The 56,049-nt window shown below is 62.5% G+C and carries 57 protein-coding genes and 6 pseudogenes (1 of these 63 only partly in view); 50 read left to right on the plus strand and 13 right to left on the minus strand.

Annotation, left to right across the window (positions count from 1 at the left end; translation table 11 throughout):
* The 3 genes from E2E30_RS18620 to E2E30_RS18630 all read left to right on the plus strand — a co-directional run bounded on the left by E2E30_RS18620 (position 1) and on the right by E2E30_RS18630 (position 3,060).
* Positions 1–939 (plus strand): replication initiator protein A, encoded by a 939-nt coding sequence (locus E2E30_RS18620; RefSeq protein ID WP_133192194.1) that lies wholly within the window; start codon positions 1–3, stop codon positions 937–939.
* A 482-nt stretch (positions 940–1,421) separates the two neighbouring features.
* Positions 1,422–2,663: a plasmid replication protein RepC gene (repC, locus tag E2E30_RS18625; protein WP_133192195.1), complete on the plus strand. Its 1,242-nt coding sequence runs from the start codon at positions 1,422–1,424 to the stop codon at positions 2,661–2,663.
* Positions 2,664–2,784: 121 nt separating this feature from the next.
* Entirely contained in the window at positions 2,785–3,060 is a 276-nt protein-coding gene (locus tag E2E30_RS18630; RefSeq protein ID WP_133192196.1) for a hypothetical protein, read from the plus strand.
* On the opposite strand, the gene E2E30_RS21105 is transcribed toward E2E30_RS18630, so the two are convergent.
* The 3 genes from E2E30_RS21105 to parA form a co-directional block, all read right to left on the minus strand.
* Positions 3,027–3,944: a lytic transglycosylase domain-containing protein gene (locus E2E30_RS21105; RefSeq protein ID WP_240699136.1), complete on the minus strand. Its 918-nt coding sequence runs from the start codon at positions 3,942–3,944 to the stop codon at positions 3,027–3,029. The genes E2E30_RS18630 and E2E30_RS21105 overlap by 34 nt on opposite strands.
* Before the next feature lie 216 nt (positions 3,945–4,160).
* The gene (locus E2E30_RS18640) at positions 4,161–4,412 is read right to left on the minus strand and encodes a plasmid partition protein ParG (RefSeq protein ID WP_133192197.1); all 252 of its coding nucleotides are present in this window, start codon (positions 4,410–4,412) and stop codon (positions 4,161–4,163) included.
* On the minus strand, positions 4,409–5,038 hold the full coding sequence (gene parA / locus E2E30_RS18645; protein ID WP_133192358.1) for a ParA family partition ATPase: 630 nt from the start codon (positions 5,036–5,038) through the stop codon (positions 4,409–4,411). The genes E2E30_RS18640 and parA overlap by 4 nt, the downstream gene beginning before the upstream one ends.
* Before the next feature lie 154 nt (positions 5,039–5,192).
* On the opposite strand from parA, the gene E2E30_RS18650 reads away from it, so the two are divergent.
* The 14 genes from E2E30_RS18650 to E2E30_RS18715 all read left to right on the plus strand — a co-directional run bounded on the left by E2E30_RS18650 (position 5,193) and on the right by E2E30_RS18715 (position 19,491).
* The gene (locus E2E30_RS18650; protein WP_133192198.1) at positions 5,193–6,032 is read left to right on the plus strand and encodes a DUF7146 domain-containing protein; all 840 of its coding nucleotides are present in this window, start codon (positions 5,193–5,195) and stop codon (positions 6,030–6,032) included.
* A 61-nt stretch (positions 6,033–6,093) separates the two neighbouring features.
* Positions 6,094–10,323, plus strand: a complete 4,230-nt coding sequence (locus E2E30_RS18655; protein ID WP_133192199.1) for a strawberry notch family protein — start codon at positions 6,094–6,096, stop codon at positions 10,321–10,323.
* A 160-nt stretch (positions 10,324–10,483) separates the two neighbouring features.
* Entirely contained in the window at positions 10,484–12,568 is a 2,085-nt protein-coding gene (locus E2E30_RS18660) for a ParB/RepB/Spo0J family partition protein (RefSeq protein ID WP_133192200.1), read from the plus strand.
* Positions 12,569–12,666: 98 nt separating this feature from the next.
* Entirely contained in the window at positions 12,667–13,605 is a 939-nt protein-coding gene (locus E2E30_RS18665; protein ID WP_133192201.1) for an ArdC family protein, read from the plus strand.
* A gap of 27 nt (positions 13,606–13,632) precedes the next feature.
* Entirely contained in the window at positions 13,633–14,124 is a 492-nt protein-coding gene (locus E2E30_RS18670) for a hypothetical protein (protein ID WP_133192202.1), read from the plus strand.
* Complete coding sequence (locus E2E30_RS18675; RefSeq protein WP_133192203.1) at positions 14,121–14,318, plus strand: hypothetical protein; 198 nt, start codon at positions 14,121–14,123, stop codon at positions 14,316–14,318. The genes E2E30_RS18670 and E2E30_RS18675 overlap by 4 nt, the downstream gene beginning before the upstream one ends.
* A gap of 290 nt (positions 14,319–14,608) precedes the next feature.
* Positions 14,609–14,818: a hypothetical protein gene (locus E2E30_RS18685; RefSeq protein WP_133192205.1), complete on the plus strand. Its 210-nt coding sequence runs from the start codon at positions 14,609–14,611 to the stop codon at positions 14,816–14,818.
* A gap of 54 nt (positions 14,819–14,872) precedes the next feature.
* Positions 14,873–15,517: a hypothetical protein gene (locus E2E30_RS18690; RefSeq protein WP_133192206.1), complete on the plus strand. Its 645-nt coding sequence runs from the start codon at positions 14,873–14,875 to the stop codon at positions 15,515–15,517.
* 39 nt (positions 15,518–15,556) lie between these two features.
* Positions 15,557–15,847, plus strand: a complete 291-nt coding sequence (locus E2E30_RS18695) for a hypothetical protein (protein WP_133192207.1) — start codon at positions 15,557–15,559, stop codon at positions 15,845–15,847.
* Between the two features lie 586 nt (positions 15,848–16,433).
* Positions 16,434–18,068, plus strand: a complete 1,635-nt coding sequence (locus E2E30_RS18700) for a reverse transcriptase domain-containing protein (RefSeq protein ID WP_240699137.1) — start codon at positions 16,434–16,436, stop codon at positions 18,066–18,068.
* Positions 18,069–18,146: 78 nt separating this feature from the next.
* On the plus strand, positions 18,147–18,311 hold the full coding sequence (locus E2E30_RS21195) for a hypothetical protein (protein WP_335925475.1): 165 nt from the start codon (positions 18,147–18,149) through the stop codon (positions 18,309–18,311).
* Positions 18,312–18,353: 42 nt separating this feature from the next.
* Positions 18,354–18,734 (plus strand): DUF6927 domain-containing protein, encoded by a 381-nt coding sequence (locus E2E30_RS18705; protein ID WP_133192208.1) that lies wholly within the window; start codon positions 18,354–18,356, stop codon positions 18,732–18,734.
* Between the two features lie 32 nt (positions 18,735–18,766).
* Positions 18,767–18,979: a hypothetical protein gene (locus E2E30_RS18710; protein WP_133192209.1), complete on the plus strand. Its 213-nt coding sequence runs from the start codon at positions 18,767–18,769 to the stop codon at positions 18,977–18,979.
* Positions 18,976–19,491: a thermonuclease family protein gene (locus E2E30_RS18715; RefSeq protein ID WP_133192210.1), complete on the plus strand. Its 516-nt coding sequence runs from the start codon at positions 18,976–18,978 to the stop codon at positions 19,489–19,491. Before E2E30_RS18710 ends, E2E30_RS18715 begins: the two co-directional genes overlap by 4 nt.
* A 74-nt stretch (positions 19,492–19,565) precedes the next feature.
* Here the strand turns inward: E2E30_RS18715 and E2E30_RS18720 are convergent, their stop codons facing one another.
* Entirely contained in the window at positions 19,566–20,090 is a 525-nt protein-coding gene (locus E2E30_RS18720) for a hypothetical protein (protein ID WP_133192211.1), read from the minus strand.
* Between the two features lie 101 nt (positions 20,091–20,191).
* Between E2E30_RS18720 and E2E30_RS18725 the strand changes: the two are divergent.
* Positions 20,192–20,836, plus strand: a pseudogene (locus E2E30_RS18725) (hypothetical protein); the annotation flags it as partial.
* Between the two features lie 279 nt (positions 20,837–21,115).
* On the opposite strand, the gene E2E30_RS18730 reads toward E2E30_RS18725, so the two are convergent.
* From E2E30_RS18730 to hmpA, 4 genes are all read right to left on the minus strand, one after another.
* A complete protein-coding gene (locus tag E2E30_RS18730; protein WP_037533488.1) occupies positions 21,116–22,132 on the minus strand; it encodes an IS110 family transposase in 1,017 nt (338 codons plus the stop codon).
* A gap of 421 nt (positions 22,133–22,553) precedes the next feature.
* On the minus strand, positions 22,554–22,943 hold the full coding sequence (locus E2E30_RS18735) for a tautomerase family protein (protein ID WP_133192212.1): 390 nt from the start codon (positions 22,941–22,943) through the stop codon (positions 22,554–22,556).
* Positions 22,943–24,016, minus strand: a complete 1,074-nt coding sequence (locus E2E30_RS18740) for an NAD(P)H-dependent flavin oxidoreductase (RefSeq protein ID WP_133192213.1) — start codon at positions 24,014–24,016, stop codon at positions 22,943–22,945. The genes E2E30_RS18735 and E2E30_RS18740 overlap by 1 nt, the downstream gene beginning before the upstream one ends.
* A gap of 9 nt (positions 24,017–24,025) precedes the next feature.
* Positions 24,026–25,219, minus strand: coding sequence for an NO-inducible flavohemoprotein (hmpA, locus tag E2E30_RS18745; RefSeq protein ID WP_133192214.1), 1,194 nt, complete (start codon positions 25,217–25,219; stop codon positions 24,026–24,028).
* 86 nt (positions 25,220–25,305) lie between these two features.
* On the opposite strand from hmpA, the gene E2E30_RS18750 reads away from it, so the two are divergent.
* The 17 genes and pseudogenes from E2E30_RS18750 (at position 25,306) to E2E30_RS18830 (ending at position 38,197) form a co-directional block, all read left to right on the plus strand.
* Positions 25,306–25,797, plus strand: a complete 492-nt coding sequence (locus E2E30_RS18750; RefSeq protein WP_133192215.1) for an RrF2 family transcriptional regulator — start codon at positions 25,306–25,308, stop codon at positions 25,795–25,797.
* 243 nt (positions 25,798–26,040) lie between these two features.
* Positions 26,041–27,057, plus strand: a complete 1,017-nt coding sequence (locus E2E30_RS18755; protein ID WP_037533488.1) for an IS110 family transposase — start codon at positions 26,041–26,043, stop codon at positions 27,055–27,057.
* Positions 27,058–27,335: 278 nt separating this feature from the next.
* Positions 27,336–28,013, plus strand: a pseudogene (locus E2E30_RS18760) (hypothetical protein); the annotation flags it as partial.
* 53 nt (positions 28,014–28,066) lie between these two features.
* Positions 28,067–28,711, plus strand: a complete 645-nt coding sequence (locus E2E30_RS18765; protein ID WP_133192216.1) for a DUF7007 domain-containing protein — start codon at positions 28,067–28,069, stop codon at positions 28,709–28,711.
* A gap of 82 nt (positions 28,712–28,793) precedes the next feature.
* A complete protein-coding gene (locus E2E30_RS18770) occupies positions 28,794–30,002 on the plus strand; it encodes a helicase HerA domain-containing protein (RefSeq protein WP_133192217.1) in 1,209 nt (402 codons plus the stop codon).
* Entirely contained in the window at positions 29,999–31,219 is a 1,221-nt protein-coding gene (locus E2E30_RS18775) for a hypothetical protein (protein ID WP_133192218.1), read from the plus strand. The genes E2E30_RS18770 and E2E30_RS18775 overlap by 4 nt, the downstream gene beginning before the upstream one ends.
* Before the next feature lie 80 nt (positions 31,220–31,299).
* Positions 31,300–32,994, plus strand: a complete 1,695-nt coding sequence (locus E2E30_RS18780; RefSeq protein ID WP_133192219.1) for an ATP-binding protein — start codon at positions 31,300–31,302, stop codon at positions 32,992–32,994.
* Between the two features lies 1 nt (position 32,995).
* Positions 32,996–33,193 (plus strand): hypothetical protein, encoded by a 198-nt coding sequence (locus tag E2E30_RS18785; protein WP_133192220.1) that lies wholly within the window; start codon positions 32,996–32,998, stop codon positions 33,191–33,193.
* Positions 33,190–34,128, plus strand: a complete 939-nt coding sequence (locus tag E2E30_RS18790) for a hypothetical protein (protein ID WP_133192221.1) — start codon at positions 33,190–33,192, stop codon at positions 34,126–34,128. The genes E2E30_RS18785 and E2E30_RS18790 overlap by 4 nt, the downstream gene beginning before the upstream one ends.
* A gap of 36 nt (positions 34,129–34,164) precedes the next feature.
* Positions 34,165–34,524 (plus strand): DUF3768 domain-containing protein, encoded by a 360-nt coding sequence (locus tag E2E30_RS18795; protein WP_133192222.1) that lies wholly within the window; start codon positions 34,165–34,167, stop codon positions 34,522–34,524.
* Entirely contained in the window at positions 34,524–34,910 is a 387-nt protein-coding gene (locus E2E30_RS18800) for a hypothetical protein (protein ID WP_133192223.1), read from the plus strand. Before E2E30_RS18795 ends, E2E30_RS18800 begins: the two co-directional genes overlap by 1 nt.
* Entirely contained in the window at positions 34,907–35,917 is a 1,011-nt protein-coding gene (locus tag E2E30_RS18805) for a deazapurine DNA modification protein DpdA family protein (protein ID WP_165954590.1), read from the plus strand. Before E2E30_RS18800 ends, E2E30_RS18805 begins: the two co-directional genes overlap by 4 nt.
* A gap of 11 nt (positions 35,918–35,928) precedes the next feature.
* Positions 35,929–36,849, plus strand: coding sequence for a Mom family adenine methylcarbamoylation protein (locus E2E30_RS18810; RefSeq protein ID WP_240699140.1), 921 nt, complete (start codon positions 35,929–35,931; stop codon positions 36,847–36,849).
* Positions 36,798–37,085 (plus strand): hypothetical protein, encoded by a 288-nt coding sequence (locus E2E30_RS18815; protein WP_133192224.1) that lies wholly within the window; start codon positions 36,798–36,800, stop codon positions 37,083–37,085. The genes E2E30_RS18810 and E2E30_RS18815 overlap by 52 nt, the downstream gene beginning before the upstream one ends.
* Before the next feature lie 75 nt (positions 37,086–37,160).
* Complete coding sequence (locus E2E30_RS18820; RefSeq protein WP_133192225.1) at positions 37,161–37,526, plus strand: hypothetical protein; 366 nt, start codon at positions 37,161–37,163, stop codon at positions 37,524–37,526.
* Between the two features lie 61 nt (positions 37,527–37,587).
* A complete protein-coding gene (locus E2E30_RS18825; RefSeq protein WP_133192226.1) occupies positions 37,588–37,833 on the plus strand; it encodes a hypothetical protein in 246 nt (81 codons plus the stop codon).
* A gap of 52 nt (positions 37,834–37,885) precedes the next feature.
* The gene (locus E2E30_RS18830; RefSeq protein ID WP_133192227.1) at positions 37,886–38,197 is read left to right on the plus strand and encodes a hypothetical protein; all 312 of its coding nucleotides are present in this window, start codon (positions 37,886–37,888) and stop codon (positions 38,195–38,197) included.
* A 43-nt stretch (positions 38,198–38,240) separates the two neighbouring features.
* Here the strand turns inward: E2E30_RS18830 and E2E30_RS18835 are convergent.
* Positions 38,241–38,609, minus strand: a pseudogene (locus E2E30_RS18835) (integrase core domain-containing protein); the annotation flags it as partial.
* 154 nt (positions 38,610–38,763) lie between these two features.
* Between E2E30_RS18835 and E2E30_RS18840 the strand changes: the two are divergent.
* A pseudogene (locus E2E30_RS18840) lies at positions 38,764–40,024 on the plus strand (IS110 family transposase).
* Between the two features lie 246 nt (positions 40,025–40,270).
* Here E2E30_RS18840 and E2E30_RS18845 read toward each other — a convergent pair.
* A pseudogene (locus tag E2E30_RS18845) lies at positions 40,271–40,861 on the minus strand (IS481 family transposase); the annotation flags it as partial.
* A gap of 123 nt (positions 40,862–40,984) precedes the next feature.
* Between E2E30_RS18845 and E2E30_RS18855 the strand changes: the two are divergent.
* Both E2E30_RS18855 and E2E30_RS18865 read left to right on the plus strand, forming a co-directional pair.
* A complete protein-coding gene (locus E2E30_RS18855) occupies positions 40,985–42,178 on the plus strand; it encodes an IS701 family transposase (protein WP_133192229.1) in 1,194 nt (397 codons plus the stop codon).
* Positions 42,179–42,413: 235 nt separating this feature from the next.
* Positions 42,414–43,165: pseudogene (locus E2E30_RS18865) on the plus strand (IS5 family transposase).
* Between the two features lie 171 nt (positions 43,166–43,336).
* Here the strand turns inward: E2E30_RS18865 and E2E30_RS18875 are convergent.
* On the minus strand, positions 43,337–44,530 hold the full coding sequence (locus tag E2E30_RS18875) for an IS701 family transposase (protein WP_133192229.1): 1,194 nt from the start codon (positions 44,528–44,530) through the stop codon (positions 43,337–43,339).
* A gap of 88 nt (positions 44,531–44,618) precedes the next feature.
* On the opposite strand from E2E30_RS18875, the gene E2E30_RS18880 reads away from it, so the two are divergent.
* The 3 genes from E2E30_RS18880 to E2E30_RS18890 all read left to right on the plus strand — a co-directional run bounded on the left by E2E30_RS18880 (position 44,619) and on the right by E2E30_RS18890 (position 46,196).
* Complete coding sequence (locus E2E30_RS18880; protein ID WP_133192232.1) at positions 44,619–45,026, plus strand: hypothetical protein; 408 nt, start codon at positions 44,619–44,621, stop codon at positions 45,024–45,026.
* Positions 45,027–45,074: 48 nt separating this feature from the next.
* Entirely contained in the window at positions 45,075–45,293 is a 219-nt protein-coding gene (locus tag E2E30_RS18885) for a hypothetical protein (protein ID WP_133192233.1), read from the plus strand.
* A gap of 135 nt (positions 45,294–45,428) precedes the next feature.
* On the plus strand, positions 45,429–46,196 hold the full coding sequence (locus tag E2E30_RS18890) for an IS6 family transposase (RefSeq protein WP_066521070.1): 768 nt from the start codon (positions 45,429–45,431) through the stop codon (positions 46,194–46,196).
* 388 nt (positions 46,197–46,584) lie between these two features.
* On the opposite strand, the gene E2E30_RS18895 is transcribed toward E2E30_RS18890, so the two are convergent.
* Positions 46,585–47,106 (minus strand): DUF4142 domain-containing protein, encoded by a 522-nt coding sequence (locus E2E30_RS18895; protein ID WP_133192234.1) that lies wholly within the window; start codon positions 47,104–47,106, stop codon positions 46,585–46,587.
* A gap of 35 nt (positions 47,107–47,141) precedes the next feature.
* A complete protein-coding gene (locus tag E2E30_RS18900) occupies positions 47,142–47,987 on the minus strand; it encodes a DUF1259 domain-containing protein (RefSeq protein ID WP_133192360.1) in 846 nt (281 codons plus the stop codon).
* A gap of 214 nt (positions 47,988–48,201) precedes the next feature.
* Here E2E30_RS18900 and E2E30_RS18905 point away from each other — a divergent pair, with 214 nt between their 5' ends.
* From E2E30_RS18905 to E2E30_RS18945, 9 genes are all read left to right on the plus strand, one after another.
* Positions 48,202–49,173 carry a chromate resistance protein ChrB domain-containing protein gene (locus E2E30_RS18905; RefSeq protein WP_240699141.1) on the plus strand — a complete coding sequence of 324 codons (972 nt, stop codon included), beginning with the start codon at positions 48,202–48,204 and terminating at the stop codon, positions 49,171–49,173.
* Between the two features lie 62 nt (positions 49,174–49,235).
* The gene (chrA, locus tag E2E30_RS18910; protein ID WP_443018416.1) at positions 49,236–50,402 is read left to right on the plus strand and encodes a chromate efflux transporter; all 1,167 of its coding nucleotides are present in this window, start codon (positions 49,236–49,238) and stop codon (positions 50,400–50,402) included.
* A 92-nt stretch (positions 50,403–50,494) separates the two neighbouring features.
* Positions 50,495–51,190: a DUF2490 domain-containing protein gene (locus E2E30_RS18915; protein WP_133192236.1), complete on the plus strand. Its 696-nt coding sequence runs from the start codon at positions 50,495–50,497 to the stop codon at positions 51,188–51,190.
* 412 nt (positions 51,191–51,602) lie between these two features.
* Positions 51,603–52,619, plus strand: coding sequence for an IS110 family transposase (locus E2E30_RS18920; protein WP_037533488.1), 1,017 nt, complete (start codon positions 51,603–51,605; stop codon positions 52,617–52,619).
* Positions 52,620–52,798: 179 nt separating this feature from the next.
* Positions 52,799–53,209 (plus strand): hypothetical protein, encoded by a 411-nt coding sequence (locus E2E30_RS18925; RefSeq protein WP_133192237.1) that lies wholly within the window; start codon positions 52,799–52,801, stop codon positions 53,207–53,209.
* A 154-nt stretch (positions 53,210–53,363) separates the two neighbouring features.
* On the plus strand, positions 53,364–54,098 hold the full coding sequence (locus tag E2E30_RS18930) for a ParA family protein (protein ID WP_133192238.1): 735 nt from the start codon (positions 53,364–53,366) through the stop codon (positions 54,096–54,098).
* A gap of 2 nt (positions 54,099–54,100) precedes the next feature.
* On the plus strand, positions 54,101–54,991 hold the full coding sequence (locus E2E30_RS18935) for a ParB/RepB/Spo0J family partition protein (protein ID WP_240699142.1): 891 nt from the start codon (positions 54,101–54,103) through the stop codon (positions 54,989–54,991).
* Between the two features lie 202 nt (positions 54,992–55,193).
* On the plus strand, positions 55,194–55,775 hold the full coding sequence (locus E2E30_RS18940) for a hypothetical protein (protein ID WP_133192363.1): 582 nt from the start codon (positions 55,194–55,196) through the stop codon (positions 55,773–55,775).
* Positions 55,772–56,049, plus strand: the start of a protein-coding gene (locus E2E30_RS18945) for a relaxase/mobilization nuclease domain-containing protein (protein WP_240699143.1). 1,147 nt of this gene lie beyond the right edge of the window; the window shows 278 of its 1,425 coding nt (coding positions 1–278); its start codon is at positions 55,772–55,774; its stop codon lies off the right edge, out of view. Before E2E30_RS18940 ends, E2E30_RS18945 begins: the two co-directional genes overlap by 4 nt.

Below are 56,049 nucleotides of genomic sequence, written 5' to 3' on the forward strand. Positions count from 1 at the left end.
ATGCCCAAGGGTAAGGCGGCCGAGCCGCGAACATCGAGCCCGAAGGCCCCGGCCGGCGCCGACAAAAGTGCAGTGGCGCCCATGCAAGGCGACCTGTTTTCCATGGACAGCCCTCTGCGGGGCGGCGTTCACGGCGAGCTCTCGTTGATGGCATACCCGTTCTTCGCCTTGACGAAGCAGGCGTGGATGAAGCCACTCACCTATAGCACCGGGGATATCACTATTGAGGTGAACCCCGGTCACAAGGGTGTGGCAAATATCTATGACAAGGAAGTCATCCTCTACATCGCGAGCCTCATGGCCACGAAGATCGAGAATGGCGAGGAGGTAAGCCAGAACTTTGTGTTCACGGCTAATGACTTCTTTCGGGTCACCGGCGCTACCCCCTCTGCGAACGCTTACACGCGACTGTATGAAGCGCTGGAGCGGCTGCAAAGCACCCAGATCAAGACAGATATCGAGACTGGCGGGGAGGGAGAGGCCGGCTTCTTCTCTTGGGTCGAGACGGCTCGCCTCCAATACACCAAGACGCGAACAGGCGAGCGCCGATTGAAGGCGGTGAACGTCCGTCTGTGTGATTGGCTCTTCAGAGCGATCCTCAAGGATCGTAGCGTCATGCAATATGCGCCCAGTTACTTCCAGTTGAGCCCGATCAACCGTAGGCTCTACGAGGTGGCTTGCTTCCTCCGCTTCTCGGGCGTGACATCGATAAGACTGGGCGACCTTCAACACCAGATTGGCCATCAAAGCCTAACGCGGCTCTTCAAGCCTTACGTCGTTGAGGCCGCAAACGGCACAGTTCCGGGCTTTGAGTTTTCCATTCAACCGGCAGACGGAGCGTCTAAAAGCGCCAAGGTTTTCGACGACGTCGTTGTCATAAAGGAGGTGCCGACAGTGGCGGCCCCAATGAAGCGAGCGAAAGCTACTCCGGACAACTGATCTGGCCCGTTCGCCGGCTTAGCAGCAACGGTCGACCGAATGCGCTCTGCCGTCGATGTCTGCGAATCGCACCAGTAGTCCTGTCTACCTGCGAAAGCGTAGTCGATACCGCGAAGATTGCCTGGCTGCGTAGTCGATACCACGAACTTACGTGCGCAGGCGTAGTCGATACCACGAACCTTTTTCGGCAAGCGTAGCCGATACCACGAATACTCGTTGTTCCTTAACTTTTGCATCTGCGGCAGTGTGCTCGAGCGACATACCGTCGTATTTCTGGAGCTATGACCGTGGCCACATAAACGAATGCCCGGCACGAAGGCCGGGCACCCTGGAACCGTTAGATGGGCAGCGTCGCCAAACGCTGACCGGTCACTCGATAGACCTCCTATCTAGCCATTTCCGACGGAAGGTTCAAGGGAGCGCGATTCGCGCCACGCACGAGTTTTGCCTGCTGACGGTCCCTCCACTCGAGGGGGCGAACGATGACCTATACCCAAACCGCTTTCACGGGCCGCACCGGCGCGCGGCCGATCACGGCGCTGACACGCGAGCTCACCCGCCGGATGAAGGTCGTCGACGCGACTGGCATCCAGGTCTCCAAACAGGATGCGCGCAGGGCCGTGAAGGCGCTGAAAGGCGCGATTGGTGTCAGCAACGGCGCAATCGAGACGTTGATGGACCTCGTGCAGCTCACCTGGGAGGCCGACTGGACGGATGATCGCCCGCTGGTCGTCTGGCCAAGCAACCAACATCTAGCCGACGAGGTCAGGAAGACCGTGGCCTGCATCAAGGCACGGCTGCGCGAGCTGCGCGCTGCCGGCCTTATTCTCGGCCATGACAGCGCATCGGGACGGCGGAGCGGTTTCCGGAACCGTGACGGCGTTATCGTCGAGGCCTACGGTCTCGATCTGTCACCGATCCGACTGCGCTATGCCGAACTGAAAGACGCCGGCGATCGGCTCAACGCCCTCTATGCGCTCTTCAAGAGCGGCAAGAAGGAGATCGCCCGCGTCAGGCGGATCGTTGGCCAGGCCCTCGCCCAAGCGGCGGATCTCAACCTCACAGGCTCGCACTGGATGGCATTGCAGGACGCGATCGATGCAGCTGCCTTCGCAGCAGCGCAGGCCAAAGCCATGGGCGATGCAGATGGCTATCAAATCGCGCTCGACAGCCTAAGCGGGGTCGAGGACCTTGTTGGCGAGACGATCGATCAGTTCATGTTTTCAGTTGAAAATAACCCGTCGGGGTCAGCAGAATCTCCCTGCATACATATACAAACCATTCCCTCTAAAAAGTCCGTACAAGCTGATCGAGGATGTAGTTCTGACCCTGAGGTGGGGGTTCCAAACCAGGCGGTGCTCCCTCCCTCCCCGTCCAAGAGCATCCTCAAGGTACGGCCCTCCGATCTAGCCGACATGTTTCCGACGACGGCGATGTATCTGACGGAGACGAGGCCAAGCTGGTCCGACGCCCACAACGCTGCCGCGCGGTTGCGGCAGGATCTTGGCATCCGCTCGGGAACTTGGGTCGACGCAATCGACACGCTGGGGCGTGACGGTGCCGCGGTCGCGGTGATGATTACAGCCGAGCGGGAAGCTCGCAACGAGATCCGCCTCACCGCCGGCGCCTACTATGCGGGGATGATCGCAAGAGCTAAAAGAGGAGAGCTCGATCTTCAGAAGACCCTCTGGGGATTTAGGACCGAGCGAATGGCCGCGCACTGATGACGCCCCCTCCCCCTCCCCTCCAAGCGATCGCGCCGTCGATTTGTCGGGTGACCGCTGGTAACTTACCGGCGCTAGGAAGGTTAAGCGATCGTCAGCATCTTGCTGCTAGGTGGTCAACATGCCCCAAGCGACACTCCAGGCCTGGCTCTCCCTCTATGCCGCCGTCGGCGTCATGGTGGCGATGTGTGCCGTTTTCGCTGTCATCAAGACGGCGTACGACTATCGTTCCGGAACTAGCCGACTTCCGACCGCGACGGTGCTCGACAAGGTCCTTGTGGCGCCGCGGATGTGGGTCCGTTGGCAGCTCAACTACCTCCTAGGTGCGCCGGCCATCCTCGGTATCGCGCTCTACTTCGCTCATTACCTTGGGTTCGGCACGCTCGTCGACGTATAAGCCAGCATCTGGACCCCCCTGCCCCGCCATGTTGCGGCGATCGGCATTGCAGCGGTCTGCACGGACGCGGCTCTGTAGGCGCCGCTGCTCCACCCCTTGGTTATAGCAGCAACGTAGTCGATCGTTTCCCGAAATGGTGGGATCCGGCCTAAGGTCCGGACCCGACCGGGGCCGGCGTTGTAGGCTGCCAGGGCGAGGTCTACCCGCTTGAACTCATCGAGATGGGATCGAAGGTACTTGGCCCCTCCCCTTAGATTGGCCAGCGGATCCCGGGAGTCGAAGACACCCAGGCCGCGAGCTGTGTCGGGCATCAACTGGGTCAGACCAACCGCACCTTTGTTGGACACGATCAGAGGATCGTAGCGGCTCTCCTGCGCGACGAGCGCATCGAGGAGCCCGGTTGGCACGCCGGCCTCACAGGCGACCGCCGAGATCAGCGGGAAATACCGCGCGCGGCGTGCCTCCTGCCACGGCACCAGATCGCCACGAGGATGGTAAGGCGTCATCGAACAGGCGGCCGGGCTGTACATGTACGGAGCCACGATGCTCCGAGCGACCTGCGCAGCGCCGGTCATCACCCTCCCCGTCTGCATCCAGAGCGGGATCGCGATCGGCGGATTTGGGACCTCCGGAACGGCCGGCGCCTGCTCGAGACCTGCGATGCTCTGAAAATCGTTCTGCAACGCAGTCGGCGATACGCCTTGTTCCGCGAGATCAACGGTTGGCGGTTTTGCAGTCGCCCGTCCGACCTCAATCACGACGCCATCAGATAAGCCTCGGAACGCGACCAGTTCCGCCTGGCGCTGTGAAGCGACAACCGGTCCGGTAACGGCAGATGCCGCTACCAAGCCTGTGACAAATCTTAGCGCGCCGATGTGCTTCATTGCGCGAAACAGCCAGCATCGCCGAGCGTGGTCAACGTGGAAAAAAATTACCCTGTCGACGAGCGTTCGACGATGCGGTTCATCGAGGCCTGCAGCGCGGCGAACACTGCGGACCGGCTTTTGCGGAAAGCTGGCTACCCAGATTCCCGCAAATACGACGATGCGCCCTTTCGTGTTCCCGTATCGCAGGCTTTACGGATAACCGGAATTACGCCTTTACGACGCGTCGTATTTCTGGATTAGGAGGTCGCGTACCTCATCAGCGATTTTTGTACCCCTCATGGCGCACTGCGACTTGATCGCGCGATGCAGGCCTTCGGGAATGTCGATCGTAAGCCGCTTCATCTTAACGTCCGCGGCGCGCGGCTCCGCCGCCTTCTCCGCACCGGCCCCTACCCAAGCGTCGGCCTCCGCGGGCGGTGCTGCAGCGATCGACGGCCGCGGCCCGATGGTCACTTTCTTGCTCATGCCACGAACTCCATCAGTTCGGCGCGGACAGCCTCTATCTCCGTTGCGGCCGCGCTCTTGCTGTCGATCTCGAAAACGGCGCGCCCCGTTGCAGCCGCTTCGGCGAAGACCACCCGCTGCACGATCTGCGCGGTCATGGTTGGGATCTGATAAGCTGCCAGCGCCTCGACCACGTCCCGCCCAATCGCCGTCTTTGCGACTTTACGATTTACCACAAATGTGGCCTTCAGCCCTTCCTTAAATACTGAAGCTTCGACGATCAGCTTCACCACCTCGTCGGCTGCCCAGATATCGTACGGCGAGGGCTGGACGGGAACCAACACCACGTCTGCTGCCATGATCGCCGATCGTGCCAGTTCGGTTACCCGGGGAGGACCGTCGATGACGACATGGTCATATCCATGGCCGATCTGATCCAGTTCCTTATGGATCGTGGGGCGAGGAAAACCGACCACCGAGATCATCGGTTGATCCTGGCGGGCAGCGGCCCAGTCAAGCGAGCTGCCCTGCGGATCCGCATCGATCAGCAAGACGCGCGACCCATCGCGCGCCAAACTGGAGGCTAGATTGACGCTAAGCGTCGTCTTTCCGACGCCACCCTTCTGATTGAGCAATGCGACTATCATGGCCAAGCCACCTTCCGTGAAAGCGTGTAATCGTAAAACCTGCAAACTGCAAAAGCGGCTTATCGGCTTCACGCTTCGCCGTCTACTCGTAGAAGCGGTAATGTGCCTTTCTGTAGGAAGGGGAGGGGGTGAAAGGGGGTGAAAGGAGACGGGAATGTCCCTGATTGCCCTCAGACCAACCCAGCGCGTCGTCGACATTGTAGGTGCCCTTGGCGGCACTTGGCGTGGCTATATCGCGACGTGCCGCTGCCCCGCGCACGAGGACCGCGATCCCAGCTTGTCCGTCAGACAGGGGCACGACGGGATCCTCGTTCATTGCTTCGCTGGGTGCGATCCAGGCGATGTGCTCCGCGAGATCTCTCGGGTGCGTCCATCCACGAGCTTTCATCCTCCTCCCTCGAGAAGGGTGTCCAGCGGAAGCAACGTCGGCCGTATCTGGCACGAGGGGCTACCGGTCGACGCCACGCCAGCTGCTGAATACCTCTCCAGCCGCGGGCTCCGCTTGCCCCTCGAAAACCTCCGGTTTCATCCCCGGTGCCCGTGGGGTCCCAAGCCTTCGACCCGCTTTCTCCCGGCGCTCATTGTAGCAGTCCACGAGGGCAACACTCTTCGGGCGATCCAACGGATCTTCCTGGACGTCGCGCACGGCGGTTATCTCGACAAGGTGATGCTTGGCACTCCTGGTGCGGGCGCGTGGTGTGGCAGTAGGACAGGCGACACGCTCGCTCTCGCCGAAGGCTTCGAGACGGCCGCTGCTTTCACCCAGATCAACCAGATACCGTGCTGGGCGACCCTCGGAGCGGCGCGGCTCGACCGCATTCAGATCCCGACAGACGTGACACGGCTGATCATCGCCGAAGACAACGATCCCGAAGGACGTCGAGCGCGAACCAAGGCCTGGCGCGCCTATCGGGAACGCGGATTGACGCTCGCCCGCATGGCGCCGCCGCAACAATACGGCGACTGGGCCGACGTACTGAAGCCCAAGGGCTGAGAAGGGGAGGGGGAGCGGGGGACTGAGCTGCAGCACGCAGCCAGTCCCGGAGACCCGCACCATGACCGACCTGTTCGACCCCAAAGATGACCGTGCATCCGCTTGCACCGACGCCGCGCGCAGCCTCTTGCCGCTCTTCAGCGGCGATACGAAGCTCAGCCGCCGAGACCTGAACGACGCGATGGTTGCGGCCTATGGAGGCACCGACGCTGACGGGTGCTGGACCCAGCGTGACAGCTTCGAGGTCCTCGAACATGCGCTCGCACTCCACCTTGTGAGCAGCGCTCCGGCGCTGCAGTCACCGGCTGACATCCAGTTCGCCCTAGACCTGCTCGACCGCCTGCCGACGCAGACTGTACGCAGCGAGGATCAAATCGACTGGCAGCAGTTCTCAACGCCTGTCGACATCGCGGCGGTTGTGGTCCTGCTTGCCGCGGCGCAGCCGACCGACGTCGTTCTCGAACCGAGCGCAGGTAACGGTCTGCTTGTCGCCCAACTACCGAGGGTGGCTGCTCTGCACCTCAATGAGATCGACCCTGCCCGGCGCGCGCGGCTTGCCGCTTCCTTCCCCGGTGCCGAGGTTTCCGGCCACGACGGGGCGGCGATCGGCAGCACAATGACCAATCTGCCCCGTCCAAGCCTCATCCTCATGAATCCGCCGTTCTCCCGATCCGTCGGCCGCGGCTCCGACGCGCTTGCGGCCGTCCGCCATCTCCAGGCTGCTTTGAAGCGGTTGCTGCCGGGAGGGCGCTTGGTCGCCGTCATGCCGGATTGGTTCGCCAACTCCGCACGGATGGCCGATATCTGGGCCATGACGTTCGCCGGCATGGCGCTGCGAACCTCGATCCGCCTGACGAACGGCTATGGAAAACACGGGACCGGGGTCTCGGTCCGGCTGTACGTGATCGACAAGGCAGTGGGTGATACCACGACCGTCACGATATCGCGCCGGAACGTCGGTGAACTGATCGAAGCGCTTATCGTCCCGAAGCGGGGATCGCCACAAATCGAAGCCCTGGGGACCCCAGTTAAGCGGGGAGGGGCCGTTTCGCTCTTACGAGCCATGAAATCGCGGCCGGCTGTAGCGCCGCGCATCTTCCGCGCGCCGACCCGCAACGAGGTACTGCCGGTCGGCTACCAAGTGCTCGAGACACCAGCGCCGATCGCGGAGCAGGTCGGCGTCTATCTGCCGTACCGCCCCAGCCGGATCGTCTTCGAGGCGGCCGGGGAGCACCCGACGTCGCTGGTCGAGTCCGTGGCCATGGGTTCCATTCCAGCGCCGATTCCGTCACACATCCCACATTTGCCGGAACGGACCGTATCGGAACGCCTTCTGTCGTCGTCGCAGCTCGAAACCGTCGTCTACGCCGGTCACGCCTGGACGCAGTTCATCCCGGGCATGTTCACCTGCGACAAGGAAGGGGTCGGTCTCGTTCTCGACGCTGCCGGCCGCCAGTACCGCAAAGGCTTCTTCCTTGGCGACGGCACGGGAGCGGGCAAGGGTCGCCAGGTTGCTGCCATCATCCTCGACAACTGGTTGGCTGGACGACGCAAAGCGATTTGGGTGTCAAAGAATGAGGCACTCCATGCGGATGCTGTACGCGACTGGACGGCGCTTGGCGGCATGGCGGCAGATGTGCAGCCGCTGTCGCGCTGGAAGATCGATGAGCCCGTCACAATGAGCGAGGGGGTGCTGTTCGTCACCTATCCGACGCTGCGATCGGGTCGGGGCGACGCTTCGAGGCTCGAACAGATCATCGCATGGGCAGCAGACGACTTCGATGGCGTGATCGCCTTTGACGAGGCTCATGAGATGGGCGGGGTTGCCGGCGGCGAAGGGGCAATGGGCACCAAAGCAGGCTCACTGCAAGGCATCGCCGGCGTCCTCCTCCAGAACCGTCTCCCTGCCGCCCGTGTGCTATACGCCTCTGCCACCGGCGCCTCCGAGGTAAACAACCTCGCCTATGCCGTTCGGCTTGGACTCTGGGGACCGGAAACCTCGTTCGCCGACCGTGAAGCGTTCATCTCCGAAATACGCCAGGGTGGCATCGCGGCGATGGAGCTCGTTGCACGTGACCTCAAGGCAACCGGCCTCTACACGGCGCGCGCGCTAAGTTTCGCAGGTGTCGAATATGACATCTTGCGACACGAGCTGACCCCCGATCAGATCGACGTGTATGATCGCTACGCCGACGCCTGGGGTATCATCCACCGCAACATGGAGAAGGCGCTTGAGATCACCGGCGTCGTCGACGCACTGGACGGTGCGACCAAGAATGCCGGCGCCAAGGCGGCAGCGCGATCGCGCTTCGAGAGCTGCAAGCAACGCTTCTTCGGCTCCCTGCTCCTGTCCTGCAAGCTGCCAACCGTGCTCGCAGCCGTTCGCCAGCATCTCGATGCTGGCCAGTCGGTCGTCCTTCAACTCGTCAGCACCGCCGAGGCGATCCTCAATCGACGCCTAGGCGAACTCACTCCCGATCAGCGCGCGGAGCTCGATATCGACTTGTCGCCGCGCGAGGCGGTCATCGACTATCTGACCCGCGCCTTTCCGGTGCAGCAGATGCGCGACTACCGTGACGATACCGGCGAGGTGCGCTCACGTCCGCTCATCGACGACGACGGTCACTCGGTCACTAACCCCGAGGCGGAAGCGGCCCGCGACGATCTCATCGAACAGCTTTGCGCGCTCCCGCCGATCGCCGCGGTTCTCGACGGCGTCCTTACCCATTTCGGCCACGATACCGTCGCTGAAGTGACCGGTCGGACGAAGCGCCTTGTCCCGGCTGCAAACGGCACCCAAAAGCTCGAGACAAGATCGGGGCGCTCGACGCAGGCCGACGCTGCGGCGTTCATGGCGGGAAGCAAGCGGGTCCTCGTTTTCTCGGACGCGGGCGGGACGGGACGATCCTACCATGCCAGCCTTGACGCGGCGAACCAGGAGCAGCGAGTCCACCTGTTGCTGGAGCCGGGCTGGCGCGCCGACCGCGCGATCCAAGGGCTTGGTCGTACCCATCGTACGCACCAAGCCTGCTCACCGCTGTTCCGCCCCGTCACCACCGACTGCAAGGGTGAGTTGCGGTTTACCTCCACCATCGCCCGTCGGCTCGACAGCCTCGGTGCGCTAACCCGCGGGCAGCGTCAGACCGGCGGGCAAAACCTGTTCGATCCTGCCGACAATCTTGAAAGCGAGTACGCCAAGGCAGCGTTGATCAGCTGGTATCACCTGCTCCGAAGCGGGAAGCTGAAGAGCACCAACCTGCAGGACTTCACCCACCGCACCGGGCTCGAACTGACCGACCAGGACGGTGTTCTGAAGGAAGAGCTTCCGCCCATCCAGCGTTGGCTCAACCGTCTGCTGGCGCTGCCGATCGGCCTGCAAAACCTCATCTTCGACGAGTTTCTCGCACTGGTCGAAACGCGCGTTGCGGCCGCGCGTGAGGCGGGAACTCTCGACGTCGGTGTCGAGACCATGCTGGTGGAAACCGCGACCGTTCTCGACGATCGGGTCCTGCGGACGGACACGGTCAGCGGCGCGACCTCGCATCTGCTCACTATCGAGGTAACCCGGCGTCGCCACCCGGTGTCGCTCGACCGAGTACTGCGCCTGGTGGATGCCGACGACACCGCGGTGTTCGTGCGCAACGCGAAATCCGGGAAGGTCGCCCTCAAGACGCCTGCGCGGGCTGGTATGACAGAGGATGGCATGCCCGTGGCGCGCATCGAACTGATGCGGCCAACGCGCCGGGAGTACCTGGCTGCCGACGACCTCTATGAGACAGCCTGGGAGGAATGCCCTCGCGATACCTTCTCCAAGGCGTGGGCGGAGGAAGAAGAGCAGGCCCGCAACCACGTCGACACCGAGACAATCCGGCTCGCGACGGGGCTTCTTCTACCAATCTGGTCCGCGCTTCCCAGTACGCATCTGGCTGTCAGCCGGATCGTCGACGCCGACGGGAGATCTTGGCTTGGACGCATCGTGTTCCCCGGGGACCTTCATCAGCTGTTCGGCAAGCTCGGCCTTACCGAGGAGAGCTCGCTGTCGCCGAGCGAGGTCGTGCAGGCGGTCGAGAGCGGCAATGCCATTCCGCTGAAGCGTCCATTCGCCTGCGAGGTCAAGCGCGCGCGGGTGAATAGCCTACCACGCATCGAGATCGTCGGCCCTCCCGCCAACCAACTCGCCTGGCTCAAGTCGATCGGCTGTTTCACCGAGGTGATCGCCTACAAAACACGCGTGTTCGTGCCGGTGCCCGAGGCTGCCGCGGTTCTGGAGCGTATGCTCAGACCTCGATGACGTCGACGCCTCCAACGTCGCAAGAGCGCTCCACATCAGCCACCCGCGCACGAGCGCGGGCACAGGAGCGCCCGAGACAGGGAAGGAGAGGGGGAGCGAGAGGGTGTCCGGTTGGGGTGCGGCGAGACGTCGCGCGGCCGGGCACCCGATGGAGACGACGATGACCCAGACCGTGCCACTCGCAAAGCTGAAGCGCTCCGAGAAGAACGTCCGTACTACGCCGCCGCGGAACATCGAGGCGATGGCCTCGAGCATCCGTGCCCGTGGCATCATGCAGAACCTCCTTGTCACCGCCGCACGCCCGAAGGGCACGTACGAGATCATCGCCGGCGATCGGCGCTATCTCGGCGCTATGATGCTCGCCGATGCCGGTGAGATCGACGCGGCCACCTACGACGTGCCGGTCAAAATCGTCTCGGGCAACGACGCGGATCTGCGCGAGGTGTCGCTCACCGAGAACTTCCAGCGCGAGCCGATGACAGCGGCGGAGGAGTGCGTCGCATTTCAGCATTTCCTCAAATCCGACGGTGACATCGACGCGGTCGCAAACCGGTTCGGACAGACCCGGCGCTTCATTGAGGGGAGACTCCGGCTTGCCAATCTCGCCGAGCCGATTTTCGAAGCGTTGAGCGAGGGGCGCATCACGCTGGAAATGGCGAAGGCCTACGGCTCCACCGAGGACAAGGCCAAGCAGGAGCGCGTTTTCCAGCAGTATGGTCACTCTTCCTACGTGAACGCCGATCAGATCCGCCGCGCGATCGCGAACGACACGATGAAGGCGAGCGATCCTGTCGCGATGCTCGTCGGCGCCGACGCCTACGTCGCCGCAGGCGGCAAGGTCGAGTGCGACCTTTTCAGCGAGGATGGTGACCGTTGGTCAGATCCGGAACTTGCCCAAACCCTCGCGGCTGCCATCATGGAGGCCGAGGCAAAGCGCGTCGGTGAGGAGCAGGGGCTCGCTTGGGTTCGCCCGATCGCGAACACCAGCCTGTACGGCGCGACCGCGGACCTGCACCGCGTCACGCTCGAGCCGGCACCCCTCGACGACGAGGAGGCGGCACGCTCCGACGCCATCGTCGAGCGCTGCGAGGCACTCGAGGAGCAGATGGCAGACGAGGATCTCGAAGAAGCGGCGTACGCAGCGCTCGAGGAGGAGTTCGAGCGGCTCCGCGAGGAATATCAGGCGCTCCACTCCAAACCGCCCGTGCTGGCCGACGAGATGAAGGGCAAGGTCGGCACCTTCCTGACGCTCGGCCGCGACGGCAAAATGACGCTCGAGTCCACGTACTTCAGCGAAACGCCGCTGAAAGGTGCAACCGGCGACGGTGCGACCAGCTCGAGCCGCAGCGCTCGCGACACCTCGTCGCTGCCGCCCGAGGCGGTTGCACCTGGCGGCAAGCCGTTGAGTGCGCGGCTTCATGACGAACTCGCGGTGCAGCGCCGCGATATCCTCGCGGCATCGATCCTTGCCGATCCCGCCCTGGCTCTCGACTACATGCTGTTCGCCATGGCGGACCAAGGTCGCAGCTATAGTCGCTACGGCACGACGATCACGGCCGGGCGCCCGCAGGATCCCCAGATGCCAAAGGACCAGCCGGCGACCCAGGCACAGCTCGCGATCGGTGAGGCGCGTGAGGCGCTGGTCAGCGACTGGACCACGGCAGCCAGCCCGGTCGAGAGGTTCGAGGCGTTCCGCGCGCTGGATGACGACGCCAAGGCATCCTGGCTTGCGGTCACAGTCGCATCGTCGCTCGAGGCGAAGCCGGACTACAGCTCGGCAAAAACCAACCCGCTACACGGCCGTCTCGCATCGATCCTCGAGATCGACGTTGCCAAGTGGTGGCGGCCGACATCGGCGAACTTCTTCGACCGCGTGTCGAAAGGTACGCTGCTTGCTCTCCTCACGGAGGTCGGGGGGCCGGTGCTCGCCGCACGCTACGTCGGCTCAAAGAAGGGCGAGATCTCGACGTCGTGCGAAAAGCTGTTCGCGGGCGAGGCCATCACCGAGGCGGAGACCAAGGAAGCGGCTCTTGCCTGGGTTCCGGATGCAATGCGCTTCGATGCTGTCTCCTCGCTTGGCGACGCGGACATTGACGAGACCCTCGACGATGAGGACGCCGGCGATGCCGAGGGCGGTCTCACCAGCGACGATCCCCTCGAGGAGCTCGCGGACCACGGCCACGACGATCACGAGGACGCACTCGAGCCCGTCAACGACGATGCGACGCTAATCGCGGCCGAATAGGTCCGCCGTCCACACGCTGCCTGGCCCATCTCGGGCCCGACTAGCGGCCGCCTCGACACCGGGGCGGCCGCCTTTTCCGTTTCTGGGGAGATCCCGACATGACTTTCCGTCGCAAACCTTCCGACAAGCCTCGCCGCGATGTCGCCGCCGAGATCACGAACCTGATCATCGAGAAACTCGAAGCCGGCGTGCTGCCGTGGTCTCGCCCGTGGGGCCTGACCGGTGCCGGCGGTCGACCGCTGCGACATTGCGGAACGCCGTACACCGGAATCAACAACCTCTACCTCTGGGCGATCGGCGACGCCTGCGGCTACTCGGCGCGAACCTGGATGACCTACCGTCAGGCCGAGGAGCTGGGTGGCCAGGTCCGCCGTGGCGAACACGGCTCGCACAGCGTCTACTTCTCGAGCTTCTCCAAGACCGAGACAGACCGGGTGACCGGCGAAGAGGCGAACAAGAGCGTTCGCTTCCTGCGCTCGTACACCGTCTTCAACGTCGACCAGATCGACGGACTACCGGTCTATTACTATCCGGTCTCTGCTCCGCCCGAACCGCGGATCGAAAGCGTGCATCGGGCCGCTATCGACGGGTTCTTCGACGCTCTGCCCGCTACCGTACGCCATGGCGGGGATCAGGCGTTCTTCTCGCCGATCGGCGACTACATCCAGATGCCGCATCGAACGATGTTCCGCTCGGACGATCACTATGCCAGCACGCTCGGTCACGAGTACGTGCACTATTCGGGCGCCCAATCGCGGCTCGACCGAGAGTTCGGCAAGAAGTTCGGCGACCAAGCCTACGCGTTCGAGGAACTTGTCGCATCGATTGGTCAGTGCCTCATCTGTGCCGACCTCGGCTTGCCGGGCGAGCTGCACGACAATCACGCCAGCTACATCGACCACTGGCTGCGTATCCTCAAAGGGGATTCGAGCGCGATCATCAAAGCCGCGTCCAAAGCAGAGCAGGCCGTCACCTGGCTCAAGAACGCTGCTGGCGAAGGGGCCGACGCCCGCAACATGCAAGCCCTCGCGGCATGACCGCGCAACCTCTCAGGAGCCCTCGACATGCACATCGAGCTGCGAAAGCTGAAGATCATCGCTGCACTCTCCGAGGAGACAGCCTGCTACACCGCGGAGGTCTGGGTGGATGGGCAGCGCGCCTTCCTCGCCTCGAACCATGGCCACGGCGCAGCCGACATGTTTCACCCGGTCGGTCAGGTCAGCGAAGCCAACGTCGACGCGTGGCTTGCCGACAATCGCGCGCCCACGCGCATCGGCGACACGGTGTTGAAACACACGCTGGAGTTCGAGGTCGCCGCGTTGATGACCCGGATCGAGGAGACGAAGCGGCTGCGGCGCGCCTTCCGCACCAAGCTGGTCGTTATCGAGGCCGGTAAGGTCTGGTCATACCCGCTGAAGGGCCGATCGGTCGCGGCTGTGGCATCGGCTGTCCAGCGGCAAAAGCCCGCCGCGCGGGTCGTGAACGACGATGAAGCCGCCCTGGAAGCAGCGATCACAATCATGATCGCTGCCGACGAGCTCAACAACGGGCCGTGACATACAATGTTCTGGCCCTGCTCGCGTCGGGTCCGCCCGACGCGGAATGGGAGGCTGAGAAGGCGGGCTGGCGCGCCCAGGTCATGGGCAATCTGGTCTGCTGCTACCGTGCCGGCAGCCGCCGTGCCAGCGCTTGGCACCGCGGCTTCGACGCCGCCCGCCGTTCCAGCGATCCGCTGGGCCTTATGCTGTGAAAGGCATGAACACTTGCATCAGGCTCGATAGGAGGTGACCCATGCTAGCCCTTCGCTTCGCTACCCACTTCATGACGAACAGGCCTGTCGACCGCGACACGCGTCGAGCTCGGCTGCTCGCTGCTCGCCGTTATCCAGTCGGCAGCGTGCCACGACGCGGCATCCTTGGCGGTCACTGGGATGGTGGATCCGTCGTCGGTGCGTTTCGATTGGGGCGCGGAGCCTTCCGCTCGGAGTGATGTAGCAACTGCTACGCCACCCCCACGCATCCTTGATCTCCCGGAGCAGACATGACGACTCGTCTCGAACTGATGACACGGGCGCTGTCGCTCTACGACGCAGCTGGCGACGGTGCGTCCAGCGCCGCCTGTCTCCTGCAGGGTGCGATCGATTCAGAACGCGGTTTGCGTCCCTTGCAGCCTGGCGAGGAGATTGATGCAGCTCTCCTTGACGAGGTCGCCGACAGCCTTGAGGCGCGGCCGAACATCCAGTCGGAGTAGAGGGAAGGGGGAGCGAGATTTCGAGCGCAATTGGGCGCTCGGGAGACCTCAGAGATGCCCTACGACGTCGCTTTCCGTCATCAGCAGGCGCTTGATCCCAGCGCGCTGACGACAATCGTCGCCGCCCTCCATGCCGTCACCACCGCGATCGACGACTGCCGAAACGCCGGCGTGCCGTTCGATGCCGATCCCGGCGTGCTGCTTCTCGCCCGTCACCTGGGCCACATAGCCGGTGCGGGCTCGGACGACACACTCCTCAGGCGTCGTTGCGAAGACAAGATCGCCGAATTGAAGCAACACCCGGCGCTCGCCACACTCGCTATTCGGGGGGTCGCGTACGACGAGGCCGCCAAGAACCTCTTCCATGTTGAGGGACGAGCTGCCCTGTACCGCCTGGCTGTCGCACTGGGGCTGAGGGAGGGCGACTTCGACCTACGATCGAACCGTGGCCATGTCTCGCAATCGGGCGAGATCACGCTGCAGACCGACGAGGTCCGGGTGCAACTCTCGCTTACCGCACTCGGTCCAGGCCACGAGGTGAACTACCGCCGCGTCCGCGGCCGTCACGATCACCTGGGCGATCGTGCCCGATACGCCATGGCCCGCGAGCTCCTCGCAACCGAAAAGTTCGCCGGACGGCTTCGTCGAGAACTGCGGCTGACGCCGATGGTACAGGCCCAAGCGCTTCTCGCCGGTTGATCGATCCTGCCCCTACATTCCTCCCGAAAGGAGCACTCCATGGGTTGGCTCAGCATGCCAATGTCGTCGATGGCCCCCCACTCGACGCCCAAGGGCTACCTCGATGCACAGTTCACATTCGATCGACGCGATACGGAAGGTAAGGGCAGGGCACTGCGTGTCGTCGCCTCGTCGTGCCTCCGCAACAAGGTCTGGTACGCAGCCGTGACCCCCAGCAACGACGGCATCGACGAGCCCACCGTCGCCGTGGTCTGCCTAGTTAGCTGGAACCCCCGCGCGAAAGACGGCTACGTCTTTGCGTATAAGGATAGTGCGCCGTTGTGGCGCTGAAAGGAGTATCAGTAATGATGAGGTAAGTTGAGGAAACCTCTGCCCGCCAAGCTAACCTTGGGTTCGAAAGACCTGAAATCCGGAAACGGACAGGGGACAACAGCATGCTTGGAGTAAGGCCGAAGGCGCTCCAGTCGTAAAGGAGCGATGCCGGTCAGGGCAAGACGCGTAAGGTGAAAGCTACACTGCTTAAATCCCAGTCTGCAGCGTTTTATATAGCGGAAGCTGGCGAAAGCGACTGACACGCCAGTCCCGGACGATGGCAAGAGTCTCATGTCTTGGCTCTTTGCTCCTCAGCCCGTCCGGCGCGCCTCTCGTCGAGGGGTTTAGTGGATGAACGGGACACCTAACCGCGTCGTATCTCCGATCAGTGTAACTACGGGATGCCCTAAACAGGCGGCTTCGGCCGACCTGCATGGGTACGGAGCCGCCATAGTACTCAAACGCCCGGGGTAATGCCTGGGACAACTTCCCAGTCGGGGAGACGGTGCATCCGCATAAGGAACGGGCGACCGGGCCGAAAGCGGAGACCGCCGGGGGAAGGGCGGCAGTTGCGATACTTCAACCGAAATCATGGGGTGTGCTGATGCTACCTGAAACTGTGATGGCCCGGTTGGAGGCCATTCCGACGCTGGCAGCGTCGGGCAAACGAGTAAATGGGCTTCATCGTCTGATGGGGTCTCGGCTTCTCTGGGAGCAGGGACTCAAGAAGATCGTCTCCAATCGGGGGGCGATGACGCCGGGTGTCGATGGCGAGACCTTCGCGGACTTCGGTCCTGAAGACCTCGACCCATTGATCGCCAGTGTGGTGGCTGGAGCCTACAAACCGAAACCAGTGCGTCGGGTATTCATCCCGAAAGGCAAGGGTAAGCGGCGTCCGCTGGGGATACCCACGCGCGACGACCGCCTCGTCCAGGAAGTGGCGCGCCAACTCCTCGAAAGGATCTATGAGCCGGTGTTCTCGAACGCCTCGCATGGGTTCCGGCCGAGGAGATCCTGTCACACGGCGCTTGAACACGTTAAAGCCGTCTGGACGGGCGTGAAATGGCTTGTTGACGTGGATGTCGCTGGGTTCTTCGAGAACATTGACCATGACGTCCTGCTCAAGCTGTTGCGGAAACGGATCGACGATGAAAAGTTCGTTGGCCTGATCGGTGACATGCTGAAGGCGGGCGTCATGGAGGGGCGGACGCATAATCCGACCTACAGCGGCACTCCACAGGGCGGGATCGTGTCTCCAATCTTGGCAAACATCTACCTGCATGAGCTCGATGAGTTCATCGCAGGCCGGATAGCCGCCTTCGAGAAGGGAAAGGTCCGTGCCACGAACCCGGAGTACGGGAGAGTGGCAGCACGCATCGCTAAAAGGCGAGCGCGGCTCAAGCGTCTACAGGCCAGCGATAATGCTGACTTGGCAGCGATCGAGGTCTTAATCTTCGAGATCAAAGCTTTGTCGAAACAGATGCGTACCTTGCCGTCGCGAGACGCCATGGACGCCGGATATCGCCGACTTCGCTACTGCCGGTATGCTGATGATTTCCTTATCGGTGTGATCGGCAGCAAAGACGATGCACGACGTATCTTCGCGGAGGTTGGGTCGTTCCTGACCACCGAGTTGGCACTGAGCGTATCCGAGGAGAAAAGCGGTATTCGAAAGGCGAGCGATGGAGCTGCCTTCCTCGGTTACGAGGTGCGAACCTATACGGGACGTCAATGGACAGTGCGGAGCCAGCGCGGCTCGCAGCACTTCAGCCGTCGGCCTCCGTCAGAGGTGATGCAACTCAGCGTTCCTTGGGAGAAGGTTTTCGGGTTTGCCGCAAGGAAGGGGTATGGTGACATGGCTGTATTGAAGGCCAAGCATCGAAACATCCTTCTTAGCTGTAGCGATGTCGAGATCGTCCTTGCATATAATGCCGAACTACGGGGGTTTGCGAATTATTACGCCTTGGCGAGGGACGTGAAGCAAAAGCTCAACAGGCTAGAGTTCATCCAACGCTGGAGTATGTTCAAAACCATGGCCAGCAAGCACAAGAGTAGCGTACGTGCTGTTGCCGCCCGTATGAGGTCGGGGCAGGAATATCGCGTCGACTATTTGGTCGACGGCCAGCCTCGGTCGGTTAAGGTCTGGAAGCTGATGTATTTGGACCGTGGGTGGGTAGATAAGGCCAAGGTGGATATCCCACCGCGGACTCAAATCTATTCCCATTCACGGACGGATTGAGTCGATCGTCAGAACGCCAAGCAATGCTCGGCGTGCGGGCGGACGGACCGTCCGTGTCAGGTTCATCACGTCGAAGGGTTGGCCGATATTGCACAACGTGGTTTCGCTGCGGAGATGAAGGCTGCGCGGTCACGCAGGACGAGAGTCCTGTGCGACCTGTGTCATGTTGACCTACACCGTGGACGCTTGTCCGATACCCGGAACATGAATGGTATTATCGCAGCGGAGAGCCGTATGCAGTGAAAGCTGCACGTACGGTTCGGCGGGGGGGTCAGGGCTGACTCTTTGAGCAGCACCAACCCTACCCGACTGGACGAGACCATGGGTCCGAACGAGGCCGAGTGCCCCGAGCGGATCCTCTCACTGCTTGGCGACACCGACAACCCGTCCGCGCTCAACTGGCGACGACGCTGCCTCGATCGACTTGCCCGGCGAACGGACCGCCCGCTCGAGCATGGCATGCACATCCGACTGCCGCACCCAATCAAGTTCGTCGACGGATACGAGGGCACCGACTTTGTCGTTCACAAGCGCGGTCGGAAAATCGCGCTCGCCAAGCTCGGTTGCGATTATGCGGGTTATCGTATTTCCGGTCTGCGCGACATGCCGTGGACTATCGTACCGCCACCGACCCAGACCCGCGTCCACAAGACGGTGTTCGGTTGATCGCCACGCCGTCCAGCATCAGGATCAAACCCATGCTTCGCCACGATAACCTCACCGCCCCGCTGAGTCCGAAACGCTCGCGTCTATGCAGCCGCGCCAATGCGCAGGCGGTCGCCGCCCGCATGTTTGCCGCAGGAGCGCGCCACGTCTCGGTTGTGCGCACTGGAGACATACTGCAGCCGTTCCAGGTCGTTCCTGCCCTTGTCGATGGTCCCAACGTCGAACTCGAACTGCGTTACGCATGAGAACGATACTTCTCCTTGCGGTCATCACCCTTGCGGCATGTGGCGCGGCTGAACCCCAGGCTGAGCTCGCCCACGATCTTACCGGGCGAGCCCGCGCACTCGATGGCGATACCGTCAGCATCGACTTCCGTTTCTCCGGGGCCGACGCGTTCGAGCGGAAGCAGCTCTGCGAGATTGCCAGCGGCTGTTACCCCTGCGGCAAGCTTGCTCAGGACGCGACCGCGCGCATGCTGCGCTCCGGCGAGGCGACGATCCATTTGGTCGGCAACAGCAGCTATGGCCGGCCGGTCGCCGTCGTGGACGTGAACGGATCTGATCTCGGTGAACAACTCATCTCACAGGGATGGGCCGTGCCGGCGACCAAATATCTCAGCCGCGATCGAGATCGCGCCGCCCGGTACATGAGCGCCTACGACGAAGCGCGAACCAACAAGCGCGGCGCTCATGCTGGCAAGTGGATCGATCCCGAGAAGTGGCGTCGCGGCGAACGTCTCGCCTGCGAGCGAAACTAGAACAGATCCTTGATAGACAAAGCGGTCCGGCAACCAATGCCGGACCGCTCTTTTTTGCCTGAAAGGCTTCAGTCCTACGCGGGGCGCCCACGCTTTGCGGGACGATCGACGGGGTCGTACTCCGGACCCGGATCGTGCGACCAGGATGCCCCAACTGCGAATTGCGGCTCGAAACGGCCAAGCGGCCCGTCCGGTTCGGCTGCCACATAGGGCGTTTGGGAAAGCCGCTTTGGCAGCTTGCCGCGATGGAGATAGCCTGCCACCCGACCGCGTCCGAGCAGCAGCGCCTCCAGCCACAACAGGTCATCGATCAGTACGCACACCCCACGGCCAGCGAGATTGTAGTAGATGCACCGCTGGTAATCGTCGCACCCGTTGCCGAGGATCTGCGCCAGCTTTGCCTTACCGGCAGGGTCGCCCTCGTGGATCCATTCGCATGCCTCGCGAAGCTCCCGTACCGAGTAATAAGCGTCCTCCGGCTCCACACCCATCGAGGCCGCAGCGATGGCGCGCCGCGTGCCGCGGATATCGGGATTAAGCGAGGCATCGCGCAGCGTCAGATCGAGATCGATCGGCCCGGTGAAATCTTGAAGCTTCATGACCTACTCCTCTGTCAGCCGAACGTAACGTGAACATCTGCGACCATGCAAGTGTTCAACGACATCTTTTCTCCCTCTGATCTTCGGATATGATCGCACCTATGTGGCTCGTACCTCGCGACACTCGTGGGCTTGCGTCACGCACGAGCGTCCCAGACGTCGTGCGGCACGCCCTGGTGCGCTGGTACAGCGGGGATGGTGAGGACAGCGATCACCGCGCCTCGGTTATCATGGTCGTAAAGGCACGCGACCATCATCAGTGGATCGCGTGCGACTGCCTCGGGGAGGGCGCTGATCCACCGCTATTATCACCCGCTTACCTGTCAGAGGCCGAGACTTACTACCTGCGCCGCCTCACCAGCATCCGTCAGCGTCGACCCGAGCACCACGTCGACTGTCCCTTTTTCCGCGAACAAGCCCCGCCTCGCATCCGCGAAAAAGCAACCGCGACACCGCGCACGATCAACGAGCCGGAGGGTCTCTTCTCCGCCCACCGGCTCGCACCGGAGAAGCTCTCGCAGCTACCGGAAGACGACGAGCCAGACGACCGGACGCGCGGGGTCGCAATCCCGCGTCTCGCGCGCCTGTTATGGCAGATCATGGAGATGGCGCACGTCAATGTCGTCGAGCCGCTGGGTGTGGGAGAACCCCGGGAGGCTTCGATGGCTCTGGAGTTCGGGCGGTTGCGCAGTGCCGCCGAACGTGTCGAGATTGCCCCAGGCATTCCTCTGTCACGCCACCTATATGTAGCGGCTTCTGTGGTTGCCGCCCGTGATGCAAGAGGGTTTTTACACCAATGTGCGAGTGATCGAGCGCGGTCTTCTGTAAGGCCTGTATGCGCGGCATTTTCGAAAGACCGCTGGCCGGTATGGTGATCCGCAGATCAGGTCCAAATCTCGCAAGAGAGCTTGAAGCTCGGAGCCGCTAACTGGTTTTCCTGATCTAGATCTGTTCGATCATTTTGCCCATTCGGGTCGTCGCCTTCTCACACTCCCTTCATCCGCGTGGCATGGACTACTCTGATATCAAGCAGTCATAGCCAGCGCCGGATCTCGATAATTCTCATTTCTGGTCAGCATGGCCCAGATTTGCCGAGCCATCTTGTTGGCCAGGGCGATCGCCACGAGCATTCTGGGCTTGCGACCCAGCATGCCAGCGAGCCACGAACCTTCCGGGATCGATTTTCGCCCCATCCAGTTCAGCCGCGACATTGCTCCGATGATCAGCATCTGTCGGATATCGGCCTGTCCCGCCTTGGTGATGCGACCAAGCCTTTCCTTGCCGCCCGAGGAAAACTGGCGAGGGACCAGGCCGAGCCAAGCCGCAAAATCCCGGCCCTTGCGAAAGCTCTCCATTGGTGGCGCAAAGGCTTCCACCGCCATCGCCGTTAGTGGCCCAACGCCCGGAACGGTCTGCAGGCGTCGAGCACTATCCGTTGCGGCCGCCAACGCCTTGATCTTTGCGGTCCGGCCCGCGATCCGGTCCGTCTGTTCGCTGATCTGATCGAGCATCTCCACGCATTCCTCCCGCATCAGCGCGGGCAGATCACTGTTCGGGGCCTCCACTATCTCGCGAATGCGCTTGATATGCTGGATGCCCAACGGAACGACGTGGCCATATTCGTAAAGACTGGCCCTGAGCGCGTTCACGAGTTCGGTACGCTGGCGGACGAGACGCTGCCGTGAGCGGTACAGGATGGCACTGCTCTGCTGATCGGCGGTCCTGGGTTGAACAAAGCGCATTTCCGGCCGCTGCGCGGCAATCACGATCGCTTCCGCGTCGGCCTCGTCATTCTTCTGACGTTTGACGAACGGCTTCACGTAATGCGGCGCGATCAGCCTGACCTCATGACCAAGCCGGACCATCTCCCTGGCCCAGTGATGCGCGCTGCCACACGCCTCCATCACGACCACTGCCGGGGGTTGGTCGGCCATGAACTTGGGGAAGTTCTGTCGCGATAGCTTTTTGCGAAATCTGAGCTCGCCCGTCATCGAGGCGCCGTGCACCTGGAAAACGGACTTTGCCAAATCCACCCCGATCATCGTATCGTTTGTCACGGTTGCCGTCCTTTCTGCTCAGTGGCCTCAAACTCCACTTTTCTGGCACATCGCGATGCCGTCTGGGAGGGCGGCAACCACCCCATCTCGCAATGATGATCGCCCGGAACTGCAATAAGGGTCGTTTTCCGGCTCACATTGCGTGAGACGGTTCGACGCGGCAGGCGCACGATCACTGAGACGCAAACCACAATCGGTGCGACAGACCCACATTGCTGATCCGCCCGCTCGCGATAACCGAAACCACGAGAAAAGCCGGCCGTCGTGGACCAAGCGCGCGCTGATTTCGGAATTGAGTTTTCTGGCGACGGGACCAGGCGCAGCGGGGGTAGTTGTAGAGCACCAGAAAACCGGACGATTTCCTTGCGGTGCTCGCGTCCCCCACGATCGAAAGGGCCTCGCTCGTTCAAAGATCGCCCGAAAGAAATTGCGCTGTGCCGAACCCAAAGCTCCAGTCGGCGTCGCTATTCTCGATCACGGAAAACATCACGTCCTCCGGCGCAACACCGCAGCGTTCGGCGAGGCCGCGCGTCACAATCTGGTAGAAGGCCTGCTTCATTTCCTGCGAGCGCGGGCGCGTCGTCATGTGGATCAGCACGCGCTGTTCGGTGCGCTCGAAGCCAAGGCCGGTGTCCTCCATGACGAGGTGGGTGGCTTCATGCTCAGTGACGATCTGATAGCGATCACGGACCGGCACCTGAAACGCTTCTACCATCGCTTCATGGATGACCTGCTGCAATTCGGCGACGGCCTTTGCAGGGCGGCCCTTGACGATATGGATGTTGAGCAGCGGCATTACTGGTCCTTCCGATTGCGGACGGCGTTCAGCTCGCGCGCAAGTGTTTCAATAAGGGTGGCAGCAGGCAGGGCGCGCGACAGCGGCGCGCCCTGTCCCGCCCATTGTGCACCAAAGCCATGTTCACCGCGCGCTTTGGCGGCAGCATGGAGAGCTTTCCCGGCGTCGTAAGCAATGGGATAGTCGGGTGGCAGGCGCTCGGCGAGTTGCTCGATCAATGCCGTAAAACGGTTGGCAATCGCTCGCGCGGGGCGTCCGGAGATCAACGGTGTCATTGTCGTGTGATACGCTCCCGGAGCGTTTAATGCGGTACGATAGGCATCGTCAGCGGCGGACTCCGGACAGGCTACGAACGCCGTGCCGAGTTGCGCTGCAATCGCGCCGAGGTCGAGCGCGGCTGCGATGCCCGCCCCATCCATGATCCCGCCGGCAGCGATAACAGGGAGCTTGGTTTTCCGTACCACCAGGCGCGTCAGCGCAAGCGTACCAAGAGCATCGTCGGGCTTTGCCGGATCGAAGACGCCCCGGTGTCCGCCTGCCTCGATACCTTGCGCCACAATAGCATTGATACCGGCCGCTTCGATCGCATGCGCTTCCTCCAAGCTGGTGGCAGTCGCCAGCAGGTAGATCCCGCGCGCGCGCAGAGCGGAAAGCGCGTCGGCAGACGGCAAGCCGAAATGGAAGCTGACGACGGGAGGTTTCAGCGCGAGCAGCGTTTCCAGCATGTCGGCATCGTCGGCAAAGCTCTTATAGATCGTCCGCAACGCCTTGGGCGGCTCGGCGTCGAACTCGGCAAACAACGGCGCGAGCCATTCCAGCCACGCCCGTTCACGCTCCGGATCGGCCGTGGCGCTGCCGTGGACGAACAGGTTGACGTTGAAGGCACCGTCGATGCGATCGATGCGCGCGCGGGTTTCCTCGATCATCGCGCGTGCGCCGTTGGCGTCGGTCGCGCCGACCCCAATCGATCCTAGCCCGCCCGCATTAGACACCGTTGCGGCCAGTGTCGGCGTTGAGACACCGGCCATCGGTGCCTGGACGATGGGGAGCGTCATCTTGAGCCGGTTGAGCATTCTGGCCTCCTATGCCGCAAACGCTTCGTCAGTCGGACCGAACAGTTCGTAGTGAACCTGTCCCGATGGTACGCCCGCCCCGATCAGGCCGGGAACGAAGGAGCGCAGGAAGGGACGCGGACCACATAGGTAAAAGTCGGCTTGGTCGAACGGCGTATTGGCCTTCAACCAGTCGACCGTGACTAGCCCGGCTTCCGCATCGTCTGCCTCGCCGCGTCGTTCGTAGAAGGTGTGGACCTTCGTACCGCCATGCTGACCGGCCAATTCGCGGATATGGGCGTCGAGAGCGTGCGCCTCGCGGCTCGCTGTGCCGTGGACGTACCAGACCCGTGCGCCAGGATGCGCTTCCGCAATCATTTCCATCATGCTGACCATCGGCGTCAGTCCCACACCGCCAGACAGCAGCACGATTGGGCGTTCCGGCACGTCCGCGAGGAAGAAGTCACCGGCAGGCGGCGTAGTTTCTACGATCACGCCGGGGAAACCGTGATCGTGCAGGAACGCCGACGCACCCCCGTCCGCCTGCCGCTTCACGGTGATGCGATAATGATTGTCGCTCGGGCCGGACGAAATTGAGAAGTTACGTTTCAAACCGGGCAGGCCCGCAGCGTCGAAGCGGAACGTGAGGTACTGGCCGGCGCGATGGCGCAGCACTGGACGACCATCGACGGGCTTGAGAATGAACGACACAATGCCTTCGCTCTCCGGCCGACGCTCAGCGACGACGAACTTGCGCCAGTCGGTCCACCCACCTTCGTGGGTCATGATCTCGGCGCGGATCGTGTCTTCGCGCCCGGTTAAGATATTGGCGAGAAACCAATATGCCTCACCCCAAGCTTCAAGGATTTCCGGAGTGGCAGCGTCGCCTAGCACTTCCTCGATCGCGCCAAGCAGGGCTGTTGCGACGTAGGGATAATGCTCGGCTTTGATGGCGTAGCCGATATGCTTTTGTGCGATCCGTTCGACCGAAGGCCCGAGCGCACCAAGATTCTCGATGTTGCGAGCGTAGGCAAGGACGGCGGTCGCGAGCGCATGGACCTGTGCGCCGTTCTCCTGATTGGCTGTGTTGAACAACGCAGCGATCTCCGCGTCCTCGAAGAGCCGACGATACATCGCGCCCGTGATGGCGCTGCCATGCTCGGCCAGGGCTGGAACGGTGGCCTTCACGATGGTGATGGTTTGCGGTGACAACGACGCGGACATGGGCGACTCCGTAAAGAGGTATTCTAGATGCCTCTATTGTCGACGCCATATACATGCAAGCCAAATACCGGTATTAATGAGCCCAAATGAAGCTGACCCGCTACACCGATTACGCGTTGCGCGTGCTGATCCACCTCGCCGCGCACGAGAACGAGCTGGCCTCAATCGGCCGGATCGCGTCGCGCTATCTTATATCGCAAAACCACCTGATGAAGGTCGTGCAGGATTTGAGCCGCGCCGGTTTTGTGGAGACGATCCGAGGGCGGAACGGCGGTTTGCGGCTCGCGCGGCCGGCAGCGGAAATCAATGTCGGCGAATTGGTACGCCATACCGAAGGCGGCTTCGATCTGGTGGAATGCGGTGGATGCGTGATTGCCCCGGCATGTGGCCTGCCACGCATTCTCGCAGAGGCGACAAAGGCGTTCCTCGCCACGCTGGACCGCTACACAATCGCGGACCTCTCCACACGACCGGCCGATCTGCGCGCGCTATTCGCGTTGCGCGATACCGATGCCGCAGTCTCGGACGACGTTCTGGACTCGGACGGTATTACCATGAGTGACGATCAGCATAGCTGAGCGGGCGGATCAGCAATGTGGGTCTGTCGCACCGATTGTGGTTTGCGTCTCAATGATCGTGCGCCTGCCGCGTCGAACCGTCTCACGCAATGTGAGCCGGAAAACGACCCTTATTGCAGTTCCGGGCGATCATCATTGCGAGATGGGGTGGTTGCCGCCCTCCCAGACGGCATCGCGATGTGCCAGAAAAGTGGAGTTTGAGGCCACTGAGCAGAAAGGACGGCAACCGTGACAAACGATACGATGATCGGGGTGGATTTGGCAAAGTCCGTTTTCCAGGTGCACGGCGCCTCGATGACGGGCGAGCTCAGATTTCGCAAAAAGCTATCGCGACAGAACTTCCCCAAGTTCATGGCCGACCAACCCCCGGCAGTGGTCGTGATGGAGGCGTGTGGCAGCGCGCATCACTGGGCCAGGGAGATGGTCCGGCTTGGTCATGAGGTCAGGCTGATCGCGCCGCATTACGTGAAGCCGTTCGTCAAACGTCAGAAGAATGACGAGGCCGACGCGGAAGCGATCGTGATTGCCGCGCAGCGGCCGGAAATGCGCTTTGTTCAACCCAGGACCGCCGATCAGCAGAGCAGTGCCATCCTGTACCGCTCACGGCAGCGTCTCGTCCGCCAGCGTACCGAACTCGTGAACGCGCTCAGGGCCAGTCTTTACGAATATGGCCACGTCGTTCCGTTGGGCATCCAGCATATCAAGCGCATTCGCGAGATAGTGGAGGCCCCGAACAGTGATCTGCCCGCGCTGATGCGGGAGGAATGCGTGGAGATGCTCGATCAGATCAGCGAACAGACGGACCGGATCGCGGGCCGGACCGCAAAGATCAAGGCGTTGGCGGCCGCAACGGATAGTGCTCGACGCCTGCAGACCGTTCCGGGCGTTGGGCCACTAACGGCGATGGCGGTGGAAGCCTTTGCGCCACCAATGGAGAGCTTTCGCAAGGGCCGGGATTTTGCGGCTTGGCTCGGCCTGGTCCCTCGCCAGTTTTCCTCGGGCGGCAAGGAAAGGCTTGGTCGCATCACCAAGGCGGGACAGGCCGATATCCGACAGATGCTGATCATCGGAGCAATGTCGCGGCTGAACTGGATGGGGCGAAAATCGATCCCGGAAGGTTCGTGGCTCGCTGGCATGCTGGGTCGCAAGCCCAGAATGCTCGTGGCGATCGCCCTGGCCAACAAGATGGCTCGGCAAATCTGGGCCATGCTGACCAGAAATGAGAATTATCGAGATCCGGCGCTGGCTATGACTGCTTGATATCAGAGTAGTCCATGCCACGCGGATGAAGGGAGTGTGAGAAGGCGACGACCCGAATGGGCAAAATGATCGAACAGATCTAGATCAGGAAAACCAGTTAGCGGCTCCGAGCTTCAAGCTCTCTTGCGAGATTTGGACCTGATCTGCGGATCACCATACCGGCCAGCGGTCTTTCGAAAATGCCGCGCATACAGGCCTTACAGAAGACCGCGCTCGATCACTCGCACATTGGTGTAAAAACCCTCTTGCATCACGGGCGGCAACCACAGAAGCCGCTACACCTATACACGCACATCGAGCCGTACCAGCGTGGTATCGTCTTCGCAAAATTGCGCGAAGCGGCGCGCCACTGGCCATCCGAACATGCGCCGCAAGCTTTCCTCCTGCTCTACGCCGTCGATATATCAGGAACGACCGTCACGCTTGCGGGCGGTCACGAACTGATCGTCAAAAATCGTATTCGGCATATCGGCGTCCATCAGCGCCGGATCGGTCCTCCCTTTCTAGTCCTGGCCGTCATCGGCGAGCACAATCCTCGTGAAGGGTATGCCGCGCTCCGGGCGTATGCACAGCCAATCGCCCGCCCTTCCAATTTCATCGCCGTACACAATGCCGCAGAGCGCCAGACTGTCGTCGGCCTGCTTGATCTTCAGTATCGGCTACGTCGACGCGGGATAGGAATCGGCTTCAAAAGGCTCCTGTTCGATGTCCCGACCAGCTCAGGTGAGGTCCGGCCCGACCTTCTCCTCGACTTACGGGATTTCACCACCGGAGAGGTGCTGGAGGCCGCCCTTGAGGTCGTGACCGGACACGATGCCGATACACTCGGCATGAAGATGCGGCAGGTCGAGAAGCTTCGAGAAATTGCGCCGGTGGTCACCATACACGCCGAGGATCTCGAGCATGACGCCCTCGAGGCGGCCGTGCTCGACCAGCTGCATATCGGATCATCCTAGATCCAGTGAAGGAGAGAGGGAGGGGCCTGTCCGATCCAGAAGGGAGATGACAGATGACCCGCTTCCAGCCGAGCCCTCGACCAGAAACCACGCCATGGGGCTCACCCGATCGCGCCGACCAGGTCCTGCCCGGTATATGGCGCGTCTGCACCCCCAGCCATGGTGGCTACGTCCTGTCCGACGAGCGCCAGGCAGCTATGGCTGATGCGCTGCGCCGTACTGACCCTTTCTACGAGGAGGACGTCGACTATGCGCTGGTACTCTATGGCTTTGCGAGCGAGTTCCGGCGCCTGCCGGTGCCCGGGATCGCCCTCCAAGTCGAGAATGCCCGTAGGTCGGTGCGGTGCTGGCATCCTGATCGCTGGACCGCTCTGACCGGCGAAGAGATCACTGTCGGCGAAAGCCACGTCGTTCGACGTCGCGCCGCCTACACCGCCATTATCGGCCAGTACGAAAGCGTCTCCGCGTCCGGCTCGTGGGCAGACTGGGTTCCCGACGGCAAAGTCGGGTGCGTCTTCCGCCGCGTTGCCAGCGTCGATGCGCTCGGCTTCGCGCGCCACGAGGGCGAGGCCATCTACGGCCTTGTCGACAAGACCCGCTACGACGCTCGCATCATGCCCGAAACCTTCGACACGCTCTCGGCAGAGCGTGTCGAGAGCACGGCGCCGATCACCAAGCAGGTCGCTTCGTTGCCCTGAAGGCTGCGTCCACCGCGCGCCCGTCGATCAAGACCAGCTCGCAACGCCGACCTCATCTCCATACATCGGAAAGACCGCCATCATGACCTGCGTCACCCCGCTCCGGCCGCTGCCCGAGGCCGCGGACAATCGCGTACCATTGGGTCACCACTCGACAGGCCCACTCCACCTCGACCTCGACCGGCTCCTTGCCGGCCGACTGCTCATTCAGGGTAGCTCGGGTGCCGGCAAAAGCCGTACCCTGCGGCGGATTATCGAAGAGGCCTTCGACTATACGACGATCGCGATTGTCGACCCTGAAGGCGAGTTCGAGAACCTCGCGCGCCATATCGGCGCCACGACGATCCGGGCCGTCGAGTTGACCGCAGACGGCTTGACCGCCGCGGCTGCTCGCAGCCGCCATCACCGGCTCTCGATCCATATCGATCTGACCGATCTCGATCCGGATCAACGCATTATTAAAGCCGCCGCCTTCTTCGCCGGCCTAATCGGCGCGCCACGCGAGGATTGGGAACACACCGTGCTCGTCTGCATCGACGAGGGCCACCTGCTGGCGCCCCATGTGGCTGGATCCGCTCGCGACGCGGAAGCGCGTCGGCTCGGCGTCGCGACCCTCACCGACCTGTGCGCTCGAGGCCGCAAGCGGGGCCTTGCGCCTGTGATAGCCACCCAACGTCTCGCCAAGCTCTCGACTTCCGTCGTCTCCGAGCTGCAAAACGTGCTCGTCGGCCTCAACGTCTTCGACCGTGACATCGCGAGGGCAGCTGACCTCCTCGGTTTCTCCGCCAAGGAAGCCGACGCTCTGCGAACGCTCGTGCCAGGAGACTTCTTCGCGATGGGGCCGGCGCTCTCGGCGACACCGTGCCTCGCCCACATCGATCCGACGATCACCGAACATATCGGCAAAACCCCGGAGCTGCGCGCCGCAGCATCCGTTGACGCGTCCGAAGCCGCCCGGCTGCTCGACCTCGCCGGCCTTGCCGAAGTGGCGGACCACGGACCCGCCATCGCGCTCAAAGGCACACGCGCACTCGACGCGTTCCTCCTCGATCCAGGTGCGACCGACGCAGCCGCGATCATCGAGGCGCTCAAGCGAATTTCGCCGAACGCCAGCACGGCACGAGACCTCGCCAAGCACCTGTCGATCGACATCGAGCGGACCGATCGCGCGCTCAATCTGCTGTCGGCGATCACCGCGGTCGACACGATGCCGAAGGGCGAGGATCGTATCGCCCGTCTCCACGCACGTCTGCGCGCTCGCCTCAGCGACGTCGCCGTGGTGGCACTATGACCGACCTTACTCCGGACGTCGTCGAGCTCGTCGCCTGCCCGAACCGAGCGGCACCAGCCGGCCGTCTCCACGAAATCGCCTACCGGGCCGATGCCTGGACCCCTGATGAGGTCGGAACGCTCGAGCGCCTGTTCCGCGACGACGTTGCAATCGAGGAAATCGCGTCGGCGATCGGCCGCCGAGTGCATGGCGTGCGCGACAAGATCGCGACGCTCGGTTTGCGGAGAAACTCGCAACGGACGTGGAGCGAGGCCGAGGACGCCTGGCTGACACGCGAGTACGGTTCACAACCGGCGTCCGCGCTGGCGCAGGATCTTGGTCGGGGCTGCACCGCGATCTACGCGCGCGCTGGCGTTCTCGGACTCACCGAAGGCAACGCGCCGCGCTGGACCGATTGGGAAGATGCGCAGCTGCGCGCCGGTTTCGAGCGTGCGATAGCTGTCGCACAGATCGCAGCCCTGATCGGTCGACCGCTATCCGGAACGATCACCCGCGCGAGCACTCTCGGCCTGCGGCACCCAAACAATCCCCCGGGATGGACCGAGGCCGAGGCGGCGCGCGCGCTGACCCTGGCGGCCGAAGGCCATCGCTATCTCGACATCATCGAAAGAATGGTGGCCGAGGGCTTCCCGCGACGCACGAAGGCGGGCTTTGGCCCCCATCTACGCAAGCTTGGCTACGGCCGCGGTTGGGGGCGCCTATGGACACCCGATGAGGACGCACTTCTGTCCCGCGTCTATACCGATGGGACGAGCCGCACTCCGCTGATCGAGCGGCTCGGCCGCAGCACCAGTTCGATCAACTGGCGGGTCGACCATCTCGGACTGCGTGGCACGCACGCAAACCGAAACGGGTTTCGAGGCGGTCCCATCTGGACCGAAGCCGACATCACGACTCTCCGCGATCACTACGGCAAGATGCCGATGACCGATCTCGCCGCCAAAATGGGGCGGACCAAAGCCTCTCTCTTCACCCGCGCCAATCTCTTGGGTTTGGTTCACGGCTACCACCGGCCCTGGAGCGACGACGACCGGCGCGCCCTCGCGCTTGCACACGCCCATGACATCGCCTTGCCCGATCTCGCGACGGCGCTCGGGCGCAAGTATGCTGCCGTCCATAAATTCGCCGAGAAGCAGGGGGTCAGGTTCGGCCGCCGCGCGCGTCGCAAGCCCGCCCCGACGCTGCAGGACATTCTCGGCCTATCTCCGCGGCCGTAGGCCGGGATCGACCGTGGCTCGAAGGGGAGGGGGAGGGCTCGGGTGGGCGTGAAAGGCACGCCAGCCACGAGGAGCGCATCATGATCCCCGCCACCATAGCGACCGCGGTCGCGCCCGAGACGATCGCGAAGGTCACACGGCTCTTCAACAACACCGCCTTCGACGTGGTGACCGAGCTCTTCCAGAACGCCCGCCGAGCCGGCGCTATTGCGGTCGCGGTCCTGATCCAAACGGGCGGACCCGACACGCTCCTCCACATCATCGATGATGGCCACGGCATCGCCGATCCTGCTGCAATGGTCACACTCGGACGCTCGGGATGGTCGGAGCAAACTCGTCGCATGGAAGACCCGGCAGGTATGGGCGTGTTCAGCCTCGCCGGTCGGGACGTGATCGTCCGTTCCTTCTCCCGTCCCGACCGGCAGGGATGGATGGCGCACATCCCCGCCTCGGCGTGGGAGACGAGCCGACCAATCGCGATCTCGCCCGACCCAATCTCGCGCGGCACAGCCATCACGATCAAAGTTCCCGACGCCTGGCTGAAGACACTGGCCGACGACGTCGCCACGGCCGCGAAACACTACCCCCTCCCGGTGACCCTGAACGGAGATACGCTACCGCGCGAGGACTGGCTGCAGGATGCAATCCATGTCGAAGAGTGGAACGGGACCCGGATCGGCGTTTTCCAAAAGCACCCATCGCACTACTCCACCCGCGAAGGTCGCTTGAATTTCCACGGGCTGACGCTCCCCTGCAAACTGCCGCAGATCCAGGAGGTCGATCGCGGTGCACACTGGATCGCACGCGTCGACATCTTCGATGCGCCGCAGATCCAGCTCGTACTTCCAGCTCGCAAGGAGGTGATCGAGAACGAGGGCCTGGCGGCGCTGCAAGACGCGGTCAGCGTCGCCATTTTCCGTGCGATTGCCTCGCAAGGAGCGCACCGCTTGTCCGCAGAACACTGGCGGGCTGCACTCGACCTCGGCGTCGAGTTGCCAGAAGCGGAAGCGTACCTATTCGGATGGGTGGCTCCCGCCGCAGATAGCGGGCGCAACTACGCCACGGGCGAGCGCACGACCGATACCTCCATGGTGATTATGTCAGACTTCGAGGCACTGGTCGCACAGCCTGCCGCGGACGCAATCGCCGCGCATAATCCGTTCGGCGGACCTCTCGTCGTGGCCCAGGACGCCTTCACAGGCTACCGCTGGTACGACGTTCTCGCCCGGGTCGATGACCTACGTTTTCGCGTCCTGCAGAGTGACCGCGAGTTCGTGGTTTCGGCTACGCTTGATGCGCCGAGCGACGCCGAGGATGGCTGGGTCGACGCGATCACGATGGTGGCGACCGTATCGCACGCTGGCGCGTCCATCGAGGTCTCGACTGCAGCGGACGTCGCCTTCGCCCCGGATGAATGGACATGCAATTCGGTCGACCAAACGTCGCTTTTCGTGCGCCGCGGCAGCAGCCGGACCGCCCTGGACGTCGCCGATCTCTTCGAGCGCGCCGCCTTCGAACCCTCCACGGATAGCGACGCCGACAGCTACGACACCCAGCAGGAGCGTTTCCAGGCGGACGCGGCCGAGCGGGTCATCGGCCTGCTTGAGGGCGACGATGCAGCGCTCGAAAGCCGCATCCGGGACAAGCTGTCGGGGCATTACTTCATGGTTCCCGCAGACCGCACCGTAACCGTCGTCATCAACCGGGATCGCCTCGAGGTGCAGATCGTCGAGCGCACCGTTACCGCGACCGGCGCAGGCGGGGAGGGCGCGTGACATGGCGCGCTTCAATCATGCCTATGCGATCGCCTTCAGTGTCGTCTCGAACGACGATCGTGGCCACGACGTCGACGCGCGACAGCTGCACGCCGCGCTGATGACCCGGATCGAGGACCTCGATTGCGAAGGCGGATGGGTCGAAGCTGCCGGCGTACCGTACGACAGCTACCTCGAGCCGGAAGGGGATCAGCCATGACGCTGCCGTCCCCTCCAAATGTCCTTTCCTACGGGATCGGCGTGGACAGCACGGCACTGTTGGTCGAGCTTCACGCCCGAGGCGAAGCTCCCGATCTCGTGCTCAGCGCCGACACCGGCAACGAGAAGCCCGAAACCTACGACTACCTCGACATCATTCGCCCCTGGATGCGCGATCGCGGCATACGGTTCGAGCTCGTCTCTTACGTACCCAAGCGCTTCAAACACTGGCCACCCTACTTCGGCATACTGGAGATGTGCCTGACGAACGCGACCCTGCCGAGCAAGTCGCTCGGGGGATCATCATGCAGCCTCAAATACAAAAAGGCTCCGCAAGACGCCTTTCTCAAGACCTGGCAGCCGGCGATCGAAGCATGGGACCGAGGGCAACGTGTCGTCCGACTGATCGGCTACGACGCCGGTCCTCGCGACACAGCGCGCGCCAACCATGCGCTGACCATCGACGATCCCCTCTACGAATGCCGTTCCCCACTACGGGAGTGGAATTGGGACCGTCCGCAATGCGTTTCCCGGATCGAGGCCGAAGGCCTGCCTGTACCGCCCAAGTCGGCCTGTATCCTGTGCATCGCCAACAAGCCGGACGAGATCCGCAGCCTTCCGCCGTGGTGCCTTCGCCTGATCGTCCTAGTCGAGGCGCGCGCAGCACCCCGGCTTCACACGGTCGAGGGGCTCTGGCGCCGATCGACCAGGGCGCGCCCCGGATCGATGACAACTTTCATTCGAGCCGAGGCCCTACTCCCGGCCGATGAGATCGATCGCATCGTGCGCGACGCTCCCACCGATCTCATCCGCTTCCAGGACGTCGCGGCCACCGTCCCGATCGGAGAGCGTCCGAAGATGGGCGACTGGCTCGACCGCTTCCACTTGGCCTTCGCCCAACGAGGCCGCGGCCACGCGGACGCGATGGCCGCCTGACCCAACACAACCGACAAACGAACCGAGGATCGAACCATGATCGAGACCGCTGCCGAAACGCGCGTTGAAGCCATCGCGCGACTTAACGACCGCTGCCGCCAAGGCTTTGATCGAACCGCGCGCATCACCGTCACGCGCACGTGCCTCGCCACCTTGTCGACCGGCACGCTCGCGTCCGAGGCCGTGGCACAAGCTCGGCTGCTCCAGGAATTGCGTCGACACAGCTTTACCGCGGACTGTCCGGAACGCGATCGCGGATCCTTTATGGTCGACCAGACCACGGTGTTCTTCCGCATCGACTACTTCGATGCGGCCCTCGAATGGGGCTCGGAAGATCCAGCGAACGCCAGCCTGACGACGCGTGTGCTGACGCTCATGCTGCGGGAGGATCTCTGATGATCCGGTTCCGCCCCACGTCGACTGACATCGCGGCCATCCGTGAAGCCGCCCGCCGAGAAGCGAAATTTGAGCGGGTCGGGCAGGTCATCCTTAAGGTCGGACGCCGGCAGAGCCTCGCATCGGGCGAAACATCCATCAACTTCGCGCTGATCAGTGATGATCCCGACTGGCAGGACACCGATCTCGATGACTACGAGCCGTGGGCCGCCTTCACGCGCGGCGTCGAGCTGACCGCAGACGGTCGCGGCCTGCTCGACTTCGACATACGCCGACGCGGCGATCGCCGTCTCGACCTGCACGGCAACGTCTCGATCGGCATCATAGAAGGCAAGCTGACGACGATCAGCGGCTATCCCACCATTTATCGGGGTGATGGGTCATGACGATCGAGATCATTCTCGGCCTACCGCATCTCGCCAACGGCGCGCTGCTCGCAACCGCCGAGCGCCTCAAGGCGCCAGTGCTGATTTCCGCCAACTGCCTGTCACGCTGGCGCAAGGCCGATGGCTGGCGCGAATGGACAGGATGGCGAACGGCCACGCTCGCTAATGCGGATGGCTTGGTCAGCCTCGATCTCGACAGCGCCGGCTACTCGATGATGGTCCGATATGGTGGCCTACCGTGGTCGATCGCCGACTACATGGCCCTAGCGGCCTCGTACCCGTTCCGACGGGTGTCCTCGATCGACTATTGCTGCGAAGACGGCGTAGCGTCGAACCGGGAAGAGGTACTCGACCGTATCTCCCGAACGATCGCGACCAACCGAGAGTGCTTCGCGCGTGCGATCGACCTCGGCATCGCAAACCGCTTCATGCCGGTTCTGCAGGGCAGGACACCCGACGACTACGTCCGCTGTCTCGACGCGATCGAGGGCATGATCCTACCCGGCACTACCGTCGGCATCGGGAGCATGTGCCGACGCGTCATCCATGGCCCCGAAGGACTTGTCGCCGTCGTAGAGCGCCTCTCGCGTGTCCTACCAGTCGGCCTCCGTGCCCATGCCTTTGGCGTCAAGGGTGACGCCTTGCCCTACCTAGCGCCGTTCTCGCGCTGGGTCGCCTCGATCGACAGTCAAGCCTTCGGCATCGCGGCGCGACGGGACGCGATCCAACGCGGTGTCGCGAAGAGCGACAGGTTGGTCGCCGCCCACATGGAGCGCTGGTATCGACGCCAGTGCGGGCGAGCGCTTGCCGCTCCGGTCACGCTACCCGAGGCCGCAGACCACTCGGCTCGTCCCGTCGCCGTCGATGATCCATGGGAACGTGCCATCGCCGAAGCGCGCGCCCAGATCCGAGACCTTATCGAGACGGGTGACCTCGACCATGACGAGATCACGGCAAACTGGGTCGAAGCATGGGCTGCCGACCTCTACCATCAGCGCGCTGCCTGACGAGGCTCACCATGATCACTGACCGCTCACAACGCTGGCGCGACCGGCGCAGCCGCTTCGTGACCGACGATACCGTCATCGATCCACGCCGCTACGCCGTTGACGTCGTTGCCCACGACACCGCACGCGCTTTCGTCGCCGACCATCACTACCTTAGCCGCTACCCCGCCGCGCAACTGGCAGTCGGGCTCTTCGGTCCAGGCCGTGGCGGCATTTCCTCTCTCGACGGCATCATCGTGTTCGGAGTGCCCGCATCAGGCGCGGTCATCACGCGGCACACCGGCTACGACGATCCGACACGTGGTTGCGTGCTGCAACGCCTTCTGTGCCTACCGTCCGTCGCCGTCAACGGTGAAAGCTATTTCGCCGCCCGCGCATTCCGACTGCTGCGCCAGGCCAAGCCGGTAATCCAGTCCGTCGTCAGCTTTTCCGACCCGCAGTTTGGGCACTGCGGCTGCGTCTACGCCTCGCTCTCCGGCGCCTATCGCGGACCAACGAGGCCGCGGACGGTGCTTCGCATCGCCGGCGAGACAATCTCCGATCGCACCCTGTCCAAGATCCGAAATCTCGAGACGGGTCATGGCGGCGCCGTCGACCAACTCGTGAGGCTCGGCGCACCGAGGCCGCGGACAGAGGAACACCTCCGAGCATGGCTCGAACGGTGCCGCCGCGAGCGCATTCTAGTCCCGGCCCGACAGGCCAGCCTTTTCACCTACTGTTTCGAGCTCACGCGCAGCGCCCGCCACACTGGCCGCACATTGCCTCGTCTTGCCTATCCTATCAGATCCGACGTCTTGCGTGAGCAGCTCGGAGCCGAGCCCGTCGTGCCGACGAGAAGAGAAGGGGGAGGGGGGATCGTGTCCACGAGAGGAGACGAGCCATGCGCATCCAACGGGCGATCGCGATCGCCAAGGCAGACGAGAACCGCCTGATCCGCTTCATTGAGCGACGCGACCGCTTTCTCGACGCGCTCGACTGGGACTCGCTCCCCGAGCAGCTCGCCCGGGAGGCGGCGATGATGGACGAGCTGCTCGCAACCGAACTCGCCGAGGCCGCGTGCTATGTCATATGGCTTGAGGAGTGCATCGGCTTCGGCGTCGAAGACATCGTCGCCGTCCATGATCTGCAGCCGCTCTCCGTGATCCGATCCATCGCCGCGTTGGCCTAACCCACCGGTCGACACCTACCGCCGCGGCTTCCTTCCGCTACCATCCCATGCAACAATCTCCACGGGAGATGAACGATGACTGCTGTCCTGACGGACTTCCTCTTCGGCTCGCCCAACCACCTTTACTGGTCGCTTCTCGGCCTCGCCGTGCTTGTTCTCGCCGGGATCGTAGTGGCCCACCTGATGCCCGACTACCGTCGGACCATCATGGCCGTCGGCGCGATCCCCGTCCTGGTTTTCGCTATCTCATTCGTTCCCCTGTTCAGCGCCGACGAGCCGCCGGTCAGCAATCCCGCCGACGGGTTGGCGAGAACCCAGAACCTCCTCTCCGGTGTCCTGCAAGCCGCACCCCTCATGCTGGCATTCGAAGGACTCTTGCACGAAGCGGTCATCTTCATTGATGACCGCGCCCAGGCCCGCAAGCGGCGGTCCAGGCAGTGACTAATGGACGCAAGGCGACCACGTCGGGATAACCATCACTCAAGACTACATGGGGGTCACAATGATCAGCTTCATCATCCGCCGACCTGTATCGACCCTCGCAATTGCCTTCTACCTCGCGGCCATGATTTACGGTCGTAATCTGTGGCTGCTGGGAAGCGATCCCGAACCTGCAACAGTGACGAGCGACGCGTTGGTAAACACGGCCCTATCCTTGAGCCATACGACCGCCAACTGGTGGTTCATCAGCGGCTTCCTCGTCATTGGTCTCTTGATCCAATTCACGGCGCGTCTTCTCGACGCCTGACGGACCCACCAACGACGGTGTGCCGCGACCGAACCAACCGAGGAACACGCTCATGAGTCGCCATACCTTTGTCGGGCCTGCCGGCGTCAGCGTAGCGATCGGGTGGGACCGACCACTCGAAACCTTCTACGTACAGGTGTCGCGACCCGACCCCGAGGACCCCGGCGAATGCGATACCTTCATCTGGAAAGGTCTCGAGCCGAACGAACTCACCTCCGCGGCCGCGGCGATCGAAATTGCCACCCCACACGCCGCCCTACCAACGGATCTCGGCAACACGCTCGAGATGGACCGCCTTAAAACGCTCGGTGTGTCGGATGGTGAGTACCAGGCTGAGATGAAGCGCCGACTTTTCCCAAAATAACCAGACAGGCACGTCGTGGAGTGACCGCGGACCGCGCCCTGTGCTAGGTGTTTAGTCCCGGCATCTGGTGGATCGGATTGACGATGAACCTATCCGGCTCTGACGTCCAGATTTTGGCGATGTATTCGTAGGGTGTGAGTCCGCTGAGCGTCTTGAGCCGGCGGGCAAAGTTATAGGCAGCCATGAAGTCAGCGAGGTGCGTCCGTAGCTGGTCATGGCTCTCGTAGTGGAAGCGTTTGACGGTCGCCTCCTTGATGGTGCGGTTCATCCGCTCGACCTGACCATTGGTCCAAGGGTGGTTCGGCTTGGTGAGCCGGTGCTCGATGTCGTTCGCTTCGCAGATCATATCGAAGCGCATCTGACGCGACCAGGCGGTGTTACGGTTGCGCGGCTGGTCGGCGAACTGGATGCCATAGCACATTGGGAAGCGCCGGTTCGGGAGCCGTGGTGGCCCTGATGAAACCAAGGCTGCGAAGCGGCCGCAGGGTTCATCAGGGAAAGCCATGGCCGGCCAGTGGGTGTCTAAAGTGAAGTTGTCGAGACAACACTTTGGAGGCCGACCGACCATGACCAAGCTCACCCCTACGCCTGCTGGCGCCGTGCTGGTAGCCATCGACATGTCCAAGAACCGGCAGGAAGTCCTCATGGAGCGACCGGAAGGTGGCCGGCGCCGGCGGATGACCGTCATGGCGACCAAGAAGGACTATGACGACTTTGCCGAACAGCTCGCTGCCATCGGCCGTCCCATCGTTGTCGGGTTCGAGGCCACGGGGAATTACCATCGCACGCTGGCGCACAGACTCCTGACCGCGGGGTTCGAGCTACGCCTCATCTCGTCAGTCGCGCTCGCCCGGACGCGCGAGGCATTGCACAACGGATGGGACAAAAACGATTCCAAGGACGCCCAGGTCATCCTTCACATGCTGCGGATCGGGGCGACGCAGCGCTATGTCGATCCGCTGGCGGCCGGGATCAACGACCTGCAGGAACTGTCGAAGACCCACGAGACGATCTCCAAGGCCAAGACGCAAACCTGGCATCGGATCCTTACCCACTATTTGCCGCTCTACTTCCCCGAGATCGCTCGCTTCGCCGGCAACAGCAGATCCGACTGGTTCTTTGCGCTCATCGAGCGGTTCCCCACTCCTGCCAGCATCACCGCGCTCGACGCTGAGACATTCTCGGCCATGGCTTGGCCTCTCGTTGGCCGTAAGGTTTCCAAAGCTCGTCTTATCAATGACATATACGAAACGGCTTGCGCTTCCGTCGCTCTGCCGGTCGCGGAGGATTCGGCCGCAATTACAATGTTCCGCATGGTCATCGCGCAGGGACGCAGTCTCATCCAGCAGCGTGACGAGATAGAGCGGCTTGCCCATGCCAGGCTGGCCGAGCATGTCGATTACCAGCTGTTGCGCAAGATTCCTGGCATCGGCCCGATCAACGCGCTGACCATTCTGGCGGAAGCCGGCGATCTGCGCCGGTTCAATCATCATCGCCAATTTCTGAAATTCTGCGGCCTCGATCTCGCGACGTGTCAGTCAGGCACGTTCCGCGGCCGCACAAAGCTGTCCAAGTACGGCAATGCACGATTGCGCCGGACCTTCTGGATGGCTGCTCAGGTTGCCGCGCGTCAGCGCGACAATAGCTTCCGCGATAAGCTCGGACGATATGTCGCCGGGCACGCGGACGATGCCGACCGTCGCCGCAAGGCGATGACGGCGCTCACCGCCAAGATGGCGCGCGTGGCTCACGCCGTCATCAAGACGGGGACAGAGTACCGGCCGTTCCTCGAACGGTCGGATGCCAGGTGGAAGGACCCCTCTCTGATGTGCCGTGAGGGCGCGAGAGCGACCCTTTAGATAATGTTCGGGCCTTCCACCTGGGTGCGTATCTCGTCTTAAGGATGGTGAGGACCACGGCCGCCTCGGCGCCGCTGGATCCTGTGTTTGCTATGGCAGGGAGCGATCCCGTTGACGGTGGGAGCCATCTGGCTCAGAATGCATGCCGCGCCGATGGTTGTCGGCGCATGGATATCTGCTGGCCGAAACCCGCCGCTGCTTCCCAACATAGGACGTTGTCGGTCAGGATTGTGTGGATGCGGTAGGGCACCGCTTTCAGCAGGTGTTCGAGAAACTCCCACGCCGTTCGCCGATCAGCCTTGTCGACCAACTGGGTGACGGCGAACTTGCTGGTGCGGTCGATTCCGACGAACAGGTAGAGCTTGCCTTCGGCGGTCTGCACCTCGGCAATATCCACGTGGAAGAAGCCGATCGGGTAGCGCTTGAAGCGCTGTCGCTTCGGCTTGTCCCCCTCGATGTCCGGCAGACGGGATATGCCATGACGCTGGAGGCAGCGGTGCAGCGCTGAGCGCGTCAGCTGCGGGATCGAGGGCTGCAACGCGTAGAGGCAATCGTCGAGCGGCAGTAATGTGTGACGCCGGAACGCGACGACGGCCGCCTCCTCAGCTTGGGTCAGGGTCGTTGAATGAGGGGCCTTCGGCCCGGTCTTTTGATCCTCGACCGTCGCCCGCTTACGCCACTTCGCTACCGTCTTAGGGTTGATCCCAAGCTCTCGGCTCAGCGCCGAGAGCGAAGCTTGCGATCGCTGTATTGCTGCTCTGACGGCGTGCGTGGTCGTGGCGCTCCCGTGACGTACCTGTCCCATACGGCTTCCTTCCATTCTAACGAAAGGATCGCACCATCAAACCGTGGGATCAAACACCTAGCATTACAGTTGCGCATTTGATCGAAGTCTGAATCAATGGGTCTCCATAGCAGGAGACTGTGGATGACGGGCGCATCGATTGAGACGACGCTGGAGCTTTGGGCGACTTCGCTGCGTGATGTGAAGGCGCGGATGCGGGGTTTGTTCACGCAGGAACGTGTCGCGGCATCTGCGGGGTTGTTCCTAGACGGACTGCTAGGCGACGAGCGGCGCAAGACCGGCTGGATGCGTGCTGAAGCGGCAGGCGATCCTGGACCGTGGCGGCAGCAGGCAATCCTCGGCCGCGGTCGGTGGGACGCTGACGCGCTGCGCGATATCGTACGCGACTATGTCGTCGAGACGCTGGCTGCCGAGGATGCGGTGCTCGTGATCGACGAGACGGGCTTCCTCAAGCAGGGCAAGGCGTCGTGTGGTGTCTCGCGCCAATACACCGGGTCTGCGGGCAAGATCACCAACTGCCAGATCGGCGTCTTTGGCGCCTATGTCTCGCACCACGGTCACGCCTTTATCGACCGGGCGCTGTACCTGCCGAAGGTTTGGACGAGCGACAGCGAGCGCATGGATGCGGCCCATGTTCCAATGGAGACGCGGTTCGCGACCAAGCCCGCCTTAGCGGTGCAGATGATCGCACGTACGATTGCAGCCGACGTCCCGTTCGCCTGGGTCGCCGCCGATAGCGTGTACGGCGTCGGCGACGTCGAGCAGGCGCTACGCGGAGCCGGGAAAGGCTATGTCCTCGGCGTTGGTTCCAACCATCACTTTGGCTCCTGGGTGGGGAAGCCCGCCGTTTTCGGCACTGCAGGCGAGATCGCACAGGATCTCGATCCCGCCGCCTGGCATCGCCTGTCGGCAGGCGAGGGCACGAAGGGAGCAAGACTGCACGACTGGGCCTATCTCGAACTCGCGGACATCGAGGCTACCGATTACGGTGAAGGACGCTCAGGGGTGTGGACCCGCGGCTTGCTGATCCGACGACATATCGCGGACGGCGAACTGGCGTTCTTCACGACTTGGTGCCCGGCGGGGACCGGGATCGACGCGCTCGTGCACGTCGAAGGACACCGCTGGGCGATCGAGGACAGCTTCGAGACGACCAAGAACGAACTCGGCCTCGACCACAACGAAACCCGATCCTGGCATGGATGGCATCGCCACGTATCGCTGGTCATGCTCGCGTTCGCCATGATGGCAGTGATCCGCCATCACGCAAACGAGGTGACGCCCCCAAAAAGAATGCGCACGACACCCCGGCGCTGATCCGTTGGTCTGTACAAGAAGTCCGACGCATTGCCGTTCGGCTCGCCCAGCGCCGTATCGCACCTGCCCACATCATCGCATGGTCGTTATGGCGACGAGCGCATCAAGCGGCCGCCCGCCACGCACATCTAAAGACGAGAATGCAACTGTAATGCTAGGGTCCAAACCCAATCATCTGCTTGAAGGCGTGCGGCTTTCGTGATTCACAGGCGGTGTGGATCAAAAGAGGTGCGGGATGGCGCTGTTCTGGCTTTCGGACGAGGCGTGGGCGGCGATCGAACCGCATTTGCCAAAGAACCAGCCCGGTGCCCGACGGGTGGATGATCGTCGGGTAATCTCGGGCATCCTGCACGTGCTGAAGGTCGGTTGCCGGTGGTGCGACTGCCCGGCCGATTATGGTCCATCGACGACGATCTATAACCGCTTCAACCGCTGGTCGCACAGGGGCTTCTGGCTGAAGCTGCTCGCTGCCTTGGTGGATACCGGCGCGGTCACGAAAAGCACCGCGATCGACAGCACCTACGTCAAGGCACAGCGCGCGGCGTTCGGCGCAAAAGGGGGCGATCGAGCCAAGCGATCGGCCGTTCGCGCGGTGGCTGGACCACCAAGGTACACGCGCTCACCGACGTCATCGGCCGCCCGTATGCGCTGATGCTGACGCCCGGCAACGTCAGCGACATCAAGGCCGCACCCGCGCTTCTCGAGCGCGCCGGGCACATGCGCTACCTGCTGGGCGACAAGGGCTACGACGCCGACCGGTTGCGGCGCTCGTTGCGCGATGCAGGGGCTGTCCCCGTCATCCCAGGTCGGCGCAACCGCAAGCGCATCATCCGCTATGACAAGGACCGCTATCGCGGTCGCCACCTCATCGAGAACGCCTTCTGCCGCCTTAAGGATTTCCGCCGCGTCGCCACCCGATACGACAAGCTCGCGGCCAACTTCCTGTCAGGCGTCGCGCTGGCAACCGCTTTGGCGTTCTGGCTCTGAATGAGTCTGAACCCTAGCATTACAGTTGCATTCTCGTCTTTAGATGTGCGTGGCGGGCGGCCGCTTGATGCGCTCGTCGCCATAACGACCATGCGATGATGTGGGCAGGTGCGATACGGCGCTGGGCGAGCCGAACGGCAATGCGTCGGACTTCTTGTACAGACCAACGGATCAGCGCCGGGGTGTCGTGCGCATTCTTTTTGGGGGCGTCACCTCGTTTGCGTGATGGCGGATCACTGCCATCATGGCGAACGCGAGCATGACCAGCGATACGTGGCGATGCCATCCATGCCAGGATCGGGTTTCGTTGTGGTCGAGGCCGAGTTCGTTCTTGGTCGTCTCGAAGCTGTCCTCGATCGCCCAGCGGTGTCCTTCGACGTGCACGAGCGCGTCGATCCCGGTCCCCGCCGGGCACCAAGTCGTGAAGAACGCCAGTTCGCCGTCCGCGATATGTCGTCGGATCAGCAAGCCGCGGGTCCACACCCCTGAGCGTCCTTCACCGTAATCGGTAGCCTCGATGTCCGCGAGTTCGAGATAGGCCCAGTCGTGCAGTCTTGCTCCCTTCGTGCCCTCGCCTGCCGACAGGCGATGCCAGGCGGCGGGATCGAGATCCTGTGCGATCTCGCCTGCAGTGCCGAAAACGGCGGGCTTCCCCACCCAGGAGCCAAAGTGATGGTTGGAACCAACGCCGAGGACATAGCCTTTCCCGGCTCCGCGTAGCGCCTGCTCGACGTCGCCGACGCCGTACACGCTATCGGCGGCGACCCAGGCGAACGGGACGTCGGCTGCAATCGTACGTGCGATCATCTGCACCGCTAAGGCGGGCTTGGTCGCGAACCGCGTCTCCATTGGAACATGGGCCGCATCCATGCGCTCGCTGTCGCTCGTCCAAACCTTCGGCAGGTACAGCGCCCGGTCGATAAAGGCGTGACCGTGGTGCGAGACATAGGCGCCAAAGACGCCGATCTGGCAGTTGGTGATCTTGCCCGCAGACCCGGTGTATTGGCGCGAGACACCACACGACGCCTTGCCCTGCTTGAGGAAGCCCGTCTCGTCGATCACGAGCACCGCATCCTCGGCAGCCAGCGTCTCGACGACATAGTCGCGTACGATATCGCGCAGCGCGTCAGCGTCCCACCGACCGCGGCCGAGGATTGCCTGCTGCCGCCACGGTCCAGGATCGCCTGCCGCTTCAGCACGCATCCAGCCGGTCTTGCGCCGCTCGTCGCCTAGCAGTCCGTCTAGGAACAACCCCGCAGATGCCGCGACACGTTCCTGCGTGAACAAACCCCGCATCCGCGCCTTCACATCACGCAGCGAAGTCGCCCAAAGCTCCAGCGTCGTCTCAATCGATGCGCCCGTCATCCACAGTCTCCTGCTATGGAGACCCATTGATTCAGACTTCGATCAAATGCGCAACTGTAATGCTAGCCTTGAAGTGAGGAGATCACGCATGCCGGATACCCAACCCTCGCATGAACTCGCCGGTGTCCGTACGTTGCCGGCCCGCCGCAATTGGCGCCTGTTCGCTATTCTCGTTCTCGCCGGCATTGCCGCTGCGACGGGCTTGTGGAGCCTGCAATACCTGCCCGAGGATTACCAATGGCTGCTCGCCATAACGGGCTTGGGTGTCGCCGGAGGCTTCTTCGTTTATCTGAACACCTATATCGATCGGCGCGAGGCCATCGGGGTCGCGGGCGCCGGGGTCGCCATCCTGACCTATTCCGTCGCGACCCGCGGCTTCCTTATAGCTTGGCTCGTTTGCGGGGCAGGCGCCCTGACAGCCATCATCGTCCTCGCACTGCGTTGGTCCGACCCACTGTCTCTCGATTCAGACGCAAACCGAGGCACACCGCAGTGACGGTCGTGGCGAACCGCGACACGCGATAATCAATGCAGGAGAAGGCCGGTGTCCAAGAAAGTCCTCCCCGCTTTCAATAAAATCGGTGCCGTTTTTTCGCGAGTATCGCCCCGCTTCTGGCAGTCGCTCGCTCTCCTTTCAGCAACAGCCGCGGTCCTCCTGACCGCCATGGCGATCCATCCGATCCTCTACTTACTGGCATTGCCGCTGGTGATGCTCTTCTTCGTGTTTCTCGAACGACGCGAACCGAGGACGCCGACGCGCTAAGCGCGCACCCCGCGGTCCACCAAGGCGACCGGTGCGGGGAAGGAAAGGGGGAGGGGTTCGGCGGTCCAAAGAGGGCTCTGTTGCAAACTGATCCGATTTTCGGTGATCTGTCTTGCCGAGAGTGAGGGTGGCGCGATGTCAGGGTTCAAAGGGCGGCATTTTGAGGGTGAGATCGTGCTTTGGGCGGTGCGATGGTACTGCCGGTATGGCATCAGCTACCGGGATCTTGAGCAGATGATGGGCGAACGTGGCGTGAATGTTGACCATTCCACGATCTACCGCTGGGTTCAGAGATACGCCCCGGAGATCGAGAAGCGGCTGCGCTGGCAATGGCGCCGCCCTGCCTCGACGAGTTGGCGGGTCGATGAGACCTATATCAAGGTTCGTGGTGCCTGGACGTATCTGTATCGCGCGGTCGACAAGGACGGGAACACGATCGATTTTTATCTCTCGCCAACGCGGAATACGAAGGCTGCGAAGCGTTTCCTGGGCAAGGCGCTGGGCGGGTTGAAGGACTGGGAGAAACCCGAGATCATCAATACCGATAAGGCGCCGACCTACACCGCCGCCATTGCTGAACTGAAAGCGGAAGGCAAATGTCCCAAGGATACCCAGCATCGCCAGGTGAAGTATCTGAACAACGTCGTTGAGGCTGACCATGGCAAGCTGAAGCAGCTGATCCGGCCGGTGCGGGGTTTCAAGACACTGAAGACGGCGTATGCGACGATCAAAGGCTTCGAGGTGATGCGGGCCCTGCGCAAGGGACAGGCAGCTGCCTTCAATCTCACCCGCGACATTTGCGGCGAGGCGCGGCTGGTCGAGCGTGCCTTCGGCCTCGGCGCTTGCGCCCTCACCGAAGCCATTCAACTCATCGGCAAACGGATGGAACTTGAAGCAGCCTAATGGGCACCGCTCGAACAGCCATGAGACGAACTGCGCCCGTCATCACAGTTTGCAACAGAGCCAGTGAGAGGATGTTCGGAATCGTACGCTAAGCCCGAGCCTTTGCGGCGCATAGATCGAGTGACGGGTTGCGTGACATGGATCGCCTACGATCGGACAGGGCCAGCGATCGTCACGCAAACCCTCGTTTTCCTTGCGGTGCCGGCGTCGCCAAAAATTGGCGGGAAGTGCTCATAGCTCGGGCGCAGCGGACTTCCGATTCTTAAGGGCGGGCATTTCGAACCGGGGTTCCGAAACTTCTATGCCCGCAAAAATTGATGGGCATGCGGCAGCGGCACAACCAACCCGGTTGTAAAACCACCACCATTCGATCGAGGATCAAGACTTCTCAAGCACTCGGCAGATTGCGCGCAGCATTCAAATGCTTCTGGATCGCGGGCATGGCCGCTTCAGCCTTTGCCCGTGCCGTCGAATCGCTACCGCGCGCTGCGTAGGCACCATGAACTTTCAGCGCCTCCTCGTGTGCAGCGATTTGCCCGCGTTTGTAAGCCGCGTTGAACTCGGCGCTCGGCACGTTCTCCAAAGAGTTCAGCATTTCCGACAAAGGGCCGTCGAGCGCACCTCCAGCGCCGGAGCCACCAACGCCGGATCGACTTGGCACCTGGCGGCTATGGTGCTCGACCATCTGCTGCGCGAAAACACGCAAAGCCTTGTCTTGCGATCGGGCCAGCGCGAGCCGACTGGAATCAACCTCATATTTGCTCAACGCCTCCACGGCGCTCGAATACCCTATGGTTTCCACAGGTGCCGGGTTCGTGCTGATCCCGGATTGAGCGAGGGACGGCGAGAACGGCACCGCAGAGCTCGCCATCGCTAGCGCGCAAAGAGACATACCTAATAACGTCCGCATTGATCGGCTCCTGATTTGCAACGGCCTTCGGATGTTCAGCCCGCAGCGGGGCGGACGATGTTGGTCTTGTCCAATGCAGCGCGAAGCCCGCGGGCCAACTTGCGCGCGTCATCGTTTGCCCAGAAGTGCATGAAGAAGAGCCGCGGCTGGTCGTCCAGCATATGGTTATGGAGCGCGGTCACCTCGATCCCGTTTGACCTTAAAGCACGAAGTACCGGGTCGACCTCGGCGGCCGTAAGCACGAAATCACCCGTGATCGCAGCCTTGCCACCGCCGGTTGGCTGAAAGTTGAGCGCCGTTGCCGTGCCCATCGAGGCGGGTGCCGGCATTCCGCTGTCGCTCAACTTTTCAGCGCGGGGAAAGCCGAACTGGTAGACGCCTCCGTTGGGCTTGCCCTTGCCGCCCATGATCCCGTCGATCGCGGCGGTGTCGAAGTCGAGTTTGGCATCCGCTACCTTGGCGGGCGCGGTCATCGGCGTCCGGCTTTCGGCGAGTGCCGATCGCAGGTTCTTCGCCATCTCACCCGGATCGCCGTGCCCGCCGACATGCAGGTACATCGTCGCCGGCGAGGAACGGAGCAGATGATTATGGAGCGCCGTCACCGTGAAGCCACTTGCGAGCAGCTTGCTCATCACCGGGTTCACCTCGTCATGCGTCAACACGAGGTCGCCCATGACCATTGCCTGTTCGCTCATTGGCATGAAGGCGAGCCAGGAGCCGAGCGCCAGCGCGGGCTTGATCGCCACGCCGTCGAGCTGGACGTTCAGGTCGGAGCGTGGAAATGCATAACGGCGAACCCCGTCCGGCTGCGTCGTCCCGCGCCGGCCAAGATTCTGGTCCACTGGTGCCCACCTGTCGCCGTTTGCCTGGGCCGGTGCCATTTGCGGAGCGGTCTGAGCGATTGCCGGTGTAGCGAACAGCGCAGCAAGCGGTAGCAGCAGGTAACGCAATGCTTCTCTCCTTGGACTCGACTGGTTAGCCGCGTTCGCAATGCGCGCGGCCGGTATGCACCACGGCGTCTTCGGCCAACATTTAGCTCGTAGCGTAAAACGATACAAGTGTACGATTATATCGGCAATATGATACAGATGCTGCATGACTGATGATCCTTTGATCGAACCACATGACTGGCTGCTGCTGATCCCGCAGCTACCGGCCAAGCCGGCTTATCTGCGCGTGCGGGTGTGGCGGCGCTTGCAGGCGATCGGTGCCGCCCCACTAAAAAACGCTGTGCACGCGCTCCCCCTGCGTCCGGACACGCGCGCGCTGTTCGAGGAGTTGCGGGCGGAGATTACCGGGGGCGGCGGCGAGGCACTGATCCTGGAGGCCCGGCTTGTTGAAGGCATGACCGGTGCGGAACTTCGCGCCATGTTCGACGCGGCTCGCGACGCCGATTATGACGATCTGGCGCGTGAGTTACGCTCGTTGACCGAAGGCGGCGAGGTCGCCCTAGCGGATACCAGGCGGCTTAGAAGGCGTCTGCACGAGATCGCCGCGATCGACTTTTTCGGCGCGCACGGGCGGCAAGCTGTCTTGGCCGCCCTCGCCGACGCGGACCGCCGCGTCCATGAACATCCGGACGTGAGCGGGACAGGCGCGCCGGAGTTGACGCCCGCGGAGTTGAAGGGCCGCACCTGGGTCACGCGCCGGCATGTCCATGTCGATCGCATCGCGTCGGCCTGGCTGATCCGCCGGTTCATTGATCCGCAAGCCACCTTCAAGTTCGTGGACGGCAAGGGCTATGTGCCCGAGCCGGACGAACTGCGTTTTGACATGGCGGACGCGGAGTTCACGCACGAGGGCGACCGCTGCTCCTTCGAAACACTGGTATATCGGACGGGTCTCGATGCTGACCGGGCACTCATCGCGCTCGCCGAGATCATCCATGACCTCGACATTGCGGACGGCAAGTTCGGCCGGCCGGAAGCGGCGGGGATCGCCGCGCTGGTCAACGGCATCTGCGCGGGAACCGATGATGACGGGGAGCGGATCGCCCGAGGCTCGGGCGCGCTTGATGGTTTCCACGCGCATTTCTCCAAACAACGCCGCGGACAAGGGGCCGGATGATGGCACATATCGAGCATTTCGCCCCCACAAGCTCGGTTAGCGACGAAGCTAGGCCACCTGAGCTGAGCTATCCCGCGCTGTTCCTGCGCTTCCTCCGTTTCGGGATGATGGCGTTCGGTGGTCCGGTGGCACAGATCGCGATGATCCGGCGCGAGCTGGTCAACGAGGAACGCTGGATTCCCAGCGACCGGTTCAACAAGCTCCTGGCCGTGATGCAGGTGCTGCCCGGACCGGAGGCGCATGAGCTGTGCGTCCATCTCGGCATCCGTGCCAAGGGGCGTCTGGGGGGTGTCCTCGCCGGGCTGGGCTTCATGCTGCCGGGCCTCGTTCTGATGCTCGTGCTCGCCTGGGCCTATACTCGGCTGCCGATCCAGGGGACCGTGTTCGGTGCCATTTTTCTCGGCGTCCAGGCGGCGGTCATCGCGGTCATCGTGCGCGCAATCCACCGCATCGGCGAGCATATCCTGCTCGGACCGTGGCTGTGGGCTGTCGCCATTGCTGCTGCGGCAGCGTCGCTTGCCGGGGTCAGTTTCTGGATCGTGCTTCTCGCAGCAGGAGCAGTCTATGCGCTCGGCTCCACCGGTCGTTACGCACTGGCCACGGTCGTGGTGGCGCTGGCAGTTGGTGTGGCGACCCTGACCTGGACGGGCGATACTGCCCTGGCGGGGGCGACGACCGTCGTGCGGGAGCCCGCTCCTACGGTCGCCGCGCTCTTTTGGGCGGGGTTGAAGGGCGGCCTGCTGACCTTCGGTGGGGCGTACACGGCGATCCCGTTCATTCGGAACGACACGGTGGGCCGGGGCTGGATGACCGATGGGCAATTCCTCGATGGCCTCGGTCTGTCGGGCATCCTGCCTGCGCCGCTCGTAATCTTCGCGACGTTCGTAGGCTGGATCAGCGGGGGGCTGGCCGGCGCACTGGCGATGACGGCCGGCATGTTCCTGCCCGCCTTCGCCTTCTCGCTCCTGTTCTACGATCGCCTGGAAGCCGTCGTCGAGCACAAGCGGCTCCAGCTCTTTTTCGCCGGGGTGGCGGCAGGTGTCGTCGGTCTGATCGTGGTGACGGTAATCGATCTTGCCCGCACCACGGCCACGCGAACACCGAACCAGATCGCGAGCGTGCTCATCTTCGCTGTCGCGCTCGCCGTCATGTACCGCTGGAAAAGCAAGCTCGCCACGCCCGTCGTTCTGGCGATCGGGGCCGCGGTCGGAGCATTTGCCCTCAGCTAATGGCTCAGCGGGTCAACCGTAATCTCAAGTCTCAAACCAATGCCGAAATAGTCAGCCCGGGTTGGGCAATGCAATGAAAGGGTAACAGTTAAATGGCCATGTCGATGGTCCGACACATTGCGCTTCCTCTCGCCTGTCTGGCGAGCGCAGTCATCGGTTCTTCTGCCCAAGCGCAGGACGACACTCAGGCATGGGGTTCAGTGATCGCGACAGGACCAGTCCGGGGCGACCTTTTCGTCTGGCTGGAAGCGCAGGCGCGGGCGACCGATGACGTCGGGGGAGGCAGCCAGTTCATTGTACGGCCCGCGATCGGTGCGCGGATAGCACCTGACGCTCATGCCATCGCGGGTTACGCCTATATCCGCACGGATCCGGAAGGCGGCCGGACCACGAACGAGCACCGGCTCTGGCAGCAAGTTCAGTTCGCCGCTGTGCGGAACGGTAACGGCACCCCCCTCATCATCAGCCGGACGCGGCTCGAACAGCGCATGCTGGAGGGACAGGATGATACCGGGTGGAGGTTGCGACAGTTCGTCCGGTTACAGGTGCCGATCGCACGCCAGGGAACGGTGCAGGCGGTCGCCTTCACCGAAGGCTTTCTCAACCTGAACTCAACGCGGTGGGGCGCCCGTGACGGCGTGGACCAGTGGCGCACCTTCGTCGGCATCGGCGTGCCGGTCGCACCTCGGATGCGATTGGAACCGGGCTATCTGAATCAGCACATCTTTCGGCGTGGCGAGGACCGGGCCAACCATGTGCTGAGCGCAACCCTTTTCGTCGGGCTTTAGCCGATTGAATTGGGCCGGATACGAGTTGCGGTTCGGGGTATGGGTCTGATGAGTGATCCTTCGCCCGGTGGCACAACCGAACGGTCTTGACACTCAGCGAAGGGCAGCTTTCGACAATGCAGGTCCCGAAGCTGCGCGGCGCTTCCCACTCACTGTTCTTTGTTCGTAAGCGGACGGATCATCATTGTGCGTCCGTCGCACCCAAAGCGGTTCGTGTCTCACAGAAAGTGAGTTTCCCGCACTGATCCGTGTCATGCAAAGCGAGCGGGAAAGCGCCCTTTATTCCAGTTCCAGGCGATCATCATTGCAAGATGGGGTGGTTGCCGCCCTCCCAGACGGCATCGCGATGTGCCAGAAAAGTGGAGTTTGAGGCCACTGAGCAGAAAGGACGGCAACCGTGACAAACGATACGATGATCGGGGTGGATTTGGCAAAGTCCGTTTTCCAGGTGCACGGCGCCTCGATGACGGGCGAGCTCAGATTTCGCAAAAAGCTATCGCGACAGAACTTCCCCAAGTTCATGGCCGACCAACCCCCGGCAGTGGTCGTGATGGAGGCGTGTGGCAGCGCGCATCACTGGGCCAGGGAGATGGTCCGGCTTGGTCATGAGGTCAGGCTGATCGCGCCGCATTACGTGAAGCCGTTCGTCAAACGTCAGAAGAATGACGAGGCCGACGCGGAAGCGATCGTGATTGCCGCGCAGCGGCCGGAAATGCGCTTTGTTCAACCCAGGACCGCCGATCAGCAGAGCAGTGCCATCCTGTACCGCTCACGGCAGCGTCTCGTCCGCCAGCGTACCGAACTCGTGAACGCGCTCAGGGCCAGTCTTTACGAATATGGCCACGTCGTTCCGTTGGGCATCCAGCATATCAAGCGCATTCGCGAGATAGTGGAGGCCCCGAACAGTGATCTGCCCGCGCTGATGCGGGAGGAATGCGTGGAGATGCTCGATCAGATCAGCGAACAGACGGACCGGATCGCGGGCCGGACCGCAAAGATCAAGGCGTTGGCGGCCGCAACGGATAGTGCTCGACGCCTGCAGACCGTTCCGGGCGTTGGGCCACTAACGGCGATGGCGGTGGAAGCCTTTGCGCCACCAATGGAGAGCTTTCGCAAGGGCCGGGATTTTGCGGCTTGGCTCGGCCTGGTCCCTCGCCAGTTTTCCTCGGGCGGCAAGGAAAGGCTTGGTCGCATCACCAAGGCGGGACAGGCCGATATCCGACAGATGCTGATCATCGGAGCAATGTCGCGGCTGAACTGGATGGGGCGAAAATCGATCCCGGAAGGTTCGTGGCTCGCTGGCATGCTGGGTCGCAAGCCCAGAATGCTCGTGGCGATCGCCCTGGCCAACAAGATGGCTCGGCAAATCTGGGCCATGCTGACCAGAAATGAGAATTATCGAGATCCGGCGCTGGCTATGACTGCTTGATATCAGAGTAGTCCATGCCACGCGGATGAAGGGAGTGTGAGAAGGCGACGACCCGAATGGGCAAAATGATCGAACAGATCTAGATCAGGAAAACCAGTTAGCGGCTCCGAGCTTCAAGCTCTCTTGCGAGATTTGGACCTGATCTGCGGATCACCATACCGGCCAGCGGTCTTTCGAAAATGCCGCGCATACAGGCCTTACAGAAGACCGCGCTCGATCACTCGCACATTGGTGTAAAAACCCTCTTGCATCACGGGCGGCAACCACAGAAGCCGCTAGACCTTAGCGGCATCCAGCGAGCGCCGATGCCTACCGATCCGAAGCGGGAGGCCGCTGCGCTTGAGCGCGGAGCGGCATTAGGCTTTGTCGATCGTGCCGAGCGCGAGACTGCCACGGCTGACACTGCACCACGGAGGCGGCGCAAGGCCGCCCCTCCGCAGGGAAGCGTCTATGTCAAAGGGCCACAAGAGACGATCGATTGGTTCGTGGAGTTCACGAACCAGCGCGGCCATCGCTCTTACTGGCAAACGATCGAGGAATTTCGCGCGATGATCGAGGGGCGCGAAGGCGTCGGAGGTGAAGGCACATGAGCGGCATTGAGCAGGCAGGGCTAATCATCCTCGCGATCATCGTCGTGATGGTTTTAGCCTCACGCGGAGCGCGTCAGGATGACGCGAACCGCATCGAAGACGCGGATAGAGAAACGTGGTGGTGGGCGCGACGCTCATGGCGGGACGGCGGGCGATGAAGACGATCGCAATCAACATCGAAAAGGGCGGCGCCGGTAAGACGACGATCGCATGTCACTTAGCTTGGCACCTTGCCGATGCCGGACATCGCGTTTTGGTCCTCGACCTAGACCGCCAGTGCAACGCCACCACAGCGTTGCGCGAGTTCGAACAGTTGGGATCATGCAAGCCGCTTTTTGAACCGGGCTTTGAACCACCCGAAACCGGCCGATTGGCGATTTACTCCAACCGGATGCACGGAGAGTATGACTCGAATTATTCGGGCGCTCTTTCGGCATTCAGGGCGAGCCTGCCGAAGCTGGCACCGCACTTCGATTTCTGTGTGATCGACACCCCGCCCGCGTGGAGCTGGATAAACTTTGCGGCGCTGATGATGTGCGACGATCTGATCGTGCCGGTTGAGCTAGGGCCGTTCGGTCCGGATTCCACAAAGCAGCTATCCAACTCGATTCAGACCGTGAACCAACGGGGCCGATCAACACCGATCAACGTCGTCGGCCTCGTCGCAAATCGCGTGAAGGCGAACGATCGCAACCAGCTCGCGATGCTCGCTGAGCTGAAGGCGAAGATCGGGCGGAACCTGTTCGCGGCATACCTTCCAGACCGCTCGCACTACAGCCAGTCGGTTCAGGCCGGCGTTCCGGTGTGGCGTCACGACAAGGACACCCGCTCTTCGCTGCCGCCCATGCGAGCGTTCCTCGACGAAGCCATGCAAAGAATGGGAGTCTGACCGTGGATTTCGGAGATATTTTCGCGACCAAGGATGAGGTGGCGAAACAGGGGCGGGTTTTGGCGCTCGATGTCGATCAGGTTTACCCGGACCCTGAGAATGTCCGTACCGCCATCGATCAGGCGGAGATTGAGGGCCTTGCGGCGACGATCAAAGAACGCGGTCAAATCCAGCCCATCACGGTCGCGCCGGCTGATGCAGACGGCCGCTATCAAATCTATTTTGGCGAACGGCGCTGGCGTGCCTGTCGCCATCTTGGGATCAAGGTCGACGCGATCGTCAGCGACCAAACCGATGCCGCCCAGGTCCGGATCGATCAGTTCATTGAGAACGACCAACGGGAGCAGTTGTCGACGCGCGATACAGTCGCGTTCGTTCAACGCCAGCTTGCCGCAGGAATGACGATCGCGGACCTCGCTCGCGCGACTGGTCGGGATCAAGCGCGGCTCTCTCGTTTTCGCGCATTGATCGACGCGCCGGATTTCATCGCCGCACGTCTCGATGACATTCCGGTTCGAGGGGCCGCAGCCTTGGTCAAAGCGGCTGGACGCGATCAGGCCGCTACAAGGGCGTTCGTAGAAGGCGCGCCGATTGGCACCATTGGCGTTGCGGAATGTGAGCGCTTCGCGCGGGAGTTGTCCGGCCCTTCTCGCCCGCCCGCGCCGGATGTCGCTTTAACACCCGCGCCAGAACCATCGCCAAAAACGGCGAAGGTTGAAGGGGAGGGGGCAGCACCAATTGCCACCGCACTCACCGGCCGTTCGCGATCCAAACCTGTTGCAGATGAACCCGGCCGGTTCATCGACGTCGATGGAAAACGCGCGCGGATCATCGAAGCGGTATTGCAGTTCGATGATGAAGCTATGCCCAGGACGGTACGTTTCAGCGAGTAGAATGGCGATTGAGAGGGGCTGCGCAAAACCCTCATTGCCTTTTTTCCGCGTCTTCTTCCCTTCGGTCAGCGCCAGCGGGTTTCATGGCCCGGGCCATGAAAATGAGGTTCGAAGTTGTGGGGAATGTTTGATGGCAGGATATGCCACATGGCACCAATGTATTACATTGGCTGATGTGACGCCGCTGCACGGGGCTGTAGGGATGATGGTAAGTCTGCGTTTGAAGGAAGAGTTGATCGCCGAGATCGACCGCATCGCTTCCGCAAATGGGCAAACCCGTAGCGCTTGGATCGCGAACGTCCTTTCGCGAGCAGCGCTTTCTCCCGAGAACGACGATCTTCCAATCGGCGTCGAGGAGGGGCGGGGACACCCCGACGATCAGGTGCGCGTGACGGTGCGTCTCCATCGCAGCGAGATCGAGGCGATTGACAGGGTTGGTTCTCCGCTGCGTCTCACCCGCAATGAATGGATCAAACGGGCGCTACGATGGCAGCTTTGGGACAAAGCCGGGATGCTTCGTCTTGCGCCGGTTACGCAGACAGAGATCGGTAAGGTGCGTAAGCAGGTGCTGGCGATCGGCCGAAACATCAACCAGGCCGTCCATGCGATGAACGCGGCCAATCAGCCGGAAAGCACACTCAACCTAGCCCGGATCGCCGAACCGTTCCTTGAAACCTGCGCGGACCTGAAGGCCCTTCTGTTCGCAACGCGGCGAGAGCTGTCCTCGTATGTCGGGGGCGAAGTGGGCTATTGGACCGGGGCGTTTAAGGATGCCGGGAAGTGAGCTTCCGGCTCTCCCCCGGCACGCTCGATTCCATGGCCGGCGTGTATGCGCCTCCCAAGAAGTATCGGATGGGATCGGGTGGCGGAAAGGGCAAGAGCGCGAAGTCGGGCGACGCGATGCTTGTCTTCGCGGTCGCGGCCATGGTTCCGAAATCTTCGCATTCGGGGACTGCCTTCCGCCCCAGCTCGCAGACGAAACACGCCTTTGGAACCGGCTCCCATGCGGGCGTCAGCGGGCGTGCAATCGCGGCGATGGATCGCACCGCGCGACGATC

Source organism: Sphingomonas sp. AAP5 (genome assembly GCF_004354345.1).
GTDB lineage: Bacteria > Pseudomonadota > Alphaproteobacteria > Sphingomonadales > Sphingomonadaceae > Sphingomonas > Sphingomonas glacialis.

What these genes read in the sequence shown, in the direction of transcription:
- E2E30_RS18620 (WP_133192194.1), top strand. Translation starts at nt 1, where the DNA reads ATGCCCAAGGGTAAGGCGGCCGAGCCGCGAACATCGAGCCCGAAGGCC.
- repC (WP_133192195.1), top strand. Translation starts at nt 1,422, where the DNA reads ATGACCTATACCCAAACCGCTTTCACGGGCCGCACCGGCGCGCGGCCG.
- E2E30_RS18630 (WP_133192196.1), top strand. Translation starts at nt 2,785, where the DNA reads ATGCCCCAAGCGACACTCCAGGCCTGGCTCTCCCTCTATGCCGCCGTC.
- E2E30_RS21105 (WP_240699136.1), bottom strand. Translation starts at nt 3,944, where the DNA reads ATGAAGCACATCGGCGCGCTAAGATTTGTCACAGGCTTGGTAGCGGCA.
- E2E30_RS18640 (WP_133192197.1), bottom strand. Translation starts at nt 4,412, where the DNA reads ATGAGCAAGAAAGTGACCATCGGGCCGCGGCCGTCGATCGCTGCAGCA.
- parA (WP_133192358.1), bottom strand. Translation starts at nt 5,038, where the DNA reads ATGATAGTCGCATTGCTCAATCAGAAGGGTGGCGTCGGAAAGACGACG.
- E2E30_RS18650 (WP_133192198.1), top strand. Translation starts at nt 5,193, where the DNA reads ATGTCCCTGATTGCCCTCAGACCAACCCAGCGCGTCGTCGACATTGTA.
- E2E30_RS18655 (WP_133192199.1), top strand. Translation starts at nt 6,094, where the DNA reads ATGACCGACCTGTTCGACCCCAAAGATGACCGTGCATCCGCTTGCACC.
- E2E30_RS18660 (WP_133192200.1), top strand. Translation starts at nt 10,484, where the DNA reads ATGACCCAGACCGTGCCACTCGCAAAGCTGAAGCGCTCCGAGAAGAAC.
- E2E30_RS18665 (WP_133192201.1), top strand. Translation starts at nt 12,667, where the DNA reads ATGACTTTCCGTCGCAAACCTTCCGACAAGCCTCGCCGCGATGTCGCC.
- E2E30_RS18670 (WP_133192202.1), top strand. Translation starts at nt 13,633, where the DNA reads ATGCACATCGAGCTGCGAAAGCTGAAGATCATCGCTGCACTCTCCGAG.
- E2E30_RS18685 (WP_133192205.1), top strand. Translation starts at nt 14,609, where the DNA reads ATGACGACTCGTCTCGAACTGATGACACGGGCGCTGTCGCTCTACGAC.
- E2E30_RS18690 (WP_133192206.1), top strand. Translation starts at nt 14,873, where the DNA reads ATGCCCTACGACGTCGCTTTCCGTCATCAGCAGGCGCTTGATCCCAGC.
- E2E30_RS18695 (WP_133192207.1), top strand. Translation starts at nt 15,557, where the DNA reads ATGGGTTGGCTCAGCATGCCAATGTCGTCGATGGCCCCCCACTCGACG.
- E2E30_RS18700 (WP_240699137.1), top strand. Translation starts at nt 16,434, where the DNA reads ATGCTACCTGAAACTGTGATGGCCCGGTTGGAGGCCATTCCGACGCTG.
- E2E30_RS18710 (WP_133192209.1), top strand. Translation starts at nt 18,767, where the DNA reads ATGCTTCGCCACGATAACCTCACCGCCCCGCTGAGTCCGAAACGCTCG.
- E2E30_RS18715 (WP_133192210.1), top strand. Translation starts at nt 18,976, where the DNA reads ATGAGAACGATACTTCTCCTTGCGGTCATCACCCTTGCGGCATGTGGC.
- E2E30_RS18720 (WP_133192211.1), bottom strand. Translation starts at nt 20,090, where the DNA reads ATGAAGCTTCAAGATTTCACCGGGCCGATCGATCTCGATCTGACGCTG.
- E2E30_RS18730 (WP_037533488.1), bottom strand. Translation starts at nt 22,132, where the DNA reads ATGATCGGGGTGGATTTGGCAAAGTCCGTTTTCCAGGTGCACGGCGCC.
- E2E30_RS18735 (WP_133192212.1), bottom strand. Translation starts at nt 22,943, where the DNA reads ATGCCGCTGCTCAACATCCATATCGTCAAGGGCCGCCCTGCAAAGGCC.
- E2E30_RS18740 (WP_133192213.1), bottom strand. Translation starts at nt 24,016, where the DNA reads ATGCTCAACCGGCTCAAGATGACGCTCCCCATCGTCCAGGCACCGATG.
- hmpA (WP_133192214.1), bottom strand. Translation starts at nt 25,219, where the DNA reads ATGTCCGCGTCGTTGTCACCGCAAACCATCACCATCGTGAAGGCCACC.
- E2E30_RS18750 (WP_133192215.1), top strand. Translation starts at nt 25,306, where the DNA reads ATGAAGCTGACCCGCTACACCGATTACGCGTTGCGCGTGCTGATCCAC.
- E2E30_RS18755 (WP_037533488.1), top strand. Translation starts at nt 26,041, where the DNA reads ATGATCGGGGTGGATTTGGCAAAGTCCGTTTTCCAGGTGCACGGCGCC.
- E2E30_RS18765 (WP_133192216.1), top strand. Translation starts at nt 28,067, where the DNA reads ATGACCCGCTTCCAGCCGAGCCCTCGACCAGAAACCACGCCATGGGGC.
- E2E30_RS18770 (WP_133192217.1), top strand. Translation starts at nt 28,794, where the DNA reads ATGACCTGCGTCACCCCGCTCCGGCCGCTGCCCGAGGCCGCGGACAAT.
- E2E30_RS18775 (WP_133192218.1), top strand. Translation starts at nt 29,999, where the DNA reads ATGACCGACCTTACTCCGGACGTCGTCGAGCTCGTCGCCTGCCCGAAC.
- E2E30_RS18780 (WP_133192219.1), top strand. Translation starts at nt 31,300, where the DNA reads ATGATCCCCGCCACCATAGCGACCGCGGTCGCGCCCGAGACGATCGCG.
- E2E30_RS18785 (WP_133192220.1), top strand. Translation starts at nt 32,996, where the DNA reads ATGGCGCGCTTCAATCATGCCTATGCGATCGCCTTCAGTGTCGTCTCG.
- E2E30_RS18790 (WP_133192221.1), top strand. Translation starts at nt 33,190, where the DNA reads ATGACGCTGCCGTCCCCTCCAAATGTCCTTTCCTACGGGATCGGCGTG.
- E2E30_RS18795 (WP_133192222.1), top strand. Translation starts at nt 34,165, where the DNA reads ATGATCGAGACCGCTGCCGAAACGCGCGTTGAAGCCATCGCGCGACTT.
- E2E30_RS18800 (WP_133192223.1), top strand. Translation starts at nt 34,524, where the DNA reads ATGATCCGGTTCCGCCCCACGTCGACTGACATCGCGGCCATCCGTGAA.
- E2E30_RS18805 (WP_165954590.1), top strand. Translation starts at nt 34,907, where the DNA reads ATGACGATCGAGATCATTCTCGGCCTACCGCATCTCGCCAACGGCGCG.
- E2E30_RS18810 (WP_240699140.1), top strand. Translation starts at nt 35,929, where the DNA reads ATGATCACTGACCGCTCACAACGCTGGCGCGACCGGCGCAGCCGCTTC.
- E2E30_RS18815 (WP_133192224.1), top strand. Translation starts at nt 36,798, where the DNA reads ATGCGCATCCAACGGGCGATCGCGATCGCCAAGGCAGACGAGAACCGC.
- E2E30_RS18820 (WP_133192225.1), top strand. Translation starts at nt 37,161, where the DNA reads ATGACTGCTGTCCTGACGGACTTCCTCTTCGGCTCGCCCAACCACCTT.
- E2E30_RS18825 (WP_133192226.1), top strand. Translation starts at nt 37,588, where the DNA reads ATGATCAGCTTCATCATCCGCCGACCTGTATCGACCCTCGCAATTGCC.
- E2E30_RS18830 (WP_133192227.1), top strand. Translation starts at nt 37,886, where the DNA reads ATGAGTCGCCATACCTTTGTCGGGCCTGCCGGCGTCAGCGTAGCGATC.
- E2E30_RS18855 (WP_133192229.1), top strand. Translation starts at nt 40,985, where the DNA reads ATGACGGGCGCATCGATTGAGACGACGCTGGAGCTTTGGGCGACTTCG.
- E2E30_RS18875 (WP_133192229.1), bottom strand. Translation starts at nt 44,530, where the DNA reads ATGACGGGCGCATCGATTGAGACGACGCTGGAGCTTTGGGCGACTTCG.
- E2E30_RS18880 (WP_133192232.1), top strand. Translation starts at nt 44,619, where the DNA reads ATGCCGGATACCCAACCCTCGCATGAACTCGCCGGTGTCCGTACGTTG.
- E2E30_RS18890 (WP_066521070.1), top strand. Translation starts at nt 45,429, where the DNA reads ATGTCAGGGTTCAAAGGGCGGCATTTTGAGGGTGAGATCGTGCTTTGG.
- E2E30_RS18895 (WP_133192234.1), bottom strand. Translation starts at nt 47,106, where the DNA reads ATGCGGACGTTATTAGGTATGTCTCTTTGCGCGCTAGCGATGGCGAGC.
- E2E30_RS18900 (WP_133192360.1), bottom strand. Translation starts at nt 47,987, where the DNA reads ATGGCACCGGCCCAGGCAAACGGCGACAGGTGGGCACCAGTGGACCAG.
- E2E30_RS18905 (WP_240699141.1), top strand. Translation starts at nt 48,202, where the DNA reads ATGACTGATGATCCTTTGATCGAACCACATGACTGGCTGCTGCTGATC.
- E2E30_RS18915 (WP_133192236.1), top strand. Translation starts at nt 50,495, where the DNA reads ATGGCCATGTCGATGGTCCGACACATTGCGCTTCCTCTCGCCTGTCTG.
- E2E30_RS18920 (WP_037533488.1), top strand. Translation starts at nt 51,603, where the DNA reads ATGATCGGGGTGGATTTGGCAAAGTCCGTTTTCCAGGTGCACGGCGCC.
- E2E30_RS18925 (WP_133192237.1), top strand. Translation starts at nt 52,799, where the DNA reads ATGCCGCGCATACAGGCCTTACAGAAGACCGCGCTCGATCACTCGCAC.
- E2E30_RS18930 (WP_133192238.1), top strand. Translation starts at nt 53,364, where the DNA reads ATGAAGACGATCGCAATCAACATCGAAAAGGGCGGCGCCGGTAAGACG.
- E2E30_RS18940 (WP_133192363.1), top strand. Translation starts at nt 55,194, where the DNA reads ATGATGGTAAGTCTGCGTTTGAAGGAAGAGTTGATCGCCGAGATCGAC.